The organism is Acetobacter senegalensis (genome assembly GCF_001580995.1).
Taxonomy (GTDB): Bacteria; Pseudomonadota; Alphaproteobacteria; order Acetobacterales; family Acetobacteraceae; genus Acetobacter; species Acetobacter senegalensis.
Window position 1 is genome coordinate 1 of record NZ_LHZU01000121.1, and the last position, 50,435, is coordinate 50,435.

41 protein-coding genes and 1 tRNA gene are annotated in these 50,435 nt (G+C 54.1%); 19 read left to right on the forward strand and 23 right to left on the reverse strand.

Going from position 1 to position 50,435, the window contains the following annotated elements:
* From AD948_RS06665 to AD948_RS06675, 3 genes are all read right to left on the reverse strand, one after another.
* Positions 1–1,832, reverse strand: a 1,832-nt coding sequence (locus AD948_RS06665) for an excinuclease ABC subunit UvrA (RefSeq protein ID WP_061471249.1), incomplete at its 3' end; no start/stop codon positions are given.
* A 77-nt stretch (positions 1,833–1,909) separates the two neighbouring features.
* Entirely contained in the window at positions 1,910–2,248 is a 339-nt protein-coding gene (locus tag AD948_RS06670; protein ID WP_061471226.1) for a hypothetical protein, read from the reverse strand.
* The gene (locus AD948_RS06675) at positions 2,245–3,252 is read right to left on the reverse strand and encodes a glutathione S-transferase family protein (protein WP_061471227.1); all 1,008 of its coding nucleotides are present in this window, start codon (positions 3,250–3,252) and stop codon (positions 2,245–2,247) included. The genes AD948_RS06670 and AD948_RS06675 overlap by 4 nt, the downstream gene beginning before the upstream one ends.
* Positions 3,253–3,427: 175 nt before the next feature.
* Here AD948_RS06675 and mobB point away from each other — a divergent pair, with 175 nt between their 5' ends.
* Positions 3,428–3,946 carry a molybdopterin-guanine dinucleotide biosynthesis protein B gene (gene mobB, locus AD948_RS06680; protein ID WP_061471228.1) on the forward strand — a complete coding sequence of 173 codons (519 nt, stop codon included), beginning with the start codon at positions 3,428–3,430 and terminating at the stop codon, positions 3,944–3,946.
* Here mobB and AD948_RS06685 read toward each other — a convergent pair.
* From AD948_RS06685 to fdnG, 5 genes are all read right to left on the reverse strand, one after another.
* Entirely contained in the window at positions 3,934–5,151 is a 1,218-nt protein-coding gene (locus AD948_RS06685) for a molybdopterin molybdotransferase MoeA (RefSeq protein WP_061471229.1), read from the reverse strand. The two genes, mobB and AD948_RS06685, sit on opposite strands and share 13 nt — an antisense overlap.
* 161 nt (positions 5,152–5,312) lie before the next feature.
* Complete coding sequence (fdhE, locus tag AD948_RS06690; protein WP_061471230.1) at positions 5,313–6,278, reverse strand: formate dehydrogenase accessory protein FdhE; 966 nt, start codon at positions 6,276–6,278, stop codon at positions 5,313–5,315.
* Positions 6,275–6,928: a formate dehydrogenase subunit gamma gene (locus tag AD948_RS06695; protein ID WP_061471231.1), complete on the reverse strand. Its 654-nt coding sequence runs from the start codon at positions 6,926–6,928 to the stop codon at positions 6,275–6,277. The genes fdhE and AD948_RS06695 overlap by 4 nt, the downstream gene beginning before the upstream one ends.
* A 2-nt stretch (positions 6,929–6,930) precedes the next feature.
* Positions 6,931–7,887, reverse strand: a complete 957-nt coding sequence (gene fdxH / locus AD948_RS06700) for a formate dehydrogenase subunit beta (RefSeq protein ID WP_061471232.1) — start codon at positions 7,885–7,887, stop codon at positions 6,931–6,933.
* An 8-nt stretch (positions 7,888–7,895) separates the two neighbouring features.
* A complete protein-coding gene (fdnG, locus tag AD948_RS06705; protein WP_082782341.1) occupies positions 7,896–10,946 on the reverse strand; it encodes a formate dehydrogenase-N subunit alpha in 3,051 nt (1,016 codons plus the stop codon).
* Positions 10,947–11,417: 471 nt separating this feature from the next.
* Between fdnG and AD948_RS06710 the strand changes: the two genes are divergently transcribed.
* Positions 11,418–12,395, forward strand: coding sequence for a hypothetical protein (locus AD948_RS06710; protein WP_039904141.1), 978 nt, complete (start codon positions 11,418–11,420; stop codon positions 12,393–12,395).
* 59 nt (positions 12,396–12,454) lie between these two features.
* Here the strand turns inward: AD948_RS06710 and pckA are convergent, their stop codons facing one another.
* A complete protein-coding gene (gene pckA, locus AD948_RS06715) occupies positions 12,455–14,089 on the reverse strand; it encodes a phosphoenolpyruvate carboxykinase (ATP) (RefSeq protein ID WP_082782342.1) in 1,635 nt (544 codons plus the stop codon).
* Positions 14,090–14,454: 365 nt separating this feature from the next.
* Here pckA and AD948_RS06725 point away from each other — a divergent pair, with 365 nt between their 5' ends.
* The 5 genes from AD948_RS06725 (at position 14,455) to AD948_RS06745 (ending at position 21,170) form a co-directional block, all read left to right on the forward strand.
* On the forward strand, positions 14,455–15,882 hold the full coding sequence (locus tag AD948_RS06725; RefSeq protein ID WP_061471234.1) for an FAD-binding oxidoreductase: 1,428 nt from the start codon (positions 14,455–14,457) through the stop codon (positions 15,880–15,882).
* A gap of 316 nt (positions 15,883–16,198) precedes the next feature.
* Positions 16,199–17,428 carry a putative DNA modification/repair radical SAM protein gene (locus AD948_RS06730; RefSeq protein WP_061471235.1) on the forward strand — a complete coding sequence of 410 codons (1,230 nt, stop codon included), beginning with the start codon at positions 16,199–16,201 and terminating at the stop codon, positions 17,426–17,428.
* A 3-nt stretch (positions 17,429–17,431) separates the two neighbouring features.
* On the forward strand, positions 17,432–18,280 hold the full coding sequence (locus AD948_RS06735) for a TIGR03915 family putative DNA repair protein (protein WP_061471236.1): 849 nt from the start codon (positions 17,432–17,434) through the stop codon (positions 18,278–18,280).
* 207 nt (positions 18,281–18,487) lie between these two features.
* Positions 18,488–19,711 (forward strand): oxalate/formate MFS antiporter, encoded by a 1,224-nt coding sequence (gene oxlT / locus AD948_RS06740; protein ID WP_061471237.1) that lies wholly within the window; start codon positions 18,488–18,490, stop codon positions 19,709–19,711.
* A 232-nt stretch (positions 19,712–19,943) separates the two neighbouring features.
* Positions 19,944–21,170, forward strand: coding sequence for an OprO/OprP family phosphate-selective porin (locus AD948_RS06745; protein WP_248845946.1), 1,227 nt, complete (start codon positions 19,944–19,946; stop codon positions 21,168–21,170).
* A gap of 47 nt (positions 21,171–21,217) precedes the next feature.
* On the opposite strand, the gene grxB is transcribed toward AD948_RS06745, so the two are convergent.
* Positions 21,218–21,862, reverse strand: a complete 645-nt coding sequence (grxB, locus tag AD948_RS06750) for a glutaredoxin 2 (protein WP_061471238.1) — start codon at positions 21,860–21,862, stop codon at positions 21,218–21,220.
* A 222-nt stretch (positions 21,863–22,084) separates the two neighbouring features.
* Positions 22,085–23,197: a Hint domain-containing protein gene (locus AD948_RS06755; protein WP_061471239.1), complete on the reverse strand. Its 1,113-nt coding sequence runs from the start codon at positions 23,195–23,197 to the stop codon at positions 22,085–22,087.
* A 666-nt stretch (positions 23,198–23,863) separates the two neighbouring features.
* Here AD948_RS06755 and rbsK point away from each other — a divergent pair.
* Together rbsK and acpA are read left to right on the forward strand one after the other, a co-directional pair.
* The gene (gene rbsK, locus AD948_RS06760) at positions 23,864–24,805 is read left to right on the forward strand and encodes a ribokinase (RefSeq protein ID WP_061471240.1); all 942 of its coding nucleotides are present in this window, start codon (positions 23,864–23,866) and stop codon (positions 24,803–24,805) included.
* 193 nt (positions 24,806–24,998) lie between these two features.
* On the forward strand, positions 24,999–26,528 hold the full coding sequence (acpA, locus tag AD948_RS06765) for an acid phosphatase (protein WP_006558399.1): 1,530 nt from the start codon (positions 24,999–25,001) through the stop codon (positions 26,526–26,528).
* 25 nt (positions 26,529–26,553) lie between these two features.
* Here acpA and AD948_RS06770 read toward each other — a convergent pair whose 3' ends face one another.
* From AD948_RS06770 to AD948_RS06785, 4 genes are all read right to left on the reverse strand, one after another.
* Positions 26,554–27,846: a cytochrome-c peroxidase gene (locus AD948_RS06770; RefSeq protein WP_061471241.1), complete on the reverse strand. Its 1,293-nt coding sequence runs from the start codon at positions 27,844–27,846 to the stop codon at positions 26,554–26,556.
* Between the two features lie 187 nt (positions 27,847–28,033).
* Positions 28,034–29,149, reverse strand: a complete 1,116-nt coding sequence (locus AD948_RS06775; protein WP_082782343.1) for a nucleoside hydrolase — start codon at positions 29,147–29,149, stop codon at positions 28,034–28,036.
* Positions 29,149–29,583 carry a cytidine deaminase gene (cdd, locus tag AD948_RS06780; RefSeq protein WP_006558672.1) on the reverse strand — a complete coding sequence of 145 codons (435 nt, stop codon included), beginning with the start codon at positions 29,581–29,583 and terminating at the stop codon, positions 29,149–29,151. Before cdd ends, AD948_RS06775 begins: the two co-directional genes overlap by 1 nt.
* The gene (locus AD948_RS06785; protein ID WP_006558671.1) at positions 29,576–30,208 is read right to left on the reverse strand and encodes a nucleoside 2-deoxyribosyltransferase; all 633 of its coding nucleotides are present in this window, start codon (positions 30,206–30,208) and stop codon (positions 29,576–29,578) included. The genes cdd and AD948_RS06785 overlap by 8 nt, the downstream gene beginning before the upstream one ends.
* 196 nt (positions 30,209–30,404) lie before the next feature.
* On the opposite strand from AD948_RS06785, the gene AD948_RS06790 reads away from it, so the two are divergent.
* The 3 genes from AD948_RS06790 to AD948_RS06800 all read left to right on the forward strand — a co-directional run bounded on the left by AD948_RS06790 (position 30,405) and on the right by AD948_RS06800 (position 33,516).
* Complete coding sequence (locus AD948_RS06790) at positions 30,405–31,196, forward strand: ribonuclease T2 family protein (protein WP_061471242.1); 792 nt, start codon at positions 30,405–30,407, stop codon at positions 31,194–31,196.
* A gap of 109 nt (positions 31,197–31,305) precedes the next feature.
* A complete protein-coding gene (locus AD948_RS06795; RefSeq protein ID WP_006558669.1) occupies positions 31,306–32,541 on the forward strand; it encodes a NupC/NupG family nucleoside CNT transporter in 1,236 nt (411 codons plus the stop codon).
* Positions 32,542–32,574: 33 nt separating this feature from the next.
* On the forward strand, positions 32,575–33,516 hold the full coding sequence (locus AD948_RS06800) for a nucleoside hydrolase (RefSeq protein ID WP_061471243.1): 942 nt from the start codon (positions 32,575–32,577) through the stop codon (positions 33,514–33,516).
* A 58-nt stretch (positions 33,517–33,574) separates the two neighbouring features.
* Here the strand turns inward: AD948_RS06800 and tmpT are convergent, their stop codons facing one another.
* From tmpT to AD948_RS06820, 4 genes are all read right to left on the reverse strand, one after another.
* The gene (tmpT, locus tag AD948_RS06805; protein ID WP_248845949.1) at positions 33,575–34,279 is read right to left on the reverse strand and encodes a thiopurine S-methyltransferase; all 705 of its coding nucleotides are present in this window, start codon (positions 34,277–34,279) and stop codon (positions 33,575–33,577) included.
* Between the two features lie 68 nt (positions 34,280–34,347).
* The gene (locus AD948_RS06810; RefSeq protein WP_061471244.1) at positions 34,348–35,364 is read right to left on the reverse strand and encodes an aldo/keto reductase; all 1,017 of its coding nucleotides are present in this window, start codon (positions 35,362–35,364) and stop codon (positions 34,348–34,350) included.
* A gap of 465 nt (positions 35,365–35,829) precedes the next feature.
* On the reverse strand, positions 35,830–36,627 hold the full coding sequence (locus AD948_RS06815; protein ID WP_006558665.1) for an RlmE family RNA methyltransferase: 798 nt from the start codon (positions 36,625–36,627) through the stop codon (positions 35,830–35,832).
* Entirely contained in the window at positions 36,624–37,751 is a 1,128-nt protein-coding gene (locus AD948_RS06820) for a Ppx/GppA phosphatase family protein (protein WP_061471245.1), read from the reverse strand. Before AD948_RS06820 ends, AD948_RS06815 begins: the two co-directional genes overlap by 4 nt.
* Positions 37,752–37,947: 196 nt before the next feature.
* On the opposite strand from AD948_RS06820, the gene AD948_RS06825 reads away from it, so the two are divergent.
* The 3 genes from AD948_RS06825 to AD948_RS06835 all read left to right on the forward strand — a co-directional run bounded on the left by AD948_RS06825 (position 37,948) and on the right by AD948_RS06835 (position 40,509).
* Positions 37,948–38,021: transfer RNA gene (locus AD948_RS06825), tRNA-Gln, on the forward strand.
* Positions 38,022–38,386: 365 nt separating this feature from the next.
* The gene (locus tag AD948_RS06830) at positions 38,387–39,169 is read left to right on the forward strand and encodes a response regulator transcription factor (protein ID WP_061471246.1); all 783 of its coding nucleotides are present in this window, start codon (positions 38,387–38,389) and stop codon (positions 39,167–39,169) included.
* Complete coding sequence (locus AD948_RS06835; RefSeq protein ID WP_058988755.1) at positions 39,166–40,509, forward strand: ATP-binding protein; 1,344 nt, start codon at positions 39,166–39,168, stop codon at positions 40,507–40,509. Before AD948_RS06830 ends, AD948_RS06835 begins: the two co-directional genes overlap by 4 nt.
* Before the next feature lie 63 nt (positions 40,510–40,572).
* Here the strand turns inward: AD948_RS06835 and AD948_RS06840 are convergent, their stop codons facing one another.
* The 3 genes from AD948_RS06840 to AD948_RS06850 form a co-directional block, all read right to left on the reverse strand.
* The gene (locus AD948_RS06840) at positions 40,573–41,649 is read right to left on the reverse strand and encodes a purine-nucleoside phosphorylase (protein ID WP_061471247.1); all 1,077 of its coding nucleotides are present in this window, start codon (positions 41,647–41,649) and stop codon (positions 40,573–40,575) included.
* Positions 41,646–42,746 (reverse strand): purine-nucleoside phosphorylase, encoded by a 1,101-nt coding sequence (locus tag AD948_RS06845; protein WP_248845947.1) that lies wholly within the window; start codon positions 42,744–42,746, stop codon positions 41,646–41,648. Before AD948_RS06845 ends, AD948_RS06840 begins: the two co-directional genes overlap by 4 nt.
* A gap of 173 nt (positions 42,747–42,919) precedes the next feature.
* Positions 42,920–45,325 carry a TonB-dependent receptor gene (locus AD948_RS06850; protein WP_248845948.1) on the reverse strand — a complete coding sequence of 802 codons (2,406 nt, stop codon included), beginning with the start codon at positions 45,323–45,325 and terminating at the stop codon, positions 42,920–42,922.
* Positions 45,326–46,289: 964 nt separating this feature from the next.
* Between AD948_RS06850 and AD948_RS06855 the strand changes: the two genes are divergently transcribed.
* On the forward strand, positions 46,290–47,681 hold the full coding sequence (locus AD948_RS06855) for an NAD-dependent succinate-semialdehyde dehydrogenase (RefSeq protein WP_006558657.1): 1,392 nt from the start codon (positions 46,290–46,292) through the stop codon (positions 47,679–47,681).
* A gap of 132 nt (positions 47,682–47,813) precedes the next feature.
* Here AD948_RS06855 and AD948_RS06860 read toward each other — a convergent pair whose 3' ends face one another.
* Positions 47,814–48,710 carry an ROK family protein gene (locus tag AD948_RS06860; RefSeq protein ID WP_061471248.1) on the reverse strand — a complete coding sequence of 299 codons (897 nt, stop codon included), beginning with the start codon at positions 48,708–48,710 and terminating at the stop codon, positions 47,814–47,816.
* A 110-nt stretch (positions 48,711–48,820) separates the two neighbouring features.
* Here AD948_RS06860 and AD948_RS06865 point away from each other — a divergent pair, with 110 nt between their 5' ends.
* The 3 genes from AD948_RS06865 (at position 48,821) to AD948_RS06875 (ending at position 50,342) form a co-directional block, all read left to right on the forward strand.
* Positions 48,821–49,063 (forward strand): sulfurtransferase TusA family protein, encoded by a 243-nt coding sequence (locus AD948_RS06865; RefSeq protein ID WP_006558655.1) that lies wholly within the window; start codon positions 48,821–48,823, stop codon positions 49,061–49,063.
* 78 nt (positions 49,064–49,141) lie between these two features.
* Positions 49,142–49,396, forward strand: a complete 255-nt coding sequence (locus AD948_RS06870; protein ID WP_006558654.1) for an exodeoxyribonuclease VII small subunit — start codon at positions 49,142–49,144, stop codon at positions 49,394–49,396.
* A gap of 1 nt (position 49,397) precedes the next feature.
* Complete coding sequence (locus tag AD948_RS06875; protein WP_211264448.1) at positions 49,398–50,342, forward strand: polyprenyl synthetase family protein; 945 nt, start codon at positions 49,398–49,400, stop codon at positions 50,340–50,342.
* Positions 50,343–50,435 lie beyond the last annotated feature (93 nt).

Here is a 50,435-nt window from a genome sequence, read left to right on the forward strand (position 1 = left end):
AAGGCCTGCCTCACCAGATCAAACAATCCGGTATACGTTGCAAGGTTGGAACGCGGTGTGCGGCCTATGGGCTTTTGGTCAATAACCACAAGCCTGCGCACCTTTTCCAAACCCGAAACAACACGCCCTTGCGACTGTCCGGCTTCCGCCGGATCAAAAGGCGTGTCTTCTTCAGTGTCTTCATCAAGCGCAACCGGCTGACCCAAAGCACGAGAAACGATGGAAACCAATGCCTGTTGAATCAGGCTGGATTTTCCAGAACCGGAAACTCCCGTGACGGACACCAACACGCCCAATGGCAGAGAAAGATCAAGATCCTGCAGATTATTCCACGTGATATTTGCCAGCTTGAGGAACGTTTCCGCCACCCGCGGCGGCGTCTCCCGCTTTGTGGGAGCATCAAATAGATAATGCCGTGTCTGGGAGGCCTGGACGGTCTTCAGGCCCTCAGGTGGGCCACTGTAAAGCACCTGGCCGCCACGCTCGCCTGCCTGTGGTCCAACATCCACCAGCCATTGCGCGCGCCGGATAACATCCGGATTATGCTCCACCACAAGCAGAGAATTTCCCGCTGCCAGCAGGCCATCAAGCGCTCTCAATAGCGCCTGTGTGTCCGCCGGATGCAGGCCGGAGCTGGGTTCATCCAGCACATATACCACCCCGAACAGATTGGAACGGATTTGAGTACCAAGCCGCAAGCGCTGATATTCGCCGGGAGAGAGAGTTTGCACGCTCCGGCTAAGCTGGAGGTAGCCCAGCCCCAGATCAAGTAGCACGGCAATCCGCTCAATCAGCGATGCTACGATGCCCTGCGCCGCGACACTCACCGCATCCAGCCCAGTCATGTGTGGCTGCATGACCTGCAATGCCTGAGCAATATGCTTCAACGGAAGGGCCGAAAATTCCGCAATATTCCGCCCATCAAATGTGACTTTGAGAGCATCCGGATTCAATCTTTGACCATGGCAAAGGGGACATGGCGAACTGACCATGAAGGATGCCGCCCGCGCCCGCATTTTCGCACTTTGGGATTTTGCAAAGGTTTGAAGCACATACCGCCGTGCGCCAGTAAAGGTGCCGTTATAATCCGCAGGGTCTCCGCGTTTTATGGCGGCCAGAACGTCTTCATGCGTGCGGCCCGGATAAACGGGTTCAGTCGGCGTTTCCTCCGTGTATAAAATCCAGTCGCGCGTTTTTTGCGGCAGATCTTTCCACGGCTTATCGACATCAACTCCGCGCGTGATCAGAATATCGCGCAGGTTCTGCCCCTGCCATGCGGTGGGCCAAGCCGCCACGGCACGCTGCCGGATGCTGAGAGTATCATCCGGCACCAGCGTTTTCTCGGTCACATCATAGATGCTTCCTAGCCCGTGGCAGCGAGGGCATGCCCCCATAGGCGTATTGGGAGAAAAGGATTCAGCTTCCAGCCGCGCCATACCCGGCGGATAAGACCCGGCGCGCGAGTAAAGCATACGCAACAGATTGGAAAGCGTGGTGACACTGCCAACAGTGGACCGTCCGCTGCTCCCTCCCCTTTGCTGCTGTAAGGCGACGGCAGGCGGAAGCCCTTCAATACTCGCCACCGCAGGCACAGGCATCTGGTTGAACAGTCGCCGTGCGTAAGGAGAGACAGATTCAAGATAGCGCCGCTGCGCCTCGGCGTAGATTGTGCCAAAGGCCAGTGAGGATTTACCAGACCCTGAAACCCCGGTGAAAACCACCAACTGGTCACGCGGCAAATCGACATCAACGTTTTTCAGATTATGTTCCCGTGCGCCCCGAACACGGATCATAGACTGGGAGGATGGAACGGGTGTGGCTTGATCTGTCATGGCCTCACTATACCGCGAGGATACAGAGAGCGTGACACCCCGCGCGTGCATCAGACCCATGCAGACAACAGGGAGCCTTAACTTGCTGTGACGGCTTCCAACCCAAGCCAGTGCGGCTTGCGCCGCTCTACCCACGCCAACGCCCGATCTGTCAGACGCCGCAGAAAAGCAACATCTTCAGAAAGAAGCACAATCCCCAAAGGCAACATCCAAAGCCCCAAAACCGGTAGAATGGAGAGAAAACCACCGCAGATCAGCAATATCCCAGCCGGGATCCGCGCCCAACGAGCCTGTGGCTTGCGCATCCACCGCACAGCAGGCCGTGCCTTTTCTGGCAGCCGGAGGATAAGCAGTTCGATCCGACGCTCATGGTCGTCCTCTATTTCCAGGATTTCTGTCAGAGTGCGTTCTGTCATGGTGTTTCAATTCCTTCTCCCGAGAGGCTTACCGCCATACGGGCTGCGCCAAAAGGCGGTTGAGGACCTACCGGCACAATTCCTGTTGGGTCCAGCCAAGGATGGCTCAGGTAATAATGGTGCTTGATGTGAAAGAAACTCACAGTTTCTGCAATGCCCGGCAACGCGTAGAGCCGCTCCACATAGCGGCTGAGCACGGGATAATCGCACAGGCGGCGGACGTTACATTTGAAGTGTCCCACATAAACCGCATCAAAGCGTATCAATGTGGTGAAAAGACGCCAGTCAGCTTCCGTCAATTGCTCTCCCACCAGCCAGCGCCTGCCACGCAGATGATGTTCAAGCCAGTCCAATGTTTCAAACAGATCATTCAGCGCGCGTTCATAAGCCTGCTGGGATTGTGCAAAGCCGCATTGATAAACCCCGTTATTCAGCGTGCGATAAATACGCTCATTCACCGCATCAATCTCACCACGCAGCAGAACAGGGTAATAATCCCCTTCCCGCGCCCCCACTTCATCAAAAGCGCTGTTCATCATCCGAATGATGTCGGCGGATTCATTGCTGACAATTGTATCTCGATACGTGTCCCACAGTACGGGAACAGTCACATTGCCTGAATAAGCGCTATCAGCCCGCACATAGAGTTCATACAGAAAACGGGCAGAATGAAGCGGATCAGGCTGCACACCCGGCCCAGCCTCAAACGTCCAGCCTTGCTCGCCCATCAGCCAGTGCGTGACGGAGAGGGAAATATGACCAGTCAACCCTTTCAGTTGCCTGAAAATCAGGGTGCGGTGAGCCCACGGACAGGCCAGAGAAACATAAAGGTGATAGCGCCCTGGTTCCGCACGAAACCCTCCCTCCCCTGTTGGTCCAGCCTTGCCATCGGGTGTAATCCAGTTTCTGAACTGTGACGGTTGCCGCGAAAATGTTCCGTTTTCATCCGAGGCATGCCTGGCGCCTTGGGCCGCATGCCATTTGCCATGCAACAGATAGCCCATTCTCACTCCTTCCGTGCTTTGCACTCCGTATGTTCTGAATCTGAACGCAGTTGACGCCTGAAATTGCATAGTCCTTCGAAAAGAATTCCCTGTTTCCACCGTTTCTTTCGGTCACTCGCACCTATGGATCATCTCTGATAGAGCAGAAAATCGTCCGCACATTTCAGGAACCGCCATGACCAGACCCAGGCAGCAAGCCGTTATTGGCCTTACAGGCCGCAGCGGCTCCGGCAAAACCCATTTGATGGCGCGCCTGCTGCCAGCCCTACGCGCACGTGACCTCAGCGTTTCCACCATCAAACATACGCATCACCACATTGATATTGATAAGCCGGGCAAGGATTCCTTCATCCACCGTCAGGCGGGAGCATGCGAGGTCATGCTCGTCACACCTGATCGGTGGGTTTTACAGCATACCCAGCCAGAACCGAGCCTGCGTGACGTTCTCTGCCGTATGGCGCCTGTGGATCTGGTTATTATTGAAGGGTTTCATGCCTCTATTCCCGCAGCGCTTGAGGTTTACCGGCCCGAAGTTGGAAAAGAACCGCTTTTTAAAACGCAGACCAACATTCTTGCTGTGGCAACCACCACCCCATCTGCTGTGCCTTCATCCCTTTTAACTCTCGATCTGGACAACACAGACGCCATAGCGGAATTTATCCTGAAAAATTCCTGCTCTGTTCAATTGATATGAAGAGGCATTACCCATCGCGTCTGTCCCGCAATAACAGGCGCATGCGGGTCAACCCGCAACAACGCATTGGCACGTGTCAACACGATAATATCTGAGGCCCCAACAGTGGGAAGCAGAGAAATGCGCCATCCCGAACCGTCAGACTGGCAGAAAACAGGGACAAAATGCGTAGTATCGCACGCAGGGGCCAGTTCAAAATCGACAGTACCGGCTATCAGCACAGGCCTGTGCGCATCCCCCATCACGGAGCGTAGATACGGCAAAAGGAATACCAGTGCACAGACGGCAGAAGCCCCGGGGTTTCCCGGCAGACAGAAGGCCAGTTTTCCGTCTTGCTCCAGAATGGACAGCGGCTTGCCCGGCCGGATTTTAACGCCACGAAACAGGACCCCGGCACCCAGTTCCTTCAGAACATCCAGAACGTTATCTGTATCCCCCACCGATATGCCACCAGTGGTTACCAGCATGTCTGAATGTTCCCAAGCAGAGCAAAGAACGGCGCGCAGTTGATCCGCGTCATCTGAAGAAACCACATGTGTTTCCACTTCGGCCCCGGCAGAGGCGAGCAAGGCCGCCAGCATGGGCGTATTTGAGTCCGCCCGGGCATCCGGTGCGTCTGCTGCTAATTCCGCGCCATTTGCCACCACGGCAATACGAAGCGGGCGCACCACCGCCACCTGCTGCACATTCTGGCTTGCCAGCAAAGCGATATGCCGCCAATCCAACGCCTGCCCTCGTCGAACAAGACAGGTACCCCGCGTAAATTCCTCGCCCTTGCGACGGATATTGGCTCCTTGTTCGGCCAGGGCATGAAGAGGGCGAACGCATTCTGTCTGGGGGTCAAGCTGCATGCGCTCACCCGCCATCACGCAATCTGCCCCCGGCGGAATACGGGCGCCGGTCAATATCCCTTGCGCGTCACCCATTTTCAGCGCTGAAGGCATGTCACCTGCCACTTTCTGCCCGACCACCCTCAGTCCTGCGGGCGCTGCGGCCATTGCTGAGTGGGCAAAAGCGTAGCCATCCATAGCGGAAATATCAGCTACGGGCCGATCAGAAACAGCCAGCACATCCTGCGCGGCAATGCGCCCGTTACTGTGAGAGAGTGGCACATTCTCGGCTTGGTCGGATCTTTTTTCCGCACAGGCCAGCACAAGCTGCAAAGCCGTTGGATAATCGACCAAACCTGTAAAACTATTCCGCATCACCACCTGTTACTTTTGTCTCCGGCATAAAAAAGCATGAGCGCCATTTTGTGCCAGCGCCACCATCAGTTTACCCGATGCCCCCGCTCTGCAAGCCACCGCAAGGCCTTGCTCTTTCTATTGCAGCGTCTGGAAGGGGTGAGTGTTCCAAACGCTGCGTATCAGACTGGAAAAGCAAACGGATTCAGCGTGGCCCGCACATATCCCTGCTCTTCAAGAGCAGCGTCCAGCCCGAGCGAGGCAAGATCATCCGCCACCACTTCCAGCGCCGGGTCCCTGTCCTGCCGGAAGAGCTTCACATAGCCGTGGCAATCCCCACAGGTTTCTCCCTGAATGACTGCATCTGTTGTCTCAAAGGACCAATAATCCACGTGGTCTGTTCCGCCGCAGACACTGCATGTCGCACGCACTTTGTGCCAGCGTGTCTCGCACAGACTGCATTGAAGGTAGCGCAATCCCTCACGGTCTCCTGTCAGCACCAGACCGCCGGAAGGCGGAGCACCGCAACAGGGGCAGCGGGCTCCCCCTGTCTCAAGCCCCTCGCCCGCCGCGCCTTCCGGTGCGGCAAGGGCAACGGCCTGCGCCCAGAACACGGAAAGGGCCGCCCACAGAATCACAGAACGCCCTGCATCAACAGCCGCATAGTCTCCGGCCAGAAGGGCTGCGGCCTTTGCTGCCAGTTCACTACGATCAGCATAGAGCAGATCAATCAGGCCAGCCGCAGCCGGTTCAGGCATAAAAGGAGACAGGTTTTCAACCATCCCTCTGAAGGCATCCTGCCAGTAGGCACTTTTCTCCAGCATGGCAGCAGAGGGCCGCTCTGGGCGAGAAAGGCCGTCTCCCAGCAACGCACTGACAGGGGTTGCATCGTCCGCACTGAGTGGGGCGTCCCTGAGCAAGCGAGCCTGTTCATCAACCAGACGCGCGGCAAAGCCCAGATATCCCTCATTCCGCTGTGGGGTGCCACCCTCCCCTTCAGCGGTTTGGGCCTGCTGATCAAGCTGGCGCAAACGCTCCGCCCGCCTGCGATACAAAACCGCCAACCGAGGCAGGATAATGGGCTCAATGGCCTGAACACCGGGAACTGTTTTATCCAGCGGCGGAAGATCAGAAAAAAAAGCGCTCATGAATGATGTTTCACCGGGGCATCAGAGGCAGGCTTGACCTCTTCATCATACCAGCGGTCATGATGCTGCCTTGCCCATACGCGGGATACGTAGCCTGTCAGCATACCCGTAATGGAGCCGCGCACCCAAAGACCCATGTAAATGTGCCCCACCACCAGCAGGATCAGCCCAAGCCCGGCCGTGGCGTGCGCCAGCAAGGCAAGCCGAATAACCGGGATGGGAAAGAACGCTGCAAAATAGGCGCGCCAGATCACGATACCGGTGAAAAACAGCACAGAAATAAGGGACATGATCCCCCAGAACAGAAGCTTCTGACCGGCATTATATTTGCCAATCCTCAGCTTTTCACCATGCTTGTTCATCAGCACGTCAAGCACATGCCGGAACCAGATCACATCCGTTTTTACCAGCAGGTTATGATGCACAAACCGGAAGAACATGACCACAAGCAGCAGAAACACCACTGTACCAAGAAACGGATGCAGGATGCGCGCTGTCTGTGGGGTTCCCAGAACGTTTCCTAACCAGTTCAGGCTGGGGAAAAACCAGGAAAGCCCGGACATGGCCACCAGAAAAAAGCAAGCCACCATGGTCCAGTGGCACATCCGGTCAAAAAACTTGGTGCGCAGAACAGAATTTCTCGTATCCATGATTAGTCCCTCCCTTCCGCACGCTCGTCTTCAGGGCGCTGTTGCGGGGGCCCTCCGGCATCCAACAGTTCTTTCTGTTTGGGTTCCGGCTGGTCTTCTTCATCTGTCGTGTTAGGGCCAACCCCCACGTAATGGGCAAAGGAGGCGGCCAGAGTGACAATAAATCCAAGCGCCCCCACGGGTTTGAGCCATTCTTTCCAGCCGCGCACAACCGGGCTGATATACGGGTCTTTTGGCAGCCGATGATAAATCTCCGGTGTGTCCGCATGTGTCAGCACATACATGACGTGAGTGCCCCCAACACCTGCAGGGTCATACAGACCTGCACCTTCATGCCCGCGGCTTTTCAGTTCATCAATTCGGTTAGCAGCAAGCTGCTTCATGTCCGCTTTGGAGCCAAAAGCAATGGCACCCGTGGGGCAGGTTTTAACGCACGCGGGCTCCTGCCCTACTGCCACGCGATCTGCGCACAGGGTGCATTTGTAAGCCTTGTTATCTTTTTTGCTGATACGCGGCACATCAAACGGGCATCCGGCAACACAGTAGCCGCAGCCTATGCACTGGTCAGACTGAAAATCCACAATACCGTTGGCAAACTGCACAATGGCACCGGGGCTGGGGCAAGCCTTCAGGCAGCCAGGCTCCGCGCAATGCATGCAGCCTTCCTTGCGCAGCAGCCACTCCAGTTTGCCGCTTTCATCTTCCACTTCATCAAAGCGGATAACGGTCCATGTTTCGGGCGCAAGATCGGCGGGGTTATCATACACCCCAACGTTATGCCCAACCTCGTCGCGCAGATCATTCCATTCTGAACACGCAACCTGACACCCCTTGCACCCGGTGCAGAGAGAGACGTCAATCAGCTTGGCGACTTCCTCCTGATGGCTACGGGCCTGAGGCGCAGGTGTCATGCCATTGGTGGCAGAGCGCCTGATGATATCCTGTGACTGCATACTCATCGCGCGCCTCAGACCTTTTCTACATTGACAAGGAAAGCCTTGAACTCAGGCGTCTGGGTGTTGGCATCCCCCACGGCGGGGCTGAGCGTATTGGCCAGATAGCCCTTGCGCGTTGCCCCCCGGAATCCCCAATGGCAAGGAATGCCAATCTGCTCCAGATCCCGGCCCATGACATTAAGCGTCTTGATACGCTTTGTTACGACCGCCTTGGCTTCAATATATCCGCGCGCGGAGGAGACCTTTACTTTGTCTCCCGCAGAAATATGCAGCCTTTGAGCCAGTTTTTCACCAATTTCCACAAACTGTTCCGGCTGAATAATGGCGTTCAGACGTGAATGCTTGGTCCAGTGCCGGAAAAGCTCGGTAATGGAGTAGGTTGTCGCCACATAGGGAAAATCCTTGGGCGAGCCCATACGCGCCCGATCATCCTTCAGCACACGCGCTGTTGGATTATAGGAAACGGCCGGATGCAACGGATTATTTTCCAACGGAGATTCCGTCGGCTCGTACTGTTCCGGGAAGGGGCCATCAGACATACCACCACAGGCAAACAGGCGCCCCACTCCATCCGGCAGCATAATAAAGGGACTCACGCCGCTCCCCGGCGGAGAGGTAACGGGATAATCCGGCACATCTGCCCCCTTCCAGCGATCCCCGGTCCATTCCAGTATCTTGCGTTTGGGGTCCCATGGCTTGCCCGCTGGGTCGAGGGAAGCCCGATTATACAGGATACGGCGGTTGGCAGGCCAAGCCCATGCCCAGCCGGGAGTGCAGCCCAACCCGGTATCCGTATTATCGCGGCGGGACATCTGATTACCCGCTTCTGTCCAGGACCCCGCGAATATCCACGCAAAGCTGGAGGTTGTGCCATCATCCTTCATTACGGAGAAATCGGGCAGCAACTGGCCCTTACGCACGACAACCTTCCCTTGGTCATCCGTAATATCGGCCAGCGCATAGCCATTGGATTCCTGCGCCACTTCCTCGGGCGTGGGGTCTTCCGGGTCCTTGTAATTCCACTGCATGTTCAACACAGGATCGGGCGATACGCCACCTTCCTTGCGGTACAGATCACGGATCTTCGTGAAGATCGTGCCGATAATCCGCCCGTCCTGCCACGCTTCACCGGGGGGCTCAGCCCCGGCAAAATGCCATTGCAACCAACGACCGGAATTGACAATGGAGCCATTTTCCTCAGCAAAGCAGGAGGACGGCAAACGAAAGACTTCCGTCTGTATCTCTTCCGCCTTCACATCATTAAAGACGCCTTCATTCTGCCAGAAGGACGCTGTCTCCGTTGACAGCGGGTCAATCACCACCAAAAACTTCAGCTTAGCCAGCGCCTGCGCAGTTTTATTCTTATCCGGCATGGCTGCCAGCGGGTTGAAGCCCTGCACAATGTAGCCATTCACCTTGCCCTGATACATCCGGTCAAAATAGGCCAGCATGTCATAGCTGCGGTCCCATTTTGGAAGCCAGTCATACCCCCAGTTGTTGGCAGCGGTTGCGTGGTCACCCCATAGGGTTTTCTGCAGACTGACAAAAAATTTGGGCGTGTGGTGCCAGTAATTCACCTGACCGGGCACATCTGTAGCGGGTGTACTTTCCTTCAGATAGGTGCCGATATCCTGCTGCTTATCTGACGGCAGGTTCAGGTAACCCGGTAACCTGAGAGAGAGCAGGCCCAGATCCGTGTAGCCCTGAATGTTGGAATGCCCACGCAGCGCGTTCATCCCTCCGCCCGGCATACCAATGTTGCCCAGCAACAACTGCACCATGGCGGCTGCACGAATAACCTGAGAACCGCTTGTGTGATGAGTCCAGCCGAGCGCAAACAGGAAGGTGGCGGTCAGATCCGGCGCACTGGTCCGCGCCAGTTCCTCGCACACATGCTGGAAATCCTTGAGAGGTGTGCCGCATAGTTTGGTCACCATCTCCGGCGTGTACCGCTCCACATGCTTGCGCAGCAGGTTCAGAACGCAGCGGGGGTTCTGCAAAGTTGGGTCCTGACGGGCAAACCCCTTTTCGTCCCGCTCATATGTCCAGGAGCTTTTATCGTAGGTCTTCTTTTCGGCATCATATCCGCTGAAAAGACCCTCTTCAAAATCATAGTCTTCACGGACAATCAGCGCGGCATTTGTATAGGCCTTAACATACTCATGCTGGATTTTGTCATGTGTCAGCAGGTAGTTCACAACCCCCAGCATGAACGCGGCATCTGATCCTGCGCGAATAGGGGTATAGAAATCAGCAACAGCCGCGCTACGGTTAAAGCGCGGGTCAACAACCATCACCTTGGCACCATTGCGGATCTTGGCTTCCATCACCCATTTGAAACCCACAGGGTGGGCCTCCGCCGGGTTACCGCCCATAATCAGAACCACGTTGGCGTTTTTGATATCGACCCAGTTGTTGGTCATGGCCCCACGCCCAAAGGTGGGCGCAAGGGCGGCAACCGTCGGCGCGTGGCAGACACGCGCCTGGCAATCCAGCCCCAACATGCCCAAAGCACGGGCAAACTTGAAATCAAGCACTCCTGTCTCATTACTGGCGGCGGAAGACGCAAGCATGCCGGAACTCAGCCAGCGATTGACCAGTTCGCCTTTTTCATTCCGTTCAATGAAATTCTTGTCACGATCATCCTTGAGCAGCCGGGCAATGCGATCTGTCGCTTCTTCCCAACTGATCCGCTTCCATTCCTTTGAGCCGGGTGCCCGGTATTCAGGATATTTCAGCCGCCCTTCACTGTGAATGAAATCGACCAGCCCCGCCCCTTTGGGGCATAGGGAACCTCGGCTGACGGGATGATCCGGGTCCCCTTCAATATGAAAAATGCTCGGTTTCGCATTTTTAGCGCCATCACCAAGGCTGTACATCAGAATGCCGCACCCTACGGAACAATAGGTGCAGTTATTCCGGGTTTCCTTGGCCCGAAGCAGTTTGTACTGGCGCGAATCTCCCGCATAGGCTCTGGGCGGTGCAAACCCCAGCGCCACTGCGCTGGCTCCGGCTGCGCATGTGCCGCAGGCTTGTAGAAACTGCCGTCTTCCCAGAGTCATGTGGTCATGCCTTTTTATCGTAACAAACTGCATAACCGCTATTTAAGTTCTTTCGCACAATCTGAAATTGATACAGATCACGCGCAAAATTGCGTGAATATATTCTAATATATACAGTTATTCAGGGGAATTTGCGCTATCTCCTCCAACAATTTGAAACACAACACTATTTAGCGGCGCCCGGGTAGCCTCACCATCAAACCGCTTGCTCCCGATCTGGGGTTTTGTGGGCCTTAATTTTCCTCCATCCGCTCCGCCCCTTCCCCCCGTAATTTTCCCATGCTCCATTTTTTTTCAAAATATTTATTGCAATTGATACTTGTTCTCAATAACAAGGAAGGCGGAGCACCTGCCGGCGGTATCCCGTCCGTCTTCCCTAATCCTGGCAGCGTGCTCCACCCACAAGCTGACGCGACTGCTGCACTGTAACAGTCAGCTTTTTGTTCTCCTGGGATGGGCAAAGAAAACCACATGACGCACTCCACCACCTATAGCGCCCAATGGCACCTGGCACATTCGCAGCCTTCAGTTCTGCTTGATTATTTCAATCCCACCCGTGGCTTCATACCTCAGATCAACCTCCTGTTCAGCCGCTTCAAAGCTGTGCAAACTCTTTGTGAAGCAGGCGATGGAGAAGAAACCCTCATTCGCCTACGCAACGAACTGGCTTTCCATCTGGTGAAAATGTCCCGGTGGTGGGGATTTGATTTCTGCCCGCGTGGATTAACAGGCGTGCGTAACCCCCTCTTTCTGACATTTGTCAAAGCCCACATTGCCCGCGTCATTGACGATGAATGTTTCTTTGATCTTTTCACCATGCAACGGCAGATGCACAGCGGAGATACCGGGCACATCCTCATTTTAGGTAAGGATCAGTTCAGCTCTTCCGCCCGAACCATTCTGTATGGCGTGGACGGCGGCAAGGGTTTCCGGTTTGCCAACAAGGTCCAGAACTCAGACCCTGAGTGGCATCGCTACAGCTATCCGGATTTTGCCAGCGCATGGCTGGCCGCATGGTCTACACATTGCTCGGGCACCAATGTCTGCAAGAACCTGCGCGAACATCTTGCTGCCGAGCGTGAACACGCCTGTGCCCGTACGTGGCACCAGCGCTATTTCCATCATCAGGACGCCCGCAACGCCATTAAAAATCATGGTGAAGCGCAGGCGCAGCTTTCAATCTGCCAGTCCCCATTTGGGCGGGCTGAATTTGAAACCATCGTGAACAGTCTGGCCTATGACATTGTTAAGGCGGCGTTTGACCGCTCACTGACCATTGCCGACCTGATTGAAGAAAATGGTGATGCAGATGGTACTCTGCGCACTGCAAACGGTATTAAGCAGCAAGCCCGCCAACACGTGGCCAACAACGTTGACCCATGCCATCGCCCCGACATGGAACACCTGCTCGACCGCACACTCTCCTACATTCCGCGCCGCTGCGCCTAACACCGGAGATAAGGGGGCAAACTCGCCCCCCTTTTTTTACCCTCTTTTAGAACCGCCTTTTATGCAGCGGCTCCTGCGACGGATTGCAGAACTGCCGGGCTGACATCAGCAGCAAACTCCTGCGCATTTTTCTCAAATAACGCGACGAGCTTCTTGGCCTGCGCCTCATAAGCAGCCTTGTCCGCCCAAGCCTGTGCGGGGTTAAGAACCTGATCCGGCACGCCTTCAACATGGGTCGGAATACTCAGGCCAAAATAAGGTTCTACCTCAAAGGTCGCGTCCTTCAGGGTATCTCCCAGCACTGCGGCCAGAATGGCGCGTGTATAGGCCAGAGACATTCTTTTGCCCGTGCCGTAGGCTCCGCCTGTCCAGCCAGTGTTGATAAGCCAGCAGGACACCTGCCCTGCCGCCAGACGCTTGCGGAGCAGTTCCCCATAAATAGCTGGCGGACGCGGCAGGAAAGGCGCGCCGAAACAGGCAGAGAATGTTGCTTCCGGCTCATCCCCCAGCCCCTTTTCCGTCCCGGCGATACGAGCCGTGTAGCCGGACAGGAAATGATACATCGCCTGATCTGGCGTGAGCTTTGCAACAGGAGGAAGAACACCAAAAGCATCCGCCGTCAGCATGAGCACATGACACGGCTTGCCACCACGACCATTTGCAACTGCGTTGGGAATAAAATCCGTGGGGTAGCAGGAGCGCGTATTTTCCGTGCGGGATGCGTCATCCAGATCCAGCTTGCCGCCATTCTCTACCGTCACATTCTCCAACACCACGCCAAAGCGGTGAGAGGCATTCCAGATATCGGGCTCGGCGTCCTTGTTAAGGCGAATGACCTTGGCGTAGCAGCCACCTTCAAAATTGAACACACCATCATCCGACCAGCCATGCTCGTCATCCCCGATCAAAGGACGGTTGCGGTCAGAGGAAAGCGTTGTCTTGCCTGTTCCGGACAATCCAAAAAACAGAGCGCTGTTGCCTTCACCATCAATATTGGCGGAACAATGCATGGGCAGCACGCCTTTGGGGGGCAGCAGCCAGTTCATGACCGTGAAAATGGATTTCTTGATCTCACCCGCATATTGGGTGCCAGCAATCACAATCAGCTTTTGCTCAAAGGAAAGAGCAACAGCTGTGGAAGACCTTAAGCCGTACGTTTCCGCATCAAGCGCCAGATCCGGTGCGTGCAGAATAACGTAATCAGGGGTGAAGCTTTCCAGATCCTCCACTGGTGGGCGAATGAACATGTTGCGGGCAAACTGCGCATGCCACGCATTGGTGGTCACCACCCGCACGCGAATACGATGCGCAGGGTCTGCTCCCGCATAAAGATCCTGCGTAAAAAGCTCCTGCCCGGCCAGGTAACCCCGCACGGTATCTGTCAGACGTGTAAAATGCTCGGGGCTCATTTTCTGATTAGTGGCGTTCCACCAGACATCGGCCCGGCTACCAGCCTCATCAACAATGAATTTATCCTTGGCAGACCGCCCGGTGTGTTCTCCGGTATCAACTGCCAACGCGCCATCTTCAGATAAAACGCCCTCCAGTCTTTCCAGGGCAGCCGCGACCAGTTCAGAAGCGGAAAGATTGGCGTAAACGGCATGGAAAGACGTCACACCTGTCTTGTCCAGTGCCTTGCGCGGGTCCTGGCCTTTAACGCCTTCAACACCCTTTGCTTCACAGCGGTCTTGCATGATCTTTATCTTCCTTATTTTTGTCACGCACGTGTTGCCGCCGTTTTCCTTCAAAGCCTTGCTACAAAGCCTTCAAAAAACAGAACGACAGACGTTCCTGTCTCCTTACGAAGAACGCACTATCTCTCAGTGTTCCAAATTTTTAAAGTCCGGAATCACGCTCTTGCTACGCCGTCAGGCTCAAGTGGTACGCAATACAGCCTTGCGATTTTTTTGATGTGCTTTTTCGCAGCCCAAAAATGAAGAAGACCCTACTGTTATCAGAGCTTCAACTTTTCGCTCACCCTTCCTTCCTCCTCTCGACGCACAATAGATACGGGCACTATGGTTATCGTTTAATTTGCCTGTAGCACGTGAAAGCATTCATGACGGACCAAGCCTCTCTCCCGCTTCATCCCACGGCACGCGCCCAGCATGTGCTCTCCCTGCTGGCTGCGGAGATTGGAGACAAAATTTCCACCAACCTCTCGGTGTGTGAAGCCCATAGCCATGGCGAGGCTCTGGAAATTGCCAATATGCCCGTGGCCGTTGTGTTTGCAGAAAGCACCCAGGATGTCTCCGCAACACTGGCCCTTTGCCACCACCACCGGGTGCCGGTGGTGGCGTTTGGCGCAGGAACTTCCGTAGAGGGGCATGTCACGCCGCCTGATGGTGCGATCAGCCTTGACCTTTCCCGCATGACGGAGGTCATGGCGGTCAACAGTTCTGATCTTGACTGCCGTGTTCAGGCAGGTGTCACCCGTCAGGCCCTCAACGCCTTTCTGCGTGATACCGGCCTGTTTTTCCCTGTTGATCCGGGCGGTGAAGCAACGCTTGGCGGTATGTGTGCAACGCGTGCTTCCGGCACGGCGGCCGTACGATACGGAACCATCAAGGAGAACGTGCTCGGCCTGACGGTCGTCATGGCGAATGGTGAGGTCATCCAGACGGGCGGGCGCGTCCGGAAGTCTTCCACAGGGTATGATCTCACATCCCTGTTTATTGGGTCTGAAGGCACTTTGGGCATTATTACGGAAATTCAGCTCCGTCTTCATGGGCAGCCGGAGCAGCTTTCCGCAGCAGTCTGCCAGTTTGAAAATCTGGAAGACGCCGTCAACACAGCCGTTGAAATCATCCAGATGGGTATTCCCATTGCCCGAGTGGAATTGCTGGATGATGTGCAAATGCAGGCCTGCATTCGTTATTCCAATCTGGTTAACTATCGGCCTCTGACCACGCTGTTCTTTGAATTTGCAGGCTCGCCCGAAGCCGTAAAAGAGCAGATCACGGTTACGGAGGCCTTGGCGCGGGATAATAACGGACTGGCCTTTACCTGGGCCGATACGGCGGATGAACGGGCTACACTCTGGAAAGCACGCCATAATGCCTATTGGGCCGTAAAAGCTTTGCACCCCGGTCAACGCCTGATCAGCACAGACTGCATTGTTCCCATTTCCCAGTTAACCACCCTGATCACGGGCGTGAAGGACGATATTCTGGCATCGGGTCTCTACGCCGCCATTCTCGGGCATGTGGGAGACGGAAATTTCCATACGCTTATTGTAACTGAAGAAACGGAAGCTGGACGGCAGCAGGCCCTTGCTCTCGACCGCAAGATTGTTGCCCGTGCGCTTGCATTGGGAGGCTCCAGCAGCGGCGAACACGGGGTGGGCCTCGGCAAACTGGAATTTCTTGCTGCCGAACATGGAGAAGGCGCACTCAGTGTCATGCGCGCGCTGAAAGCCACGCTCGATCCACGCAACATTCTCAATCCCGGCAAACTTCTTCCCGTCGGGCCGGTATTTAAAGGCTGATTGTTCCTTTTCTTCCCCTCTCATCAGAGACGGGGAAGAATCCCTTTAGCCATCCTCCGCACCATTTGCTGACTGGCATACCGCTCTTCCAAAAGACCTGTCCGGGAGCAGCCTGTGACAAAAGGTGGCTAAGGCTCATGTCAAGCAGCAACCCCGGATCACAAGCATCTCACCGGTAGGCGCATCTTACGTGGTGGTTGAAATAGAGGCGTCTGCCAAAAACACTACGCCACCATGAACGTGTTGAGACATCTCCCATGACGGAATGATTTTAAGTCTCGCTCTGGCTGAATTGAGAACATATCATGAACAAACTATGAAACAGAGCCTCTCCGAACGTCTGGCCATTCTTTCTGATGCGGCCAAATATGATGCGTCCTGTTCTTCCAGTGGCGCAGGCAAGCGGGATTCCGCTGGCACCAAAGGGCTGGGTTCCACCGGCAACGGTATCTGCCATGCCTATACGCCCGATGGACGGTGTATTTCCCTGCTCAAAATTCTGCTGACCAATTTCTGCATTTATGACTGCGCCTATTGCATCAACCGCTCCTCCTCCAACGTGCAGCGCACACGCTTTACGCCCGATGAGGTTGTCTGGCTGACACTGGAATTCTATCGCCGCAATTATATCGAGGGGCTGTTTCTCTCCTCCGGCATTATCCGCTCACCGGAAGACACCATGGCCCAGATGGTGCATGTCGCGCGGGAGCTTCGCCAGGTTCATGGTTTTCGGGGCTATATCCACCTGAAAACCATCCCCAATGCATCCGCAGAACAGCTTGCCGAGGCTGGTCTCTATGCAGATCGCCTCTCCATCAACGTGGAAATGCCCACGGAACAGGGACTGGCTGCCTACGCCCCGGAGAAAAAAGCCGGGATCATCCGGCACTCCATGGGAGAAATGCGCACACGGATTGACGCGGGAAAGGAGCGAAGCCTCTCAGGCCGTCGGCCGCCGCGCTTCGCCCCCGGTGGCCAGAGCACGCAAATGATTGTTGGAGCAGATACCGCAACTGATCATGATATTCTGGCCAGCAGTTCCTCCCTTTATTCCGGCTACAAGCTGCGGCGCGTCTATTATTCCGCCTTCAGCCCTATTCCAGACGCTTCAGCCATCCTCCCGGTCCGCCCTCCGCCCTTACTGCGTGAGCATCGGCTTTATCAGGCAGACTGGCTCTACCGCTTCTATGGTTTCCAGTTTTCCGAGATCACGGCAGCGCAACCAGATGGCATGCTTGATCTGGCCCTTGACCCCAAACTGGCGTGGGCCCTTGCAAACCGTGCGCTTTTTCCGGTCGATCTGAACCGCGCCAGCCGGGAAATGCTGCTGCGGGTGCCAGGGCTTGGGGTACGTTCGGTTAACGCCATTGTCACCAGCCGTCGGCACAAACATCTCCGTCTGGAAGATCTGGCCCGGCTCAATGTCTCCCTCCGAAAGGTCAAGCCGTTTCTCCACACCACCGGCTGGTCTCCTACCCGCCTGACAGATCAGATAAACCTTCGGCAGGCCTTCCTGCCCTCTCCTCAACAACTCTCCTTGTTCTGACCCATGGCCTTTGGTGCAATTGTCGAACACGATACGTCTTTTTCAGAATGGCGGCCTATAGCCCGACAGTGCTTTCTGGCGGGTGTTCCACCTGAAGAACTGGAATGGCGGTGCGCGTCAGCTGAAGCCTCGCTGTTTGATGCCCCCTTGACCGTTCCATCACCCAAGCCGGACGCCCCCAACCCCATATTACGCAGCAACTGTCTGGCGTTGCTTAAGTCCATTCTGCGCCATGCCGATCAAACACGCTTTGATCTGGCCTATCGCATCTTATGGCGCGCGCAGAGCGAACCCTCTCTGGCAGCCATTCCGCTCGATCCGGATATTGCCCGGGCTCTGCGCATGGTCCACCAGATCCGCCGTGATGCACACAAGATGGAAGCCTTTCTCCGCTTTCGGGACATCGGGGAAAGCCAGAATGGGCGCAGATTGTTTCTCGCATGGTTTGAGCCCGATCATTACATTCTGCCAACCGTCGCGCCATTTTTTACACGCCGTTTTACAGATATGGACTGGGCCATCCTCACCCCTAAAGGCTCTATCACCTGGAACGGGGAGAAATGCACCCTCAGCCGCACAGCCTGCTCCAAGCCCGATCTTTCTGATTCGTTGGAGCAGTTGTGGCAGACGTACTATATGGCCATTTTCAACCCGGCGCGGATCAAAACCAAAGCCATGCGTTCAGAAATGCCACGCAAATACTGGAAAAACCTGCCAGAAACCCGGCTTATCCCCCAAATGCTTGCTCAGGCAGGCACAAGGGTAAAAGCCATGGAAACCCAGCAGCCACAGGAAGCGCCTTATTTCCATAAGCGCCTGCAACAACGCCGGACAGAAAAGCCTGAGCCCTGAGAGCAGAGTAAGTCATCTCCTTTGTGGAATGTTACTTCCCTGTTTTGAATAAAGATGAAAATCTGCTTGTTCGGTTGATTGCCCACACTCCTCTTAGACAGACGTCATGATCTTTCAAAACACGGCTCCATTTTCCTTTGTCCTGTTTCTCACTACACGGCAAAAAGCACCTCCCCGCCACCTCTGCGGCTTTGGAGACTCCTTCTGATGGCCAGCGCAAAATGGCGCCAACTGGCGGCTGGGTTACTGTGCATGGCCGCCATTTCCTCCCCCCAATATGTGTGGACATTGTTCACGCCCGGTTTAAAGGCTGAATTTGGCGTCAGTGCAGCGGCCTTACAGGTCACCTTTTCTCTTCTGATCGTCCTGCAGACGGTTTTTTCTCCCATTCAGGGATGGATCGCACACCATATCCACCCACGTACCCTCATCATGATTGGCATTGTGGTAACCGGTCTAAGCTGGGTCAGTGCGGCCTCGGCTACCTCTCTCGCCCAACTCTATATTTTTTATGGAGGGCTGGGCGGCATTGGCACCGGCATTGTGTATGTTGGTGTTGTCGCCCTGCTGATGCAGTGGTTTCCCCAAAACAGAGGCATGGCCGCGGGAGCAGCGGCTGCAGGATATGGCATGGGCGCCATGTTAACCACATTCCCGATCTCCCACTTTCTGGCCTTGTGGGGATGGCGCCCAACCCTGTGTGTGTTCGGCGTAATAATGGCAGCGGTAGGACTTTGCGCCGCCTGTTTCCTCAAAACGCCAATGCCGGAGCATTCTAAACAAACGGACGGTGCTTCGACTGGTTACCTAACCCCCTTTGTGCTCAAGACGCCCTTGTTCTGGCTCATGTTCTTCATGATGACCACCATGGCGACATCCGGGCTGATGGTGACGTCCCAACTTGCCCAGATCGCTCATGATTTTGGTGTCGCAAACCTGACCATACTCGGCATGAGCGCCCTTCCACTGGCCATGACGCTTGACCGCATTGCCAATGGTTTAACCCGACCTCTGTTTGGCTGGGTGTCTGACAGATATGGGCGCGAGCAGACAATGGCGTTCGCCTTCACGCTGGAAGCCTTAGCCCTTCTGTGCTGGCTGAGCATGGCGCACCATCCTGTCGCTTTCGTGCTGCTTTCCGGCCTTGTGTTTCTTGGGTGGGGAGAAATTTTCTCTCTTTTCCCTGCCACGCTGACAGATACATTTGGCACACGAGACGCCTCCCGCAATTATGGTATGCTCTATATGGCTCAAGGTGTAGGTGCCGTCTTGGGTGGTCCACTGGCGGCGTGGCTGCATCAGGCAAGCCAGAGCTGGTACCCTGTTTTTGCCTGCGCCATTGCCGGGGATATCCTCACCGCGTTTCTGGCATTAGCCGCATTGCGGCCCATGCGCCGCCGGTTCCTGCAAAACACGTCCTCTTCTTCCTGATATCGTTTATTTGACTTCGGGCAGAACAGGCCGCCACATCCGGGCCAGCAACACACTTTTCCTCCCTTGATACAGATCAGAAAGCCGTAGGAGATATTACGTCCGGGCAATCCCCTGAAATCCACGAGACGCATGGGCTTTTCATCTCCGGCGCTTCTCCTTACACGTTGCCTCTTCACTCTGCGCTTCAACAAAGCGCGCATGATGCATACGGAAGGTCCGCTGTTTTAAAATGCCCAGGAACACCAGACAGCTCTTCTTCCTGCGGCCTCTTTCTCTGTTTCTCACCCTTGGCGCCCCCCTTTCCGTCAGTGCCGCACACGCAGGCACAGTGCCGTCCATCACACTGGGGGATGTGGTCATCAAGCCCTACGCAACAGACCAGTTGGATATTGGCGGCTTTCCACAAACCAGCGTTCCGGCCCCCGGCGTAGGCATTCGCGCTGCCCGGTTGCGGAATGGCGCACGCATTACCATTCACAAGCAGTTCGAAATTGGCGCAATCTGGGATTTCGGGCCTGTACCCCATGGCCCCATGCGCCTGTTTGAAGGGCAGTTCAGCTATCTGGGCCTCAAGCATTTTGTTTTTACGGCTGGCATTTTCAAACCCAGCTTTGGGCTTGAATCCATGCAGGCCCAAGGGGATACCGTTTTTATAGAACGCGCCAGCATTGCCACCATCACCCGTAATCTTGCGGCAGGTATTGCAAGGCAGGCTGTTCAGATAGAAGCACATGGCACGCGCTATCATGTTGCGGTAGCGGGCACAGCCGGTACTGCCGGGCCGGATCACGACGGCAACCAACGGGCGATTGTCTTCCGGCTGGTCGGTATTCCTATCCGTACGAGAGACATTCTGTTTCACGTCGGTTTTTCCGGAGAATGGGTTTTCAAAGCGGCACAAAGTCCGGGGCAGCCGCCTGCCGCCAATTTTTCAGATTTTCCGGAACTGAATGTTGGTCTGACAGGAAAATTCCTCGACACAGGCCGCATTCCTTTGCGCAGCGCAGGTGCATTCGGGCTTGAAGCCGCCGCCGCCTGGAAACGACTGCTTGTGCAGGGAGAAGCGTACGAGATTGAAGCCAACCGGCGAGAAAACATCGGTTCGCAGCATCTTCATTTTTCTGGATGGTACGCTCAGGCAAGCTATACGCTGATTGGCAAGCCCCGTGCCTGGAAGTCTCGCACAGCTGCTTTTTCAGCTCCCACCTGCCAGAAAAACCAGACAACCCTGTGTGATGGCAGCGGAGTGCTGGAAGCTGGCGTCCGCTTTTCTGACGCCAATCTGCGGTCAGCTTCTGTAGATGGTGGCCACCAGCAGACATGGTCCGCGAATCTGAACTGGTGGCCGACCGATATTCTCCGGGTCAGCCTGCAATATGAAAACGGCACCATCCGGGAGACACACAGCACTGAAAACTTTCAGGCCGTTCTCTCCATGCTCCAGATCAAATTCTGAGCACCGCCTTTTAGCCTAGCTTGAGCAGCTTTCCCCTCCCGGTGCAATTAGATCGCAATGTCATCCAGCAAAGAGATACCGCACCGTTTTGACATGGTCTGTCGGTATGCTTCCACCGCGGCAGGATATGTCAGCCCGGCAATAAGGGACAGGCTGTGCAACTGCGCAAAAAGATGGATGTCATCCGTGGAGAGATGACCGTTCACCGCCTCGGCTGACTGAACAAGCGGCGCAAGATCTTGCAAAAGCGCATTTAGCGGTTCCAGGGCCACTGTGCCTTCACTCAAAATATCCGAGAATGCCCCCGTGGAACGCTCTTTGGTCCGAAGAAAATACGCCCGTCCCGCCGTTGTGGAAAATTCCGGGAAAGGGGCACAGGCTGCGCGGGGCAGAAACTGTCTGTACAAGGAACTGTTGGACCGTTTTAACCAATCGGAAATCGCCGGATTAGTGGGACCGGTTAAAAGGGACGCTCCCTGCCCATCAATATGAGCCACAATATCCATGCTTTCGCCCATAAAGTGGCCATTCTCCTCAAGAATGGGCACCATCTTCTGGCCGATCATCCGTTTTGGCGTGGCTTCATCATTATTCTGAAGAATAACCAGATCAAAGGGAATGTGGCGTAGCCCGAATATCATGCGGGCTTTGATACAAAAGGGACAATGATCGTAAACAAACAGCTTATACATGGAACCACTTTCTCAGTTCAGCAGGTCTCAGTCATGTTTTTAAAGACCATTTCAGAAATCTCATGCCGGAGGCAACACCTGATTTCTGAAATGGCCTCTAAAAATTATACGCGACCTACCCGTAGCTGAACTACGACGCTCCATAGTACTTGACTGGTCAAAAAAGTCAGTTTCCTGCGCTCTCAATCCTTTCTTATGGCACAGAAAACAACCAGAAAGCGCTTATCTGTGACGGTGCCGCCGGGGGCCATGATAATCTGTCACCAGATAAGGAATGGTTGTCAGAATTTGCACTCCCAACATTCCTGGCCCACGCTTTGCATCACGCCGTATTGGCAAATGCGCATGCCCGTTGGTCCACCGGCCTCCATCTTCTTCGGGCGGATGCCACCCAAGGAGATCCTCCTTGATATGTGTCATCACCTTTTTCCGTTTCCGGGAATCAACAAGCGTGATATCGCCCACGTGCACCCCAAGATAGCGCTTGTCCTGCACATAAGGGCCAATAACATCTACCGGCCGGCTTGCGCGGGAAGAAAGATGCACCTCATGCACATCGGGCGGGAGCATAAAAACGGCTACGTTGTCTTTTTCCATCGCTTTTCGGATAAACTGACCATTTTCTGTGACCAGTTGCAGGTCATGATCATCCGTGACTTCAGGAAGGTAAAATGGGCTTTCCAGTCCCCCCACTTCCGCACGAGATTTAAGGCGATGGTATAGCCCTTCGACCACTATTCTGTCTGTCACCACCGGCATATGGGTGCGTGTATGCCAATGGCTGTCTTCCGGGCATGGTGGCAGCGCACTGGCAATCAGCAGATTTTCCGCAATCAGCACGGCATGCGGATCAGTTTGAACGGGATAAGCCTTGTAAGCGGTAAACGTACGATCATAAAAAATCGAAAGTCTGTTCACCAACAGAGACAGCGGCACAAATTTGTCTTCAAAAAACAGACAATGGTCAGGCGTCAGAACCACATCACGCGCTGGCACACCATCTGCAATGGCGTCCTTCAAGATACGGATGGGATAGCCGGCTTCATCATCAGGCAGACCAGGCAACGTCATGCCATAGGCCACTCTCACCTGAGAGACGTGGTGAGGGGTTTCCTGACCATCGGCATAGCCCAGCACGGCATGGCCCGGAGACAGAGTTTCCACTTTGGCTTTGCCAGCGGGTGTATGGAGACAAGTTCCTTCCAGGAGGCTTGCTTCAGGCACAGACAGGCGATTATCGCCCTGCCCCGCACCTTGCGAAGTGTGACGGGGTTCCTGCTTGAATGCGCCTTTCAAACAATCACCTTCTTCTGGGCGTTTAGGAAGAAAAGCCATTTATCCTTTCCATAACACAATGAACGACAAAGGGCGCGTGCGTGTGTGTTATAATGTAAAACGTTTCCTGTTTGCCGCGCGAAGACGCGCACCACGATTCAGGGCCCAAAAGCCCCCAAAATCAGAACCAGAGATGCACATCCTTCTACCAACAGCGGGAGTGCAATCAAATGTATTACAAATTTAATTTTGACAAGACCAAGCAATGAAACTTTTGAAATTGTAATTTATTCCCTGTTAAAAAAAGACCTAACTATTTTTAATTTCCTGATCAGATACAAAAAATGAGCTTAAGTTACAAAAATTAAATTTTTCCCTCTACCACCCGCGGCAAAATCTTTTCTTTCTTTATAATTTTATTATGGATTTTTATTTAATTTTTGGAAGCTTTTATCGTTTTATACGATTCTAACGTTAGAAAATTCAAAGCAATTTTTATCTTTCGGTTTTGTTCTGTCATATAATTTTTAGTAATATGTCTTTGCTTCAATCTTTTTAAAAACGCATCTCATTCTTAAATTATAATTTCATATTGATAGCACACGATATATCGCTCTCGGACTCATCAACCTTCTATATGAGTCCTCCCTTATATATATAATTCCTCTAGCCTTCTCTCAGTGCAGACTCTTCAAGTCTGCTTTCATTTGTAGGAACTTGCTTTGTATGTCTGATACGACACCTCTGATTCTGTCCTTCGGCAGCGTCAATATTGATCTGACTGTACGTGTCGACACATTTCCCAAGGCAGGAGAAACCCTGCATGCATCCAATTATGCTGTTGGGCTGGGAGGGAAAGGAGCCAACCAGGCCGCGGCAGCCGCCCGCCTTTGCCAAAGCCTGCCGACACAGGTGGCGCTGGTGGCACGGGTGGGTTCAGATCATTTTGGCGCTTTCGCACAGGACGCTCTCCGTGCTTTTGGGGTTGAGACAACGCCTGTTTATTGTGATCCAGATCATCCAACCGGCATCGCCCTGATCACGGTCGATCGTAACGGTGAAAACTGCATTACCGTAGTTGGTGCGGCAAATATGGCTGTCAATGAGGTGGATGTTGAAAAAAACGCAGACTGGCTGAAACGTGCCCGCATTCTGCTTCTGCAACTAGAATGCCCGCTCGCCAGTGTTGCCGCCGCCGCAGCACAAACCCGACAAACTGGCGGGCTTGTCATCCTTGACCCTGCCCCTGTGCCACCTGAAATGCTCCCAGCGTCCCTATGGCAGAACGTAGATATCCTGACCCCGAATGAAACAGAAACAGCGCTCCTGACCGGTATTCAGCCAGAAACCGCTGAGCAAGCTGCCCAAGCTGCGCAAATCCTCCTCAGCAAAGGAGCACGTGCCATTGTTATCAAAATGGGAGGACGCGGCACGTACTGGCATGACGGCACACAAGAAGGCTTTATCCCCCCTTTCAAAGTCATACCCATTGATACCGTTGCCGCAGGCGATTGTTTTAATGCCGGGTTGGCGGTCGCACTCAGCAAAGACCTCCCGTTCCCGCAGGCCGTTCGTTTTGCATCGGCCTGTGGCGCTCTGGCGACCACCCGCAAAGGAGCTGCCGACGCAGCTCCCACATGGGATGACGTACAGACGCTTCTGTCGTGAACAGTGGCCCTTGAAGCATGAGGGGCCACAGTGTGGTCCTTCCGATTGAAAATTGAACTCTTTTGACAGATATGAAAAGATGCATATCTGTCATTCCCCAGAGCAAGAGATAGGTATGCGTTTTCTCTTTTCGTCCCGATATTCGTCCTATCGTCCGCGTAAAACGATCCTCTTCTTGCACTCTGCTCTGTCCATGGTCGGGATCAGCCTTTCGGCGTCCCTGCCGCTTGCGGCACAAGCGCAAACGGCCCAGCAGAAACCGGATCTATCCGCCATTCAGACCGTTGTGGTCATTTTTGCGGAAAACCGTTCATTTGATAACCTTTACCGGGGCTTTCCGGGGGCTGATACCTCCGCCACAATCCCGGCCGATGCATATGTGCAGAAAGACCGGGACGGAACGGTTCTAAAAGAACTGCCGCCAGTCTGGGGCGGCCTGACCGGACGGGGTATTCCTAACCCCATCACCCAAGCCATGACGGAGCACCTTCCCAATAAGCCTTTTGCTGTTGATGACCCAAAAGGCTTCAATGTGCCCCTGAACACGCTGACGCATGATCTATGGCACCGGTTTTATCAAAACCAGATGCAGATCAACCATGGCAAGAATGACATGTTTGTTGCGTGGGCTGATACGGGTGCCATGCCCATGGGGTACTGGAACGGCAGTCACATGAAAATGTGGAAAATTGCTGAAAAATACACCATGGCAGATCATTTCTTCATGGGGACTTTCGGCAGTTCCTTTCTGAACCACCAATGGCTGGCCTGTGCGTGCGCCCCCTATTATCCGGCTGCAGACACAAGCCCTGCCCATCCCTCCATTGTGATGGCGGACAAAACAGGCACCGCGCTGGTTGTGGCCCCCAACTCTCCCCACTCAGCCCTTGAAGGGGTTCCCAAATTTGTGCGTGATGGAAATCTTACGCCTGACTTCCATGCGGTCAACACCATGCAGCCCCCTTATCAACCCAGTGGCAACAAACCCGCTGAGGGGCAGGACCCGCGCTTTGCCGACCCCACCCGCCCCACTACTCTGCCACCACAGACCACCCCCACCATCGGCGATAGACTGAGCGAAAAAAACATTAGCTGGGCTTGGTTTTCCGGGGCATGGCAGCATGTGCAGGATCACGGCAACGCCTACCCTATGCCTGATTTTCAATACCACCATCAACCTTACAACTATTACGTCAATTATGCTCCAGGGAAGGCCGCTCGGCAGGAACATTTGCAGGATGGTGGTCTGAACGGAGCACGCTTCAAGGACATTATTGATAGCGGCAAACTTCCGCAGGTCTCGTTCTATAAGCCTCAGGGCAATCTGAACGAACATTCAGGCTACGCAGACATTGAATCCGGCGATAGTCATATTGCAGATCTTGTCAGCCATCTGGAAAAAAGCCCGCAGTGGCCGCATATGCTGGTTATTGTCACTTATGACGAAAACGGTGGCCTATGGGACCATGTCGCCCCTCCTCAGGGAGACCGTTGGGGTCCTGGCTCGCGTATTCCCGCCATCATCATCTCTCCATTCGCCCGCCAGCATTACGTGGATAAAACGGTGCAGGACACCACCTCCATCATCAAGTTTCTGACCGAGCGCTATGACCTGCGTCCCCTTGATGGCTTGTCTGGCCGAGATAAAGCGATTCAGGCCAGCACAGGCAAACCACTCGGAGACCTGACAGGAGCCTTGCTCCTCCCTCACCAAACTCCCTGACACCCCTCTCCTTTCTGGCGCCACTTTATTGTGTGGCGTCAGAAGCCTGCGTGGCCGAATATCCGTCGGTCAGGGTATTAAGGAAGGCCACAATCGCGTCGATCTCATTGTCTGAGAGAACAGGCCTGTTGCCTGGCTGAGGCCCAAACGGTGGGTCCATATTGATATTTTCCTGATAGCGCTCAGGCAGATCATCATATTTCAGAATTTTTCCATCTTTCCCCACGGGGTAAATCTGTTCCGGGTGCGTGTCTCTCAATACATAAAAAGCCACGGCATCACGCAGGGAATGATAAAAGCCATTATGGAAAAATGTGTGGCGTGTCGCTACATTCCGTAATGATGGTGTGCGGAACAACCCACAATAGTCTGCATGCTGCTTCAGATCCGTGCGATCGGGTCCGCACAGCCCCAGATCAAACGCGTTCGGGTTCCTGTTGAACGGCAAAGCCCTGTTGCGCGGCACACCAACGGCAATCATGCCATAATCCGTAAATTGCGGCGGCGTACCGTCATAACCGGGCTGACTTTTGTGGCAGGACGCACAGTTCCCTTTCTCGGGATCTTCAAACACTTTCAACCCCAACTGCTCCTGAGGGGAAAGTGTGGCTTTTCCCGCCAGATAGGCATCATATTTGCTGGAATATGGGTAAAAGCGCCGCCAATCCTGCTGATAAGCTTCAAGCGCCTTGGTTATGACCACAAACAGGTTTGTCGTGTGCAGATAAGGCCCCAATTCCTTCAACGTGTCGCCGTAACCTGCACGAACAGCGCGGTTAACAACCTCCTGTGGTGTTTGTCGGCCCATTTCAAAAGGAGCCAGCAACGGGATAGCGGCCTGTTCAGCCAACGTGTTGGCACGTCCATCCCATGTCAGGCCACCTGTGGGGCCGTTATCAATGCTTTCATCCGCTTCATCTTCGGAATCAAAAAAATGTTCTGTAAATTGCGGGACATTTTCTAAATATTTGAGAGACGGTACCGCCCGGTGTCCGCGCTGCGCCATATCCACACCGCCATACTGCACAGAAAGCATATTGTCAGGCGCAAAAGCTGCGTGCTCGCTATGGCAACTGACGCAGGATAACGCGCCAGAAGCAGACAGGCGCGGATCATGAAACAGCTTGTCTCCCACTGCGGCCAGCCTGGCAACGTTTTTGTAGACCTCACTGCGGCTTACCCCGTCTTCCGCGCGCGCGAACAACGGAGGCCACATCAGCAGACTGGCCACCAGACAGATCTGGCGAGAGAAAAGAAAACGGATCATCACGCAGGGTAGAATAGCAGTCTGAGTGGGAAAAATCTTCTTACGTGGCATTAACACGCAAGATATCCCACACTGCGTATCAGTCAGACCCCAAAGACCTTCACAGGTAAGGGATCAGACAACACTACTCTCGCAGTCGCAGACGCAAACACGACTAAGAAACGGGACGTCTCCTGCCTGCCGACACTCAATGGCAAGGCAGGCAGGAAACGTTCATGAGACTGTCCCTTCTTCAACTTCAGGGCTTGGAAATCAGGTCCTTGATCAGAGCCTTCATGCGCGGCACATCAACAGTCAGCACCACTTTCTCTTTCTGTTCGCCCACATCCGGCTGATACCCCTCCGTCCAGGAAAGGATATCTCCATATTGCGCACTGAACATGGTGTTCACGTCCACATACAGGTCTGTGCTGGAACGGATAAGGCTTGGGTCCAGCCAGACAGCGGCTGCAATTTCATCCCACAGGGGGAAGTTGTTGGCAGAACGCTTCACAATACGCGCTATCGGCGTATCTGCGGATGCAATGTCTTTGACAAATTCAGCCGACATTTCTGTCTCGGTAGATGGGTCCACCGGTACCATGACAATCCGCTTCCATGGCGCATGCATGGTGATGGACGCAGCTTCCGGATCAAACCGGATATTGAACTCCCGGCGCGGCGAATTGCCAAATTCCCGCGCAAACTGGGCTGAAGCCGCGCTGGTCAGCTTCTGGCGCGGGTTCAGACTTCCCCCCATGTAAACCAGTTCCTTGGCAAGACCGGCAAATTCCGGGTCCAACTTCTGCGCCAGAGCCAGATTGGTCATGGGGCCGCATTCAATAATACTGATCTGGCCCGGATACTGATGCACCATGCGGATCATGAACATGGCCGCATTTTCAGGCGAAGGTTTGAGTTTGGGGTTTCCCCACGGCAGATCAGGCACGACATCAGCCGGATGATACGGTGGCAGAGCCTGGGTAGTGTTTTCCACCCATTTTTTCATCCATGCCCCTTTCCACACCAGCTTGCCGTAAAGGGCTTCCCAACGGTCCGTCAGCTTTTCGGAATTCATGAGCGGATAGGTGGCACCCTGCACCACAGGCACATCCGTGCGGCCTGCAATTTCCAATCCGCGCAGGGCATAGGCGGTTGCCTCTTTCTGCCAGAAATCCCCGCTGACGGTGGCAAACCCCATAACTTTGACATGAGGTGCCTTCAGCACCATCCATTGGGCCAGAGCAAAACCGTCATCATCAAAGATGACCATCCGATCTGCTTCTGCATGCGCCATCACGGGAACAGAAACGCCCAACAGCCCCACTGCCAGAACACACCGTCGCGCAAAACGGGTAAAACCACTCATGCTCATCACGCCGGTTTCCCTTCCGTGCCAGTTTCAAGATTTTCAGGGCCAAAAGACGATGGTAGAAGTGCATGCAGTTCATCTTTGAACAGCAACGCACCGTCTTCATCCACCACCAACACACAGGTTCTGGCGGTTGCAAATTCGCGGATTTTCTGGCGGCAGCCACCACAGGGCAAACATGGCGCAGGGCCTTTACCCGCCACCATGATACTTGCGATTTTGCGAGACCCACCGGCAGCCACCATGGCAGAAATAGCGCCAGCTTCGGCACACACACCCTCCGGATAGGCTGCGTTTTCAACATTGCACCCGGAAAACACCTGTCCGTCTTCCGTGATCAATGCCGCGCCAACATGAAACCGGGAATAAGGCGCGTAAGCATTATTGCGTGCTGCCAAGGCTTTCTGCGTCAATGTCGCAGTCATTTTATCATCCATGGGACGCTCCTTCCTGACCAGAAGCTCCATAAATCAGGCCAGCCAGATCAGAGGCCGCCGCACGGAAAGCCGTCAGGATATCATCCGCTACGGCAATATCCCCACCAGCCTGCCGGATAAACCCTTCCACCATGGCATTTTGCAACAGTCCTTCTGAATGCACGATCATGGCATCTGCATCCAACCAGCGTACCCTGCCGCCATTTTGGGGTTTTTCTTCCGTCAGTGGCGTATGCCATGCCTGTTCAAAATAGCTCTGTACCTTCTGGTGGTAAGAGCGACCATCCACCGTATAGCCGGCCATTGGCTTGTTCTGAGCCGCCATATAGCCAATTTCCACCGCAGTGCCGGGGTCCATATCCGCAGCACGGCGAAACGGATCAATGCAGAACAATGCGGCAGCACACTCATCCATCAGACCACGGTCCAGCCGCGCTATCAGCAGGCTGGTTTCCTTTCCCGGTGGCAACGCTTCTACCTCATCCTGCCCGTCAAAGGGCGACACACCATGCAGGCGTACTGCCAGACAGGCCTCCTTGAACGCTTTAAAAAGCTGTTGAGCGTCTTTTCTGAAAACAAGGTCTCCGCCAAGGTAAACCTTGGGGTAAGCCGCACTCTCGGTCATAAGGTCTTCCGTGTTTCATCCGGCGCGCCCTGCTTTTCCGGCCGCCGCATGCTGTTATGAAATGTGTTATAAACAATACGAGTTCGTTATAGAAAACCATAGACACCACACAAGATGTAAGCAAGAAGCATAATCTTGCCCATCAGCAGGGTAGAGTGTTTTTCTTTAACCCGTCAGAGCAAGGATCAAACAGGGAATGCGGGCAGTACAGTTTCTTTTCTCCGGCGTCATGGCCGCCTGCGTCCTGATGTCCGGATGTGCGCATCATCCGCCCGCTCCTTCCCCTGCCACAACAACGACGCTCTCCCTTGCTGCCCCTCAACATGGAGATTTTGGGCATTATACCCTCGCCCTGACATGGCAGCCGGGCTTCTGCACCGGACCAGAGGGCTCTAGCTGTCAGGCAGATCAGCCCAAAGCCCCTCTCATCGGGCTGCATGGGCTTTGGGCCTCCCGCCCGTCTGACCTGATAAAGGCACAGGTTCCAGTAACCACTTGGTGGCGCAAAGGATGCGGCCTGTATGAGGGCGATGCGGCCTCTCCGCCTCCCACTTTTTCCAAGGCGTTGTCTCACCATCTGTCTGAGGTCGTCGCCCATACACATTCTGATCTTGTGGCGCACGAATACAGCAAGCATGTGCATTGCTTCGGTATGGATGGAGAGCAGTTTTTCTCGGTTGCGTCCCAACTGCGAGATCGATTTGAACAACTTCCCTCCGCCCGCCATCTGACCGCTGAGTCAGGAATGGTTATCGAGAAGGCCGACCTGACCAGACAGATTGAAGCTGACACAGGCGCCCTACCCGAACGGGGCGTGCAGTTTCAGTGCAACAAGACCCCACAGGGACAATCTGTACTCGCCCAGATCTGGTTTACGCTCAAACCCGATTCTCTTTCCAGTTTTCCCAAAACCGATGCGTTCATGAGCAGCCCTCAGGTTCAGGACAACTGCCCTGCGCGCTTCCTTGTTCCCCAATGGGGCAACTGACGGATCACACTTGTAGACAGCCGCAGCACTTACGCAGAACAGGCCCGTCTTTCTGTAACCATCTGGTCAGGATGTGTGTCAGCACAGCCACTGAGATAAGGACCATTCAATGCATAGTCGTGGATGTCTCGGTATTCTCCTGCTTCTGGGCATTGCGGTCCTTTTTTCAACAGACCGTAAAAATATCAATCTCCGCACCGTTCTGAGCTGCCTGCTGGCTCAGGTGGCTATCGGCCTGCTGGTTCTGCGCGTGCCTGTAGGCCAGCAGATTTTGTGGGCTCTTTCCCGCTTTGTCACCAGCATCCTTGCCTGTGGCGATGAAGGAGCCCGGTTCCTTTTTGGCGCACTGGCCAGTGACAAAATGGACACCGTCTTCCCACATGATGGCTTTGTGTTTGCCTTCAGGGTGCTGCCCTCCCTTGTTTATGTCAGCGCCCTGATCGCCATCCTGTTTCATGTGGGGGCCATGCAGGTCTTTGCCCGCGCAACGGGAAAAGTATTGCAAAAGGCCCTTGGCACCTCGCCCGTTGAATCATTTGGTGCGGTTATCACAATCTTTATTGGCCAAAGTGAGCTGCCGGTTGCCTTAGGGCCTTATCTGCGCACCATGGCCCCGACCGAACTATTCAGCGTACTGTGCAGCGGGGCGGCATCAGTGTCAGGGGCAACGCTGGTTGGATATGTGGGCCTAGGCGTGCCTGCTCATTATCTGGTGGCAGCCTCCTTCATGGCCATTCCGGGCGGAATGATGTTCGCAAAAATTCTGGCCCCACGCGCAGCAGGCAGCCCGGTTGATACGTTGGCCGCCGGGCGTTCGTCCTATAATCACGCTTTTTTTGAAACCATTACCGAAGGCGCATTAAAAGGCACCAAAACAGCAGTGGCCGTGGCGGCCACACTGGTTGCCTTCATCGGGCTGATTGCCCTGGTTAACAGCGGATTTCAGGCTTTGGGGCCATTGATCCATATGCCTTTTCTGTCTCTGGAATATCTGTTTGGCTTGCTGTTCTCCCCCATAGCGTGGCTTCTGGGCGTTCCGGCAGGTGAATGCAGTATTGTGGGCTCCGTTCTGGGGCTGAAACTGGTCATCAACGAATTTGTTGCTTACCTGCATCTTGGTCCTTCGCTCCAGAACGGGGCTCTCTCAGCACGCAGCGGGGCTATTGCCGCCTTCGCGCTCTGCGGTTTTGCCAACTTGAGCTCCATTGGCATCCTTGTGGCAGCGTTTGGCAGCCAGTGCCCGGAAAGGCGTGCTGAACTGGCGCGTATCAGCGCGCGTGCCGTGCTGGCGGGCATGTTGTCCAATTTCATGAGCGCCGCTATTGCAGGCATCATTCTCTTGTAAGACCATACGCCAGCACCAGAGACGGAGACAGTTTTGGACCGGCAGAAACTTATTATTGATACAGACCCCGGACAGGATGATGCCATTGCCATCATGCTGGCTCTGGCATCCCCACAGATTGACCTGCTGGGCATTATTGCCGCAGCCGGAAATGTCTCTGTAGAACAGACCGCCGAAAATGCCTGTAAAATCCTTGAACTCACCAAACGGCAAGATATCAAGGTTTACAAAGGCTGCCCGCGCCCTATCCGTCGCGCCCCCATTACGGCCGCACACGTGCATGGCCAGACCGGGATGGACGGCCCTGATCTCCCCACTCCGCGCCATGTGCCAGAAAAGCAGCACGGCGTAACGTTTCTTCTGGAAGCACTTGCCGCTCATCCTGCCAACAGCATTACCCTTGTCACCATTGGCCCCATGACCAATCTGGCTACAGCCCTGATTCAGGCACCAGAAACAGTGGGGCGGCTGAAGCAGGTTGTTGCAATGGGCGGTGCCTGGTCTGAGACAGGCAACATTACACCGGCAGCCGAATTTAACGCCTTTGCAGACCCTGATGCCGCGGCCATCGTGCTGAATAGCGGTTTGCCGCTCACTCTGGTGCCGCTGGATATCACCCACAGTTTTCTGATCACACCTGATCGACTGGAAGCGCTGGCGGCCCTCACAGGCCAATGCGCCACAGCGGCCCATGCCATGCTGAATTTCTCCGCGCGCTTTGACCTGAACAAATATGGCTGGCCGGGTGCCCCGCTGCATGATCCCTGCACGGTAGGGTACGTGCTGGCTCCCCATCTCTTTGCAGGCAAAAAGGTCAACGTAGAGGTAGAAGTTGCCAGCCCGCTCACGCTGGGCGCAACAGTTGTAGATTGGTGGCAGGTGACAGAGCGCCCCGCCAACGCCACCTTCCTTCGCTCGGTAGATGATGCTGGCCTATGGTCCCTCATTCTGGAAGGCCTCTCTCGCCTCCCGTAACCCGGAGACATCATTTAGGAAGAAAGAATGAGGGAACACGTTCCTCCCCTTTCAAAGCTTATTTTGAAAGGGGCTTAAGGTGCCAGATCATTTCCACCGCGGGGCAAACCCCCTTCAGGCCGCCCTCAACGTCTTCGCGTTCCAGAATTTCAAGCTCATAAGAGGCTGCGTAAAGCAGCCGCACTTCCTCCTCCCCCACTGAAAAAGGAGGCCCCTTCCGAAGCGCCTGCTCATAATCCAGAGTAATCAGCAGTTGAGGAGCCGCTTGAGTGATGGAAACAATGTGGGCTGCATACTTATGGCGCATAGCTTCAGGTAATGCGATCAGGGCCGCCCGATCATATACCGCACTGACGCCCCCGAGTTCCTGTGTCGTGAGATCAAAAACATTCCCTACATAAACCCGGAGCTTACCGGCTTCAAAAGTTACGCCACCATCCCACTCTGTCACGCTCGGCGTATAACCCAGTTCCTGAAACAGACTTTCAACGGCAATACGGCTCAGTTCCACGCCCACTACCGTTATACCCTGAGTGAGCAACCAATGGATATCCAGGCTTTTCCCGCACAAAGGAACAAAAACGCACGCGCCTTTCTTCAAATGCAGGGATGAGAAATATTGAACAAGAAATGAATGCGGCGTTGGCTCATGAAATCCTATCTGGTTCTGTTCCCATTTTTTCTGCCAGAAAAGTTCGTCCACCGCTTCTTCCTTAACGCGTCCTGTTTCTTCATCATGATACCAGCCACCTTCCGATGTCAGCAATCAAACTGGCTTGCCTGACAATCCGCGCTGTGACGACATTTTCTGGCCGGATACTCTTTGCGGTTCTACACCGGCACGGGCGCGTCTTCCCGCAGGAGCCGTTGTTCCTTCAAATCTGCCCAGAAAGCAGCCGGAATAGGGAAGCTGAACCATTCAAGGTTTTGCTCAAGTTGCGCCAAAGTGCTGGTCCCGGCGCAGAAAGTGGGAACAGCAGGATGCGCAACAACAAACTGCAAGGCCGCTGCGGGCAGCGGCACGCCATGATCCCGACACACCGCCTCTATTCTGGCAACACGCTCCAGAATATGTTTGGGCGCTGGGGCGTAATTATATTTAGCGCCCTCTACCGCACCTTTTGCCAGAATACCGGAATTAAAACCGCCTCCAACCAGCACGGCTACATCCCGCTCCTCGCACAAAGGCAAGAATTCCTCCAGAGCGTCCTGTTCCAGCAAAGTATAGCGGCCAGCCAGCAGAAAGCAGTCAAAATCCCGCTGTTTAAGCGCCTCGTGGCAAACCTCCCACTCATTCACCCCAACTCCGATCGCCTTGACCACACCTTCTGACCGTAATTGCTCTAAAGCCTTCCAGCTTTCTTCCATTGCGGTCCGAAAAACCTCTGGTTGAGCATCTCCCTGAGTAAAACGATCGATATCGTGAATAAAAACGACATCAATCCGCTCCAGTGCCAGCCGCTGCAAGGAATCTTCAATGGAACGCATGGTGCCATCGTAGGTGTAATCAAACGTCATTTTGTTGGGGGCTGCATTTTTCCACGGAAAAAACTCGACCTCCGCCCGCTTGGCGGCTGAAAGCCGTCGTCCGACTTTGGAGGACAGTATAAAATCATCCCTGTTTTTCCAGCGCAGGGCTTGTCCCAGCCTCAGTTCCGCCAACCCATGCCCATACATGGGGGATGTATCGTAAAATCGCACTCCTGCATTCCACGCCCGCTCTATCATGGCCTGGGCGCTTTCCTCGCCTACTTCCTGGGCGAAGTTACCAAGAGGCGCTGTCCCGAAAGCAAATGCTGTTACATCAAGCCCACTCCGGCCAAACGCACGTTTTTCGTGAGGATGCATACTCTTTTCTTCCTTTTGCAGAAGTTATTATTTTTGAAAATTTTCCCGACACTGTCCTTTGATCAAAGCCTCTAAATGGCGGTCTCATCAGGAAAAGTAAAAGCGTGCATACGCCTCGGCATGGAGCCTTGACTCCGTCTGGCAAGCAGCCTGAGAGCCAAGCCCCCTTCTTCATCCAAAGAAAAATGCACTATCTAGTTAGATATATTTCCTGGTAAACTAGATCAATATCCACCCGCTCCCGCTCACAGGGAAATGTTCATTATCTGCCTTGGCGCTCAAGCGCGCGAATGAGTTTTTGGAACCAAAGATCGCTCTGCCTTTTTACTTCAAATAGAAAAGACAGATAAAAATACTGTTCTTAAAAAAACTCTGCCCTCTTTTTTAATCGCAGGACATTTTCAGACACTTCATCTGGCGCGCCTTACCTAACAAAGCACAGCCAGATGCACCATTACAGACAGGTTACCCCGAGACAGCCGCTTTCAAACGTTCTGGCCGAAAACCGGTTGCAACCACGTACAGTTCACTTGAATCCTTACGACTTGCTGGCGGCTTGGCATGACGCACCTGCGTAAAAGCCTGCTTGAGCGTATCAAGCATCTCTTTCTCTGACCCGCCCTGAAAGACCTTGGCAACAAAGCCACCGCCCTCCGCCAGAATTTCAAAGGCGAAATACAAGGCTTCCTGCGCCAGACCAATAATCCGCATATGGTCTGTCGGTCCGTGCCCCGTTGTGTTGGGGGCCATATCAGACAGCACCAGATCAGCCTTGCCATCCAGCAGGGATGTCAAGCGTTCGGCCATTGTGGGATCGGTAAAATCACCTTCAATAATTTCCGCCCCGGCCACAGGATCAACTGGCAGAAGATCCACCCCGACCACCCGCTCCGCTCCGCGTTTGACAATTACCTGTGTCCATCCACCGGGTGCCGCCCCCAGATCAACAACCCGCATACCGGGTTTGATGAGATGAAAGCGATCATCCAGCTCAATCAGCTTGAACGCCGCGCGTGAGCGCCAGCCCTGCTTATGCGCAGCCTGCACATACGGATCATTCAACTGCCGCGCCAGCCAGCGCTGCTGCGCAGTGGTACGCCCGCGCGCCGTGCGGAGGGAAACAGCCTTTGTGCGCAGCGTACGCGGCGCATCTGAATCGTCCTGGCTTATGCCAACGCCGGGAGTAGCGCTGCTTTTGCGCGCACGACCGGGTACACGCAAAGGCTGGTTGGTCCGGCCACCGCCGGGTTTATGCTCGCTCATGATCCTGTCGCTTGGATAGAGTGCTGAAAAGGTATGGGGCCAAGCATGGGAGAACGCTGGTAACGCCGTGGTGGCAGCCCAGCCTTCCGGATCATACGCAGAACCATGCCGTCTCTTAACCCACGATCAGCCACAATGATATCTTCAATAGGCCAGGTCTCGTGAATGGCCTCAAAAATGGCACAGCCCGGCAACACAAACAACGCGCGGTCCGGCCCGATACACGGATGCTTTTCAATCCCGTGCACGCCCATTTTTTGCAGCATCCGCACGGCACGCCGCGCACTAGCGGAGGGTAACAGGGAGCCATCAACAGCCGCACGCGCATAGCGTGGCAGATTGAGCACAAGGCTGGCCAGCGTCGTCACGGTGCCGCTCGTGCCGATAAAGCGTGTCTGCCGCCGCCTGATTTCCGGCCCAATACGATGCACGCTTTCAAAATGCTGCAAGGACTGCCGAATATAGGCGACCATCTCCTTATAGCAGCCAGCATCATGGCTGCTGCCCGGGCCGAACTGCTCGGAAAGCGTAATAACGCCAATCGGCAGACTCAGGTACCCGATCAGTTCCTGCGCCTGCCGGAAAGGATCAACCCTCACCCATGCAATTTCGGTCGATCCGCCACCAATATCGAACAGCAACGCACGATTACGCGGCGGGCCAAACCGTGGATTATGAATGAGGTTGGCGCAGCTCTCCACTGCCAGGCAGGCCTCCTCCCGCCCGGAAATAATTCTGATGTCAAATCCGGTTTCGGCTCGCACGCGATCCAGAAAAACCGAGCCATTTTCCGCCCGGCGGCAGGCTTCCGTCGCCACCGCCCGAATATCCTTCAGTTGCCGCCGCCCTACACGGTCCGCACAGGTGCGCAGTGCATCCAGCGTTCGTTCCATGGCAGTCTCGGCCAGTCGGCCTGTATGATGCAGGCCTTCGCCCAGCTTCACCATACGGCTATAGCTGTCTACTACCCGAAAACCACCAGATGTCTGGGCGGCCACCATCAGGCGGCAGTTGTTGGTTCCCAGATCAAGGGCCGCAAAAAGATCGTCCTCATTATGCCGAGGATAAGAAGAAGCGAAGACAGGTCTGCCCGGGCGGCCGGCCCAGGGGGGGATGTGATCCATCTGTCCGGTCCTATCAGTTAAAAGGTTGTTACAATGTTAAGATCTATTTTTGGGGAGTGACGCCGAAGGAGCAAGACAAATATGCATCAAAATCAGAATTCTTTTTGCATTCCCTCTTGCACGCCCCATTTCCCGGTGGTAGGAGAGCCTCACCGACGCGGAAGCCGACGCTAACGGTTTCCAGAAATCTCCTTGCTGGGAGATAGTTTAGCGGTAGAACTACCGGCTCTGACCCGGTCAGCCCTGGTTCGAATCCAGGTCTCCCAGCCAATCACTCCCATACAATATAATCGCTGCCTCGTAAGGCGTTTCAGATGTTAAGATCTGATACCATCTTACATGATGAGTCCGTTATCGGTCAGGCGATGCCTCTACGTCATTTTTATACCCCATTTGCTTTTCCTGTTTTTCAGCTTTGACACAAAAGCATCCCTCCCCTTCATCATAGAACTTTTTGTCTTTATGGTTGGAGGGATCAATCAGGCTCTTGTAATATATCTGGTGTTCTGAACACCTCACGCAATACAATCAGGCAACCAACCCACGGGATCCCCTTGGAATGATGTCTTCTGCGCGTTTTCATCAGACCATTCCTGAGCCCCAGTCATCAGTGGCCAGATGATAGGGAGAGCACGTTGTCCGCACATAATCCTCCATCCTCCTCCTCGTGTGTATCCGAGAAACAGACACCTTCACTTGAGGCCGAGATCCCGCACATTCTGGTTGTGGAAGATGACCCGGAAATCTGCGGTCTGCTCCAACGCTACCTCAAGCGTTTAGGGTATCAGGTTTCGACCGCCGTCACCCTGGCTGAGGTAATGGCCGTTCAACAGAACGCCCCTGTGGACCTGACACTTCTGGACCTCATGCTACCACAGGAAGACGGACAGACCATCTGCCGCCACCTGCGCCAGTTTTCTGACACCCGCATTGTCATGCTCAGCGCCCTGAATGACCTCCGGGACCGTATCTCCGGGCTCGACCTTGGCGCGGACGATTATATTTCCAAGCCGTTTGATCTGGAAGAACTGGGGGCGCGGATACGCGCTGTTCTGCGGCGCACAACCTCCCCTGTTACACTCCCGGCAGCAGACCAGACGCTCCAGTATCGCTTTGATAACTGGCTGTTTGAACCTGCCAAGCGCGCTCTATACGCTCAAACAGGCATCCGCATTGCCCTTACCGGCTCAGAAACCGATCTCTTACTCATTTTCTGCCAGAATGTACAACGCGTCTTCCCGCGTGAGGAGCTCCTTGCCCGTATGCATGGAGAAGAAAAAAACGTGGATTCACGCGCTATCGATCTTTTGATCAGCCGGCTACGGCGCAAATTGTCTCATCAGGGCCGTCAGCTTGAACTCATTCGCACCATCCGCGGAGATGGATATATTTTTGATCCCGACACCATCAGATCATGAAGCTACGCCTGAGGTTTTACCCTCGTTCCATCTATGGCCAGATGGTCATGCTGGTTTCTCTCAGCATGTTCATTACCCTGAGCATCACTTCATTTCTGCTTTTTCTCTTTCGGCCTGACATCCCTCCCCTTCCTCATGGTCCATGGACAAATGCCCTCGCCATAGAAACAGGGATTCAAGCCCTGCAGGCGGCCCCGCCGGAAAACCGTGCCCGCATTGCAAAAAATATCTCAAACGCCGACATTACGTTCGTTATCGGGCAACCTTTCCTGTGCCGGGAATTCCCTCCAAACCCGATCACAAACTCCATGAAACGGATCCTTGTTCTACGGCTCAACCTATACGAACGCGATATCGAGACCAAAAACTGCGCACCTGACACAAGGGGCAACCCATTCACTTACATCTCGCTTCCTCGGGATAACATCAGCGTTCGTGTTTACGACCACCCACCGCTCCATTTCCATCACATCATGCGGCTGACCATGCCGCTCACCATTTCCCTGCTCTCTCTCCTGGCCATCATCCTGCCCCTCACATTCTGGAGTATCTGGCATATCAGCCGTCCCTTACGGAACATTGCAGCCAGCGCAGACGCTTTTGGCTATGATATTTCGCCCGCCCCCATACCCATACAAGGCCCAACAGAGGTCAGACGCCTGACACATGCCTTCAACCGCATGCAGGCGCGCATTGCCGCGTCAGTGGACGAGCGAACACGCATGCTTATGGCCATAGGGCACGATCTTCGCACCCCCCTTACGCGCCTTTTCATGCGTCTGGAGCTGGGGGGAGAAGAAGCCTCTCCCGAAGCCATGCATCATGACCTCACACTCATGAAAAAAATGCTGAATGGAGCACTCTATTTTCTGAAGGAACAGACAGAAGCCGAGCGCGCGGAAAATGCAGACCTCAGTTCTCTCCTTGAAAGCCTCTGCCTGGAATACAGCGCCGTAGGCCAGAATGTCACTTATACCGGCCCTTCCCACCTGACATGCATTTGCCAGGCTACAGCGCTTGAGCGCGCCGTCAGCAATCTTATCGAAAATGGCCTGAAATACGGCACACATGTTGATGTGCATCTGCATGAAGAAAAAAATCATGCCGTGATTGATGTCAAAGATAACGGGCCGGGTATTCCAGATACGCTGCAGCCCTCTGCCCTTCTTCCGTTTTACAGGCTGGACCCTGCACGCGCCTCAGATGGTGGGCTTGGTCTTGGCCTCTCCATTGCTGACGCCATTATCGCCCGCCATCACGGCCATTTATCTCTCAGCAATATCCAACCCAGAGGCTTTCAGGCACGCATTGTCCTGCCGCTTCGGCTGGATCGCCTTTAACAGGCCTTTTTCAGCCAGCAGAGCAATGATCGCTCTACAGGCTGAAAATCCGCAACGCAGAATTCACTGCACTCCATTTTCAAAACGCGGCCAATTATCCACAATTTCGTGAAGAACCTTGGCCGCCACCCGATATCCGTTCTCCAAAGCCTGCGCTTCGCCCGAGAACGTATCATTCGCAGACTGTACGGCTGTCTGCCCCGGAGCCTGCTCCGTATAATTGGAAGCACTACGAGAGATCAGAACCCGGTTAATGTCTGCACGTCCGGCATGTGTCAGGCGTTTCATAGCCTCCATGATACCGGCATCTTCCATGTTGCTTTCAACAAACTGGCTCTGGTTCTGAGTAAGCATTTTGACCCAGTCCCGCGCATATTGCGTCATGATCTTGCCATGCCAGAAGGCATCCGCAGCAAAATCACCGCCCACAACAACGCTCGGCATCTGTTTGGCAGCTTTGGTAACCCGGCGTTTCCGTTCTGCCTGCAAAGCGGGAGAATCTTCCAGCACCAGATCTTTGGTGAGATCGTAAGCCCATTTCACCAAAGCGGAGTTAAGCTTGTAGCTCATGGCATGGTCAATACTGCCATCCGGGCTATCACTACCTGAGGTAATATATTGGTTCGGTTTTTCAGCCGTAATCATGTAATACCCGTAAGGCCAACTCTTGGGTGCCTCCCGCGGGTCAATATATTTGCTGATATCACTGACAACATAGTCAGCCCAGGAAACCGAACCAACAGAGGCGACCTGCTGATCAAAACCGGAAATGGCAGACACAACCCAATAAGCTTTGCTCAGATCAAACCGCGGATCAAACCCCAAAGCCATCACGGAGGATGCCGCTGGCGAGAGCGTTGTGCCTGTTACCACATAAAGAATATGATGCGCAGGATCCGTGTAAATGTCATGCACACCGGCCGGGAACGCTACTTTCTCGCTCAGCTTTTCCCCTTCAACCCAAGGCTGAAACTCGCCTGCTCGGTCCCCGCTATCCTGACCTATTTCATAAGTTGTCAGCACGACGGCCCGAATGTCCCACGGCTTGCCTGTCGCCTGTTGGGGCGTTGACGGCGTAGCGCATCCTGCAAGTAAAGCTGCCCCAAACAAGGCCGCAGACGAACGGAATAAAGATCTCATGGGGTATTCTCCGGAACAGAAGGAATATGGGCGCGATAGCGATCCCAATGTGCGATGAGCTCAGCGATAACAGGGGCGCCTGCTCGCTCATTGTTATCAAAGGCGGCTACCTGCCCCGGTCCTTCATCACCCATGGACTGCGTGATGGACATATGGGGCGGCGGCATACTGAAATTGCTCCCCGAGCGCAACACCATGATACGGTCGGGATCAATGTAACCAAAGCGCGCCAGCAACCGCATTTCTACCTGATTGGTCTGGCTTTCCTCATTGGTCATGACAAACCGGCCCTGGTTTTTAGTCCATAAACGAACCCAGTCTTCGGCCCATTGGTTGCGCTGTGCGCCATGCCAGTAACGCAACGCCCCTAATGTCTCGCCTTCCAGAATAACCGGAGGCTTCTGGGCGTTTGGGTATCCAGCCCAGTGCGTCCGCCGCTCCGCTAGCACAGGATCATCGCGCAGAGGCACATTGCGGCTGATGGTATAGGCCCAGTGCTCCAAGCCCCGGTTGAGCGGGTATGCTTTTGTCAGTTCCGCTACATCGGTAACCGAACCATAATGGTTGGGATCATTGGGAAGCGTATTGGGTTTCTCTGCCCCGATAGCGTAGAGACCATATGGCCAGCCTTTTGGGATGGCACGATCATCTATTTCCCGCAGCGCATCTCCATCAACCACCCAGCGCGCCCAAGCCACACTTCCTGCAGAGGCCACATTGGGGTTAACACCGGAAATCCCCGTAAAAATCCAGTAGGTATGATGAAGGTCAAAATGTGGATCAAGCGCCAAAGCAACCAGATCCGTCACACCATCCTTCAGGACAATTCCATAAACACCGTCCGAATTACGCCGCAGGATCTGCGTTGGAATTCCGGCTACAGGCACACGCTCATCCAGATGTTGGCGCTCCACCCAGAACTGATATTCACCTGGAGCGTCGCCGGTATCTGCGCCATTTTCCCATCCGGCCACCACAATCACCTTTGGCTCCAGCTTGGGCGGGGCAGCACCAGCAGATTGCGTTGCCAGTATGGTCGTTGTGGTCAACACCCCCCACAACGCCAGTGTTTTAAAAGCACGTTCTCTTTTATGCATTCTTCAACTTCCAATAACTCATTCATTTTAGAGTCGGAACAAGGTAAAAAGAAGGATTTTCCCTCAGCTTTCCCGAAAAAACCTTCTCTTTTTGTAAGGAAGAGGCCTCTAAACTTGGCCTTAAAGTCTGGCGGTGTCTCACCTTCCCGGGAACACCGCCATTTTTACACGTATCAGAATGCGAGTGAGACAGTGCCTGTCATATTAAAACGCGGGTAGAGATAGTATGTCGGAGACCCACTTGCAGAAATAGCGCTGCCGTAAATACCCGTTGCCGCATGGGCATTGTTGGTCAGGCCGTAGGCTCCTGTGCGGACAAAACTGCCGGTGATATTGTTGAAGTTCAGACGGAACGTTGGCGCTTTAACAAAACCAAAACTTGGAAAATGGTAACCAACAGTAATGGAATCCGTGAAATATCCTGGAATTTTCTCATCATTCATGAACGTTGTATATTGCGCGGATGTATAATGCACAGCAAAGTTGCCAAAGAACTTTCCGTCATCATACGTCAGGCCAATATTCGCCAGCACATGCGGCGCCATAACCGCCCTTTTCCCTTTAGTGGGCAGATAATCCGCAACAGTGGTGCCATTCAGCAAGCCTGTGGTGGGCAGGTTTGAGTCCATTGTGGCATTCAGATACTCAATGGACGCATAGGGGCTGAAATGATGAATGGGGTGCGCGGCAATCATGGCGTCAAATCCGCGCGCTGTCTGGTTCCCTGCATTGATGGTGGTGCTGATAGCCTGATTGTTCACATACACACTGGTTGCGACCAGACGGTTAGTGATGGAATAGTTGAACAGGCTCAGGTCCGCCATCAGGTATTTATTATCAAAACGCCAGCCGAGTTCTTCCTTGATCAGATACTGCGGCTTCGCGTTGTAGGGATTACCCACATAGCTACCTGTCTGCGCATCAAACACGGAAGACAGAGATCCCGGATCCGGCATACGGTAATCCCCTTCCGCATTGATATAGATCTGGTTGTGATCATCAATCTTGTAGCCGATCCCCAACTGAGGAAGCGGGACAACAGTGTTTTCTGCCGTGCGCGGCGCGGAACTGGCATAATTCCGGCTCCACCGATTGATCATGGAAACCTTGAACCCGGCATTCACTTCCAGCCGGTTATCCAGATAACGGGCCACATCACGCACAAAAAGCGAATGGTTATACCAGCCTGAATCTCCCTGATACGGCATGTAGCGGGAACCGTTCTGATAAAACCCTGTGCCTGCCGCATAAGGGAAATTCTTGTTCCCGTTTTCGGTCGCAATCGAATACAGATTGTTTACTTGGTTATCCTGATAGTCGAACCAATATCCGAGAGAAAACGTATTGTGACGATCAATCTTGTAGCTCAGTTCCGCAACCGCCCCTGCGTGAGGACGATACACGCTATAATTTGACGTCGCAGGCACACTTCCACTCAGCGCCGCACCATCGGGGCCGAGCGTCACAGGCGTTGTCGTCGCATTGAAGAGTGAGCCGTTGTAGGAATAACCGCCGTTATAGACATAGTACGGTTTGAAATCGAACGTGAACTTCTTGGGCAAGACAAGATGCACGGGCGCAGTAATAAAAAACTGGTCCCACATATTCCCTACCAGCCCAACGTAGCGGGATGGATTGGCAGGGTTGTATTCGGATGTGTAGGAAAAAGTGCCGCGCCCGTTTTTCTTGTCAAAAAACTGCTGTGATGTCGGATAAAGCGGCATGGACGTAAACTGATGGTTCCAACTGGCGAACAGATCAATAAAGGACCCGTTATCGAAATCTTTGCGCGCCCCGAAATCCAGATGGCGTCTTTCGTTCGTGCCCGGCCCAATCCAGTTACGGGCATGTTCATGCGAGAAGGACAGATACCCCCGCACGCCGCTGTTCCCAATGTCACCACTGTTCACGCGCAGAAACTCGCGTGACATGTTATTGGTGCCATAGGAAAAATCCATCATGCCGCCAAATTTGTGGTCCGGCGTAATGGTTCCGGCGTCCATAACGCCCGCAGCGGCAGATGTCACAGGCAGATTGATTTCGGCAGATCCCGGGGTGATACTCACATGATCCAGATTTTCTGAATCGACGTTCTGGTTCAAATAATACGCTGTGGCCACAGGCACGCCATTCAGAAGAATACCCATATCTGAATCGGTCAGACTGCGGATATTGATGGCTCCACCCAGAATACCGGAAGAATCATTTGTTGAAACACTTACACTCGGCAGGTTTTTCACCAGATCCAGCGCCGTATTAGTCGGGCTCTGCATGGCGATAAAACGCTTGGTAACGGTCTGAACCGCACGGGGCGCTGTTTCGCGCCGCATCATGCCGCCCCCACCGGCACGATTGACAGCCACTTCCACTTCTTCACCCGCCTGACTCCTTACCGGCCCTGCCGGACGATGAGTAGGCTGCGCCGCTCGCACTGTTCGCGCTTTATGAGGAGACGCAGACGCATGCCCTTTTGAGGCTGAATGAGGAAGAGGAGCCGCGTAGCCATACTCGTAGAACAAAAAAGTACTGCTAAGGATGGCAGCGACGAACCGACCGTGACGTGTTTTTAGAGTGATCATTGTGCTGCCCTTGGTGAGAAACCGTTTGCATGGCTGCTTGAGCGAAAAGCAGCAGAAAGAAAAGCGTCTCCGTAACAATTAACAACTTTTCGTGATCATTGTTGCGCACTTGCACACCTTGCAAGTGAGAGACGTGGCTTTCTGCTTGGTTTTTCAGTTCGATTTCGCAACAGACAGATCATCTCTTGAACCCAACAAAGAGAGCAAGAATAAAAATTGCATTTTTTCGTTCTGAAATTTAGAGCGGAACACGCTCAGTTGTTCGTTTTATTAATTTCATGCCTTCACCGAGCTTATTTTTAATTATTTGTGAATGTCAAATATTCCAAGATAATTATTAAATTAATATTTATAATTGAACATTTCTTCCTTTTATTATGCGTGACTAAATTTTTTATTATTCATTTTCTCAACCAATACCTCTCACGCCGCGTTCATGAGGGAATGACATTCCTCTCTTCCTAAAAAGCCGCCTGTCCTTTTGTTAACCAGAAATTCATATTAGATGGCGAAATTTTATTACCCTTCTCCCCTCTCTTGACATGCTCCCGTTGCGTTGAGACAACCCTCGGGTGACTAAAAAGATCTTTCGTTCCATATCGGCCACATCCAGTTCCGATGCCTGTCAGGGGATCGTGTTACACGCACGCCGTCATTCTGATCTGGATATCAGACGTTCATTTTGCTGCCTGCCAACAATGGGCTACACTATTGACTTTGCTTTCTGGCAACCATCACCATGCCAGCCAGTTTAGAAATACAAAGAGGCCAATGCAGACAGAAAGAAAGTTCTGAATTATAGTGCAATTGAATAGTTCGCAGGACAATAACAACGCTGTTTTTTCAGCTCTCGCCTATTTGTCTCTTTGTGGGGCGTCTCTTGCACCTGATGGGACTTGACACTGTACTCTGCCATCCCATCCTCTTTAATAGTTAAACCTCTAACCCCGGATTTACGGAAATTATGGCTTACGCGACAACTAACCCTTATACCGGTGAAACACTCAAAACGTTTCCCGACGCAACGGACCAGGAAGTCCAGACCGCTCTGAATGACGCTTATGAAGCGTTCACGTCCTGGCGGCATGTTTCCTTTGCTGATCGCGCCAAGGTCATGACAGCCGCGGCAAACATTCTGCGTCGTGATATTGATAAATATGCCAAGCTTCTTACGCTCGAAATGGGCAAGCTGTATGAAGAAGCCAAGCTGGAAACCATTCTCTCGGCAGAGATTTTTGAATATTACGCCAAGAATGCAGAAAACCTGCTGAAGCCGGAAAAACTGCCGGTTGCCGATCCCAAGGAAGGCGAAGCAGTTCTGGTGCACCAGCCTCAGGGGATTGTCTTTGCAATCGAACCCTGGAACTTCCCTTACTATCAGATCGCCCGCATTATCGCGCCGCAGCTTTCTGCCGGTAATACGGTGCTGCTGAAACATGCATCCAACGTGCCGCAGTGCGCCGCCATCTTCGATGCGCTTATGATTGAAGCGGGCCTGCCCAAGGGTGCGTTCCGCAACCTGTATGCAGCCCGCCACCATACAGAAGTGATCCTGAAAGATCCGCGCGTTTGTGGCGTAGCACTCACCGGCTCGGAAGGCGCTGGCGCGATTGTTGCCAGCATTGCAGGTAAGGCTCTGAAGAAAGCCACCATGGAACTCGGTGGTGCGGACGCCTTCATTGTTCTGGAAGATGCTGATATTGAAAAAGCAGCGAAATGGGCTGCTTTTGGTCGCCATTGGAATGCTGGACAGGTCTGCGTCTCTTCAAAGCGCCTGATTGTGGCCGATGCCGTGTATGATCAGTTCCTGGAAATCTACAAAGCGGAAGTGGCAAAACTGAAGGCGGGTGATCCGATGGATCCGTCCACCACACTTGCGCCCCTGTCTTCGCAAAAAGCTGCTGATGATCTGAAAGCTCAGGTTGAAGAAGCCAAGAAGCACGGTGCCGTTGTTGAAGTAATTGGCGCGCCGGTTCCGGAAAAAGGAGCCTTCTTCCAGCCGCTGCTGATGACCAACCTGCACGAGAACAATGAAGCCCGTCACTGGGAATTCTTTGGTCCCGTCACCCAGCTTTACCGCGCGAAGGATGAAGCCGATGCCATCCGCATCGCTAACGATTCTCCGTTTGGTCTTGGTGGCTCCGTCTTCACCAAGGACACAAAACGCGGCGTGAAGGTGGCAGAACAGATCTACACCGGCATGGTGTATGTGAACCATCCGACCATGGTTAAAGCGGATCTGCCGTTCGGCGGTGTTGCCCGCTCCGGTTATGGCCGCGAACTGATCGGCCTGGGCATCAAGGAATTCGTCAACCACAAACTGATTGACGTCGTCGATATTGACGCTCCGTTCTGATACAAAAAAAGCGCCCTTTACCTTAAAGGGCGCTTTTTCCAGTTCCGGTATCAGGCTTCAATAAGACGCCTATATTTAGATAGTCTGCTTAAACGAGCATTCCCCTGAGAATGATCGCGGTCTGTGAAAAAACTATTCCCCCCACAGCCACGCGGCACCGCGCACGCCGGAACTGTCGCCATGCTGATTTTTCAGCAACTTGGTGTCACAGGTCGGCGTAATGGCATACTGTTTCATCACATCAGGCACACGGTCGTAAATTGTCTGAAGGTTAGAAACGCCCCCTCCCAGCACAATCGCATCTGGATCAATCAGGTTGATCACCAGCGCACAGGCACGCCCCAGACGGTCCACATACAGGTCCAGCGCCCGGATGGCAGCCTCATCGCCGGCAGCAGCAGCCTCTTCAATCCCCTGAGTGCTGCGTTCCCCTTTACCTTTCCACGATTCAGCCAGCGCAGAACCACAGAGAAAACGTTCCAGACACCCGCTATTACCGCAGAAACAGCGCGGCATCGGAAATTCGTCTTCCTTCACCCACGGTAGCGGAATATGCCCCCATTCACCCGCGATATGGTGCAGGCCGGTCAGCGGGTGACCGTTAACAATGATACCACCGCCTACGCCTGACCCCAGAATAACGCCGAACACCACCTTGCGCCCTGCTGCCGCCCCATCAATGGCTTCAGAGAGGGCAAAGCAGTTGGCATCATTCTCCACACGCACAGGGCAGCCAAGCGCCAGTTCCAGATCATCCCCAAAAGGACGACCATTCAGCCATGTCGCATTGGCGTTCTTGACACACCGGGTTCTGGCGTCAATCGCGCCCGGGATACCAATCCCCACCGTAGCAGCCGGACTGGTCTCCGCCTTGGCGGCTTCCACCATCTGCCGAATTTTTGCCAGAAGCTGTTCATAAGAACCGGGGTTCGCCTCCCTGCGACGGAGAAGAATTTTCCCATCGGGGTCGAGGGCAGCAATCTCGATCTTGGTTCCTCCAAGATCGATTCCAAGGCGATAATCTGACATACAGAACCTAACGTCTTTATTCCGGCAGTACTCAAACACCATGCGGCATGTGATAATTCAGGAAAATATGCAATCACACATCTCTGTCTCTCTATACAAGGCTATGTGTCATGAATGAGGCTCTTCTCGATGCGCGGGGCCTGAGTTGCCCTATTCCGGTTCTAAAAGCCAACAAACGTCTCCGTTCCATGGAAAGTGGCGAAAAATTGCGCGTTTTGACCACGGACCGCGCCTCCATTGTGGATTTTCAGGTCTTTTGCCGTGAAACAGGACACGCTTTGGTCGCCTTCACGGATGAAAATGGCACCCTTTCCTTCACAATCAGACGTCGGACAGACATACCTCAGGCGTAAGGGCGATATGTTTTCTGGGGCGATCTGCCCAAGCAAGACTTGGCAGACCCCTACTTATCGGAGTAATGCCTGCGCCTCATGACGGATAGGAAGACCTGCGCCATGGCGGATAACATCGAGGCTTTGTCCTTTGAGGAAGCGCTCTCCGAACTGGAGAAGATCGTGCGCGGCCTTGAAGGCGGACAAATGAAGCTGGAAGAGGCCATTGCGTCCTATGAGCGCGGGGCAGCTTTACGCCAGCATTGTGAAACCAAGCTGAGCGAGGCCGAGGCCCGCGTTCAGGCGATCGTCCAGAAAGCCAACGGGGCCCTGGACATGAAACCTTTGGATTGAGATGTCGATGACTGACCCGACAACCATCTCCCCTTCCCAGACGCAGCCTTCTGCCAATGCCGATCTGCTGCGCAAGGACATGTCTGCCCGCGCCAAGCTGGTGGAAAGCGCCATTGATGCGCTTCTCCCCCCCACCACCGGGGGCGATGCCCGTCTGATTGAAGCCATGCGGTATGCAACCCTTGGCGGTGGCAAGCGCCTGCGGGGCTATCTGGCTGTTGAAACCGCCAGCCTGTTTGGCGTGCCCGAAGCGCAGTCTGCCCGCGTAGGCGCATCAGTCGAAATGCTGCACGCCTATTCTCTGGTGCATGATGACCTGCCCGCTATGGACGATGATGATCTGCGCCGCGGCCAGCCCTCCACCCATCGCAAGTTTGATGAAGCCACCGCCATTCTGGCAGGAGACGCCCTTCAAACCAAAGCCTTCGAAATTCTGGCCGATGCACAAACGCATGAAAGTGCCAACGTCCGCATCGCCCTGATTGCTGCTTTCGCGGCCGCATCAGGCGCAGCTGGCATGGTCGGTGGCCAGATGATTGACATGGAGGGCGAAGGACGCGCCCTGCCGCTGGACGAAGTACGCCATCTGCACGCCCTGAAAACCGGCTGCCTTATCCGCTATTCCGCTGAATCCGGAGCCATTCTGGGTCAGGCCGATGCGGATCTTCAGCATCGCCTGCGGTCCTACGGCACCAACATTGGTGCTGCCTTCCAGATTGCGGATGATGTTCTGGACGCTACAGCCACGGCTGAAGAACTGGGCAAGACCGCCGGGAAAGATGAAGCCTCCGGCAAATCCACATTTGTTGCCCTTCTGGGCATTGATGGTGCCCGCGCGGAAGCCGAACGGCTGACCAAGCTGGCCATTGAAGACCTTGCTCCGTTTGGAGCAAAAGCCGACCGCCTGAAGGCGCTGGCCTATTACGTGATTGAACGCAGGAACTAAGCCGATGGCAGATCAGACACCCCCCACCACTGCCACTGGCGGTGCGACCATTCCGACGCTGGGCCGTTTTCCTGCGCTGGACCGTGTGACGTA

Excerpts from the sequence above, each read along its gene's own strand:
- AD948_RS06670 (WP_061471226.1), bottom strand. The coding sequence starts at position 2,248 with ATGACAGAACGCACTCTGACAGAAATCCTGGAAATAGAGGACGACCAT.
- AD948_RS06675 (WP_061471227.1), bottom strand. The coding sequence starts at position 3,252 with ATGGGCTATCTGTTGCATGGCAAATGGCATGCGGCCCAAGGCGCCAGG.
- mobB (WP_061471228.1), top strand. The coding sequence starts at position 3,428 with ATGACCAGACCCAGGCAGCAAGCCGTTATTGGCCTTACAGGCCGCAGC.
- AD948_RS06685 (WP_061471229.1), bottom strand. The coding sequence starts at position 5,151 with ATGCGGAATAGTTTTACAGGTTTGGTCGATTATCCAACGGCTTTGCAG.
- fdhE (WP_061471230.1), bottom strand. The coding sequence starts at position 6,278 with ATGAGCGCTTTTTTTTCTGATCTTCCGCCGCTGGATAAAACAGTTCCC.
- AD948_RS06695 (WP_061471231.1), bottom strand. The coding sequence starts at position 6,928 with ATGGATACGAGAAATTCTGTTCTGCGCACCAAGTTTTTTGACCGGATG.
- fdxH (WP_061471232.1), bottom strand. The coding sequence starts at position 7,887 with ATGAGTATGCAGTCACAGGATATCATCAGGCGCTCTGCCACCAATGGC.
- fdnG (WP_082782341.1), bottom strand. The coding sequence starts at position 10,946 with ATGACTCTGGGAAGACGGCAGTTTCTACAAGCCTGCGGCACATGCGCA.
- AD948_RS06710 (WP_039904141.1), top strand. The coding sequence starts at position 11,418 with ATGACGCACTCCACCACCTATAGCGCCCAATGGCACCTGGCACATTCG.
- pckA (WP_082782342.1), bottom strand. The coding sequence starts at position 14,089 with ATGCAAGACCGCTGTGAAGCAAAGGGTGTTGAAGGCGTTAAAGGCCAG.
- AD948_RS06725 (WP_061471234.1), top strand. The coding sequence starts at position 14,455 with ATGACGGACCAAGCCTCTCTCCCGCTTCATCCCACGGCACGCGCCCAG.
- AD948_RS06730 (WP_061471235.1), top strand. The coding sequence starts at position 16,199 with ATGAAACAGAGCCTCTCCGAACGTCTGGCCATTCTTTCTGATGCGGCC.
- AD948_RS06735 (WP_061471236.1), top strand. The coding sequence starts at position 17,432 with ATGGCCTTTGGTGCAATTGTCGAACACGATACGTCTTTTTCAGAATGG.
- oxlT (WP_061471237.1), top strand. The coding sequence starts at position 18,488 with ATGGCCAGCGCAAAATGGCGCCAACTGGCGGCTGGGTTACTGTGCATG.
- AD948_RS06745 (WP_248845946.1), top strand. The coding sequence starts at position 19,944 with ATGCCCAGGAACACCAGACAGCTCTTCTTCCTGCGGCCTCTTTCTCTG.
- grxB (WP_061471238.1), bottom strand. The coding sequence starts at position 21,862 with ATGTATAAGCTGTTTGTTTACGATCATTGTCCCTTTTGTATCAAAGCC.
- AD948_RS06755 (WP_061471239.1), bottom strand. The coding sequence starts at position 23,197 with ATGGCTTTTCTTCCTAAACGCCCAGAAGAAGGTGATTGTTTGAAAGGC.
- rbsK (WP_061471240.1), top strand. The coding sequence starts at position 23,864 with ATGTCTGATACGACACCTCTGATTCTGTCCTTCGGCAGCGTCAATATT.
- acpA (WP_006558399.1), top strand. The coding sequence starts at position 24,999 with ATGGTCGGGATCAGCCTTTCGGCGTCCCTGCCGCTTGCGGCACAAGCG.
- AD948_RS06770 (WP_061471241.1), bottom strand. The coding sequence starts at position 27,846 with ATGCCACGTAAGAAGATTTTTCCCACTCAGACTGCTATTCTACCCTGC.
- AD948_RS06775 (WP_082782343.1), bottom strand. The coding sequence starts at position 29,149 with ATGAGCATGAGTGGTTTTACCCGTTTTGCGCGACGGTGTGTTCTGGCA.
- cdd (WP_006558672.1), bottom strand. The coding sequence starts at position 29,583 with ATGGATGATAAAATGACTGCGACATTGACGCAGAAAGCCTTGGCAGCA.
- AD948_RS06785 (WP_006558671.1), bottom strand. The coding sequence starts at position 30,208 with ATGACCGAGAGTGCGGCTTACCCCAAGGTTTACCTTGGCGGAGACCTT.
- AD948_RS06790 (WP_061471242.1), top strand. The coding sequence starts at position 30,405 with ATGCGGGCAGTACAGTTTCTTTTCTCCGGCGTCATGGCCGCCTGCGTC.
- AD948_RS06795 (WP_006558669.1), top strand. The coding sequence starts at position 31,306 with ATGCATAGTCGTGGATGTCTCGGTATTCTCCTGCTTCTGGGCATTGCG.
- AD948_RS06810 (WP_061471244.1), bottom strand. The coding sequence starts at position 35,364 with ATGCATCCTCACGAAAAACGTGCGTTTGGCCGGAGTGGGCTTGATGTA.
- AD948_RS06815 (WP_006558665.1), bottom strand. The coding sequence starts at position 36,627 with ATGAGCGAGCATAAACCCGGCGGTGGCCGGACCAACCAGCCTTTGCGT.
- AD948_RS06820 (WP_061471245.1), bottom strand. The coding sequence starts at position 37,751 with ATGGATCACATCCCCCCCTGGGCCGGCCGCCCGGGCAGACCTGTCTTC.
- AD948_RS06835 (WP_058988755.1), top strand. The coding sequence starts at position 39,166 with ATGAAGCTACGCCTGAGGTTTTACCCTCGTTCCATCTATGGCCAGATG.
- AD948_RS06840 (WP_061471247.1), bottom strand. The coding sequence starts at position 41,649 with ATGAGATCTTTATTCCGTTCGTCTGCGGCCTTGTTTGGGGCAGCTTTA.
- AD948_RS06845 (WP_248845947.1), bottom strand. The coding sequence starts at position 42,746 with ATGCATAAAAGAGAACGTGCTTTTAAAACACTGGCGTTGTGGGGGGTG.
- AD948_RS06850 (WP_248845948.1), bottom strand. The coding sequence starts at position 45,325 with ATGATCACTCTAAAAACACGTCACGGTCGGTTCGTCGCTGCCATCCTT.
- AD948_RS06855 (WP_006558657.1), top strand. The coding sequence starts at position 46,290 with ATGGCTTACGCGACAACTAACCCTTATACCGGTGAAACACTCAAAACG.
- AD948_RS06860 (WP_061471248.1), bottom strand. The coding sequence starts at position 48,710 with ATGTCAGATTATCGCCTTGGAATCGATCTTGGAGGAACCAAGATCGAG.
- AD948_RS06865 (WP_006558655.1), top strand. The coding sequence starts at position 48,821 with ATGAATGAGGCTCTTCTCGATGCGCGGGGCCTGAGTTGCCCTATTCCG.
- AD948_RS06870 (WP_006558654.1), top strand. The coding sequence starts at position 49,142 with ATGACGGATAGGAAGACCTGCGCCATGGCGGATAACATCGAGGCTTTG.
- AD948_RS06875 (WP_211264448.1), top strand. The coding sequence starts at position 49,398 with ATGTCGATGACTGACCCGACAACCATCTCCCCTTCCCAGACGCAGCCT.